At 28.4% G+C, this 57,671-nt stretch carries 53 protein-coding genes, 8 tRNA genes, 1 pseudogene and 2 riboswitches (2 of these 64 running past the window's edge); of the genes and pseudogenes, 12 read left to right on the plus strand and 50 right to left on the minus strand.

The window, feature by feature from the left end; translation table 11 throughout:
• The 9 genes from rpsA to I2E98_RS02115 all read right to left on the minus strand — a co-directional run.
• Window positions 1-1,143 carry the 5' portion of a 30S ribosomal protein S1 gene (gene rpsA / locus I2E98_RS02075; protein ID WP_195467313.1) on the minus strand. 3 nt of this gene lie to the left of the window's left edge, so the window shows 1,143 of its 1,146 coding nt (coding positions 1-1,143); its start codon is at window positions 1,141-1,143; its stop codon lies beyond the left edge, outside the window.
• A 112-nt stretch (window positions 1,144-1,255) separates the two neighbouring features.
• Window positions 1,256-1,675: a CBS domain-containing protein gene (locus tag I2E98_RS02080; RefSeq protein ID WP_195467314.1), complete on the minus strand. Its 420-nt coding sequence runs from the start codon at window positions 1,673-1,675 to the stop codon at window positions 1,256-1,258.
• Between the two features lie 107 nt (window positions 1,676-1,782).
• Window positions 1,783-2,688, minus strand: a complete 906-nt coding sequence (locus tag I2E98_RS02085) for a 3'-5' exonuclease (protein ID WP_195467315.1) — start codon at window positions 2,686-2,688, stop codon at window positions 1,783-1,785.
• Window positions 2,689-2,740: 52 nt separating this feature from the next.
• On the minus strand, window positions 2,741-4,537 hold the full coding sequence (locus I2E98_RS02090) for a DNA mismatch repair protein MutS (RefSeq protein ID WP_195467316.1): 1,797 nt from the start codon (window positions 4,535-4,537) through the stop codon (window positions 2,741-2,743).
• Window positions 4,538-4,616: 79 nt separating this feature from the next.
• On the minus strand, window positions 4,617-7,322 hold the full coding sequence (locus tag I2E98_RS02095) for an AAA family ATPase (protein WP_195467317.1): 2,706 nt from the start codon (window positions 7,320-7,322) through the stop codon (window positions 4,617-4,619).
• Window positions 7,312-8,442, minus strand: a complete 1,131-nt coding sequence (locus I2E98_RS02100) for a DNA repair exonuclease (protein WP_195467318.1) — start codon at window positions 8,440-8,442, stop codon at window positions 7,312-7,314. The genes I2E98_RS02095 and I2E98_RS02100 overlap by 11 nt, the downstream gene beginning before the upstream one ends.
• 257 nt (window positions 8,443-8,699) lie before the next feature.
• Window positions 8,700-8,882, minus strand: a complete 183-nt coding sequence (locus I2E98_RS02105) for an alpha/beta-type small acid-soluble spore protein (protein WP_133014045.1) — start codon at window positions 8,880-8,882, stop codon at window positions 8,700-8,702.
• A 154-nt stretch (window positions 8,883-9,036) separates the two neighbouring features.
• Complete coding sequence (locus I2E98_RS02110) at window positions 9,037-9,291, minus strand: hypothetical protein (protein WP_195467319.1); 255 nt, start codon at window positions 9,289-9,291, stop codon at window positions 9,037-9,039.
• 69 nt (window positions 9,292-9,360) lie between these two features.
• Window positions 9,361-10,311: a PD-(D/E)XK nuclease family protein gene (locus I2E98_RS02115; protein ID WP_195467320.1), complete on the minus strand. Its 951-nt coding sequence runs from the start codon at window positions 10,309-10,311 to the stop codon at window positions 9,361-9,363.
• Window positions 10,312-10,457: 146 nt separating this feature from the next.
• On the opposite strand from I2E98_RS02115, the gene I2E98_RS02120 reads away from it, so the two are divergent.
• Window positions 10,458-11,303: a phosphatase gene (locus I2E98_RS02120; RefSeq protein WP_195467321.1), complete on the plus strand. Its 846-nt coding sequence runs from the start codon at window positions 10,458-10,460 to the stop codon at window positions 11,301-11,303.
• A gap of 17 nt (window positions 11,304-11,320) precedes the next feature.
• On the opposite strand, the gene I2E98_RS02125 is transcribed toward I2E98_RS02120, so the two are convergent.
• From I2E98_RS02125 to I2E98_RS02140, 4 genes are all read right to left on the minus strand, one after another.
• The gene (locus tag I2E98_RS02125; protein WP_195467322.1) at window positions 11,321-12,196 is read right to left on the minus strand and encodes a PRD domain-containing protein; all 876 of its coding nucleotides are present in this window, start codon (window positions 12,194-12,196) and stop codon (window positions 11,321-11,323) included.
• A 313-nt stretch (window positions 12,197-12,509) separates the two neighbouring features.
• Window positions 12,510-12,583: transfer RNA gene (locus I2E98_RS02130), tRNA-Trp, on the minus strand.
• A gap of 74 nt (window positions 12,584-12,657) precedes the next feature.
• Window positions 12,658-14,856, minus strand: coding sequence for a DNA helicase RecQ (gene recQ / locus I2E98_RS02135; RefSeq protein ID WP_195467323.1), 2,199 nt, complete (start codon window positions 14,854-14,856; stop codon window positions 12,658-12,660).
• Window positions 14,857-15,045: 189 nt separating this feature from the next.
• Window positions 15,046-15,119 (minus strand) — tRNA-Trp (locus I2E98_RS02140).
• A 135-nt stretch (window positions 15,120-15,254) separates the two neighbouring features.
• On the opposite strand from I2E98_RS02140, the gene tsaE reads away from it, so the two are divergent.
• Genes tsaE through rimI form a run of 3 tightly spaced genes read left to right on the plus strand, consistent with a single transcriptional unit; the run spans window position 15,255 to window position 16,859 of the window.
• Window positions 15,255-15,716 (plus strand): tRNA (adenosine(37)-N6)-threonylcarbamoyltransferase complex ATPase subunit type 1 TsaE, encoded by a 462-nt coding sequence (gene tsaE, locus I2E98_RS02145; protein ID WP_195467324.1) that lies wholly within the window; start codon window positions 15,255-15,257, stop codon window positions 15,714-15,716.
• Window positions 15,713-16,429: a tRNA (adenosine(37)-N6)-threonylcarbamoyltransferase complex dimerization subunit type 1 TsaB gene (gene tsaB, locus I2E98_RS02150; protein ID WP_195467325.1), complete on the plus strand. Its 717-nt coding sequence runs from the start codon at window positions 15,713-15,715 to the stop codon at window positions 16,427-16,429. Before tsaE ends, tsaB begins: the two co-directional genes overlap by 4 nt.
• Entirely contained in the window at window positions 16,413-16,859 is a 447-nt protein-coding gene (gene rimI, locus I2E98_RS02155; RefSeq protein WP_195467326.1) for a ribosomal protein S18-alanine N-acetyltransferase, read from the plus strand. The genes tsaB and rimI overlap by 17 nt, the downstream gene beginning before the upstream one ends.
• 21 nt (window positions 16,860-16,880) lie before the next feature.
• Here rimI and I2E98_RS02160 read toward each other — a convergent pair whose 3' ends face one another.
• From I2E98_RS02160 to I2E98_RS02170, 3 genes are all read right to left on the minus strand, one after another.
• The gene (locus I2E98_RS02160; protein ID WP_195467327.1) at window positions 16,881-17,465 is read right to left on the minus strand and encodes an ECF transporter S component; all 585 of its coding nucleotides are present in this window, start codon (window positions 17,463-17,465) and stop codon (window positions 16,881-16,883) included.
• Window positions 17,466-17,669: 204 nt separating this feature from the next.
• A riboswitch (FMN riboswitch) is annotated at window positions 17,670-17,784 on the minus strand.
• Window positions 17,785-17,870: 86 nt separating this feature from the next.
• The gene (locus I2E98_RS02165) at window positions 17,871-18,317 is read right to left on the minus strand and encodes a hypothetical protein (protein ID WP_195467328.1); all 447 of its coding nucleotides are present in this window, start codon (window positions 18,315-18,317) and stop codon (window positions 17,871-17,873) included.
• Complete coding sequence (locus tag I2E98_RS02170) at window positions 18,317-20,563, minus strand: peptidase domain-containing ABC transporter (RefSeq protein ID WP_195467329.1); 2,247 nt, start codon at window positions 20,561-20,563, stop codon at window positions 18,317-18,319. The genes I2E98_RS02165 and I2E98_RS02170 overlap by 1 nt, the downstream gene beginning before the upstream one ends.
• Window positions 20,564-20,719: 156 nt before the next feature.
• Between I2E98_RS02170 and I2E98_RS02175 the strand changes: the two genes are divergently transcribed.
• The 3 genes from I2E98_RS02175 (at window position 20,720) to I2E98_RS02185 (ending at window position 21,717) form a co-directional block, all read left to right on the plus strand.
• On the plus strand, window positions 20,720-21,187 hold the full coding sequence (locus tag I2E98_RS02175) for a transcriptional regulator (RefSeq protein WP_195467330.1): 468 nt from the start codon (window positions 20,720-20,722) through the stop codon (window positions 21,185-21,187).
• Between the two features lie 86 nt (window positions 21,188-21,273).
• Window positions 21,274-21,489, plus strand: a complete 216-nt coding sequence (locus tag I2E98_RS02180) for a hypothetical protein (RefSeq protein ID WP_195467331.1) — start codon at window positions 21,274-21,276, stop codon at window positions 21,487-21,489.
• Window positions 21,490-21,513: 24 nt separating this feature from the next.
• Complete coding sequence (locus tag I2E98_RS02185) at window positions 21,514-21,717, plus strand: class IIb bacteriocin, lactobin A/cerein 7B family (RefSeq protein ID WP_195467332.1); 204 nt, start codon at window positions 21,514-21,516, stop codon at window positions 21,715-21,717.
• Between the two features lie 573 nt (window positions 21,718-22,290).
• Here the strand turns inward: I2E98_RS02185 and I2E98_RS16155 are convergent.
• Window positions 22,291-22,769, minus strand: a pseudogene (locus tag I2E98_RS16155) (tRNA 4-thiouridine(8) synthase ThiI); the annotation flags it as partial.
• A gap of 543 nt (window positions 22,770-23,312) precedes the next feature.
• Here I2E98_RS16155 and I2E98_RS02195 point away from each other — a divergent pair.
• On the plus strand, window positions 23,313-23,501 hold the full coding sequence (locus I2E98_RS02195) for a hypothetical protein (RefSeq protein WP_195467333.1): 189 nt from the start codon (window positions 23,313-23,315) through the stop codon (window positions 23,499-23,501).
• Between the two features lie 85 nt (window positions 23,502-23,586).
• On the opposite strand, the gene I2E98_RS02200 is transcribed toward I2E98_RS02195, so the two are convergent.
• Complete coding sequence (locus I2E98_RS02200; RefSeq protein WP_195467334.1) at window positions 23,587-25,749, minus strand: Tex family protein; 2,163 nt, start codon at window positions 25,747-25,749, stop codon at window positions 23,587-23,589.
• A 141-nt stretch (window positions 25,750-25,890) separates the two neighbouring features.
• On the opposite strand from I2E98_RS02200, the gene I2E98_RS02205 reads away from it, so the two are divergent.
• Together I2E98_RS02205 and I2E98_RS02210 are read left to right on the plus strand one after the other, a co-directional pair.
• Window positions 25,891-26,223 carry a hypothetical protein gene (locus I2E98_RS02205; RefSeq protein ID WP_195467335.1) on the plus strand — a complete coding sequence of 111 codons (333 nt, stop codon included), beginning with the start codon at window positions 25,891-25,893 and terminating at the stop codon, window positions 26,221-26,223.
• A gap of 67 nt (window positions 26,224-26,290) precedes the next feature.
• Window positions 26,291-27,808: a M28 family metallopeptidase gene (locus I2E98_RS02210; protein WP_195467336.1), complete on the plus strand. Its 1,518-nt coding sequence runs from the start codon at window positions 26,291-26,293 to the stop codon at window positions 27,806-27,808.
• Window positions 27,809-27,829: 21 nt separating this feature from the next.
• Here I2E98_RS02210 and prfB read toward each other — a convergent pair.
• The 6 genes from prfB to I2E98_RS02240 form a co-directional block, all read right to left on the minus strand.
• Window positions 27,830-28,931 (minus strand): peptide chain release factor 2 gene (prfB, locus tag I2E98_RS02215; RefSeq protein WP_195467337.1). Its coding sequence is split into 2 segments (ribosomal slippage): window positions 27,830-28,852 and window positions 28,854-28,931, totalling 1,101 coding nucleotides; the frame shifts between segments, so codons are not numbered across the junction.
• 121 nt (window positions 28,932-29,052) lie between these two features.
• Window positions 29,053-31,566, minus strand: a complete 2,514-nt coding sequence (gene secA / locus I2E98_RS02220; protein WP_195467338.1) for a preprotein translocase subunit SecA — start codon at window positions 31,564-31,566, stop codon at window positions 29,053-29,055.
• A gap of 308 nt (window positions 31,567-31,874) precedes the next feature.
• A complete protein-coding gene (raiA, locus tag I2E98_RS02225; RefSeq protein WP_195467339.1) occupies window positions 31,875-32,402 on the minus strand; it encodes a ribosome-associated translation inhibitor RaiA in 528 nt (175 codons plus the stop codon).
• Between the two features lie 437 nt (window positions 32,403-32,839).
• Entirely contained in the window at window positions 32,840-33,526 is a 687-nt protein-coding gene (locus I2E98_RS02230; RefSeq protein WP_195467340.1) for a ComF family protein, read from the minus strand.
• Window positions 33,499-34,491 (minus strand): hypothetical protein, encoded by a 993-nt coding sequence (locus I2E98_RS02235; RefSeq protein ID WP_195467341.1) that lies wholly within the window; start codon window positions 34,489-34,491, stop codon window positions 33,499-33,501. Before I2E98_RS02235 ends, I2E98_RS02230 begins: the two co-directional genes overlap by 28 nt.
• Window positions 34,492-34,509: 18 nt before the next feature.
• The gene (locus tag I2E98_RS02240) at window positions 34,510-36,741 is read right to left on the minus strand and encodes an ATP-dependent RecD-like DNA helicase (RefSeq protein ID WP_195467342.1); all 2,232 of its coding nucleotides are present in this window, start codon (window positions 36,739-36,741) and stop codon (window positions 34,510-34,512) included.
• Between the two features lie 140 nt (window positions 36,742-36,881).
• On the opposite strand from I2E98_RS02240, the gene nagA reads away from it, so the two are divergent.
• On the plus strand, window positions 36,882-38,021 hold the full coding sequence (gene nagA / locus I2E98_RS02245) for an N-acetylglucosamine-6-phosphate deacetylase (protein ID WP_195467343.1): 1,140 nt from the start codon (window positions 36,882-36,884) through the stop codon (window positions 38,019-38,021).
• A 39-nt stretch (window positions 38,022-38,060) separates the two neighbouring features.
• Here nagA and metK read toward each other — a convergent pair whose 3' ends face one another.
• The 7 genes from metK to I2E98_RS02280 form a co-directional block, all read right to left on the minus strand.
• Entirely contained in the window at window positions 38,061-39,236 is a 1,176-nt protein-coding gene (gene metK, locus I2E98_RS02250) for a methionine adenosyltransferase (protein ID WP_195467344.1), read from the minus strand.
• Window positions 39,237-39,328: 92 nt separating this feature from the next.
• Window positions 39,329-39,509, minus strand: a riboswitch (SAM riboswitch).
• 132 nt (window positions 39,510-39,641) lie between these two features.
• A tRNA-Tyr gene (locus I2E98_RS02255) sits at window positions 39,642-39,726 on the minus strand.
• A gap of 5 nt (window positions 39,727-39,731) precedes the next feature.
• A tRNA-Thr gene (locus I2E98_RS02260) sits at window positions 39,732-39,806 on the minus strand.
• A gap of 5 nt (window positions 39,807-39,811) precedes the next feature.
• Window positions 39,812-39,887: transfer RNA gene (locus I2E98_RS02265), tRNA-Val, on the minus strand.
• A gap of 25 nt (window positions 39,888-39,912) precedes the next feature.
• A tRNA-Tyr gene (locus tag I2E98_RS02270) sits at window positions 39,913-39,997 on the minus strand.
• 3 nt (window positions 39,998-40,000) lie between these two features.
• Window positions 40,001-40,075, minus strand: a tRNA-Thr gene (locus tag I2E98_RS02275).
• Between the two features lie 37 nt (window positions 40,076-40,112).
• A tRNA-Tyr gene (locus tag I2E98_RS02280) sits at window positions 40,113-40,197 on the minus strand.
• A 403-nt stretch (window positions 40,198-40,600) separates the two neighbouring features.
• Between I2E98_RS02280 and yyaC the strand changes: the two genes are divergently transcribed.
• Window positions 40,601-41,134, plus strand: a complete 534-nt coding sequence (gene yyaC / locus I2E98_RS02285) for a spore protease YyaC (protein ID WP_243250904.1) — start codon at window positions 40,601-40,603, stop codon at window positions 41,132-41,134.
• A 54-nt stretch (window positions 41,135-41,188) separates the two neighbouring features.
• On the opposite strand, the gene mreB is transcribed toward yyaC, so the two are convergent.
• From mreB to rpiB, 19 genes are all read right to left on the minus strand, one after another.
• Window positions 41,189-42,223, minus strand: coding sequence for a rod shape-determining protein MreB (mreB, locus tag I2E98_RS02290; protein ID WP_195467346.1), 1,035 nt, complete (start codon window positions 42,221-42,223; stop codon window positions 41,189-41,191).
• 102 nt (window positions 42,224-42,325) lie between these two features.
• On the minus strand, window positions 42,326-42,580 hold the full coding sequence (gene spoIIID, locus I2E98_RS02295) for a sporulation transcriptional regulator SpoIIID (protein WP_195467347.1): 255 nt from the start codon (window positions 42,578-42,580) through the stop codon (window positions 42,326-42,328).
• Window positions 42,581-42,708: 128 nt separating this feature from the next.
• Window positions 42,709-43,539, minus strand: a complete 831-nt coding sequence (locus I2E98_RS02300) for a M23 family metallopeptidase (RefSeq protein ID WP_195467348.1) — start codon at window positions 43,537-43,539, stop codon at window positions 42,709-42,711.
• A 150-nt stretch (window positions 43,540-43,689) separates the two neighbouring features.
• A complete protein-coding gene (spoIID, locus tag I2E98_RS02305) occupies window positions 43,690-44,745 on the minus strand; it encodes a stage II sporulation protein D (RefSeq protein ID WP_195467349.1) in 1,056 nt (351 codons plus the stop codon).
• Between the two features lie 141 nt (window positions 44,746-44,886).
• Window positions 44,887-46,149, minus strand: a complete 1,263-nt coding sequence (gene murA, locus I2E98_RS02310; RefSeq protein WP_195467350.1) for a UDP-N-acetylglucosamine 1-carboxyvinyltransferase — start codon at window positions 46,147-46,149, stop codon at window positions 44,887-44,889.
• 20 nt (window positions 46,150-46,169) lie between these two features.
• The gene (locus I2E98_RS02315; protein WP_195467351.1) at window positions 46,170-46,811 is read right to left on the minus strand and encodes a hypothetical protein; all 642 of its coding nucleotides are present in this window, start codon (window positions 46,809-46,811) and stop codon (window positions 46,170-46,172) included.
• A 471-nt stretch (window positions 46,812-47,282) separates the two neighbouring features.
• The gene (locus I2E98_RS02320; RefSeq protein WP_195467352.1) at window positions 47,283-47,684 is read right to left on the minus strand and encodes an ATP synthase delta/epsilon chain alpha-helix domain-containing protein; all 402 of its coding nucleotides are present in this window, start codon (window positions 47,682-47,684) and stop codon (window positions 47,283-47,285) included.
• Window positions 47,685-47,696: 12 nt separating this feature from the next.
• A complete protein-coding gene (gene atpD / locus I2E98_RS02325; protein WP_195467353.1) occupies window positions 47,697-49,091 on the minus strand; it encodes a F0F1 ATP synthase subunit beta in 1,395 nt (464 codons plus the stop codon).
• Window positions 49,092-49,106: 15 nt separating this feature from the next.
• Window positions 49,107-49,952, minus strand: coding sequence for an ATP synthase F1 subunit gamma (gene atpG, locus I2E98_RS02330; RefSeq protein WP_195467354.1), 846 nt, complete (start codon window positions 49,950-49,952; stop codon window positions 49,107-49,109).
• A gap of 37 nt (window positions 49,953-49,989) precedes the next feature.
• Complete coding sequence (gene atpA / locus I2E98_RS02335; protein WP_195467355.1) at window positions 49,990-51,504, minus strand: F0F1 ATP synthase subunit alpha; 1,515 nt, start codon at window positions 51,502-51,504, stop codon at window positions 49,990-49,992.
• A 10-nt stretch (window positions 51,505-51,514) separates the two neighbouring features.
• The gene (locus I2E98_RS02340) at window positions 51,515-52,054 is read right to left on the minus strand and encodes a F0F1 ATP synthase subunit delta (protein WP_195467356.1); all 540 of its coding nucleotides are present in this window, start codon (window positions 52,052-52,054) and stop codon (window positions 51,515-51,517) included.
• A 2-nt stretch (window positions 52,055-52,056) separates the two neighbouring features.
• Complete coding sequence (locus I2E98_RS02345; RefSeq protein WP_195467357.1) at window positions 52,057-52,536, minus strand: F0F1 ATP synthase subunit B; 480 nt, start codon at window positions 52,534-52,536, stop codon at window positions 52,057-52,059.
• Between the two features lie 35 nt (window positions 52,537-52,571).
• On the minus strand, window positions 52,572-52,805 hold the full coding sequence (atpE, locus tag I2E98_RS02350; protein ID WP_195467358.1) for an ATP synthase F0 subunit C: 234 nt from the start codon (window positions 52,803-52,805) through the stop codon (window positions 52,572-52,574).
• Between the two features lie 17 nt (window positions 52,806-52,822).
• A complete protein-coding gene (locus tag I2E98_RS02355; protein WP_195467359.1) occupies window positions 52,823-53,506 on the minus strand; it encodes a F0F1 ATP synthase subunit A in 684 nt (227 codons plus the stop codon).
• Complete coding sequence (locus I2E98_RS02360; RefSeq protein ID WP_195467360.1) at window positions 53,507-53,878, minus strand: ATP synthase subunit I; 372 nt, start codon at window positions 53,876-53,878, stop codon at window positions 53,507-53,509.
• Between the two features lie 664 nt (window positions 53,879-54,542).
• The gene (locus tag I2E98_RS02365; protein WP_195467361.1) at window positions 54,543-55,724 is read right to left on the minus strand and encodes an acetyl-CoA C-acetyltransferase; all 1,182 of its coding nucleotides are present in this window, start codon (window positions 55,722-55,724) and stop codon (window positions 54,543-54,545) included.
• A gap of 264 nt (window positions 55,725-55,988) precedes the next feature.
• Complete coding sequence (locus I2E98_RS02370) at window positions 55,989-56,486, minus strand: dCMP deaminase family protein (RefSeq protein WP_195467362.1); 498 nt, start codon at window positions 56,484-56,486, stop codon at window positions 55,989-55,991.
• A gap of 412 nt (window positions 56,487-56,898) precedes the next feature.
• On the minus strand, window positions 56,899-57,528 hold the full coding sequence (upp, locus tag I2E98_RS02375) for a uracil phosphoribosyltransferase (protein ID WP_195467363.1): 630 nt from the start codon (window positions 57,526-57,528) through the stop codon (window positions 56,899-56,901).
• Between the two features lie 28 nt (window positions 57,529-57,556).
• On the minus strand, window positions 57,557-57,671 hold the final stretch of the coding sequence (gene rpiB / locus I2E98_RS02380) for a ribose 5-phosphate isomerase B (RefSeq protein ID WP_195467364.1). It continues 335 nt past the right edge of the window; only the last 115 of its 450 coding nucleotides appear in the window; its start codon lies off the right edge, out of view; its stop codon occupies window positions 57,557-57,559.

A 57,671-nucleotide genomic window follows, 5' to 3' on the forward strand; every position in this document is an offset into this window, starting at 1 on the left:
GTTAAATAATCCTTTGAATAAATCTCCTAATGTAACATCATCATCATTATCATTATATTGCATATATTCATTTGATCTTTCAACTGCATCTTTAATACTTAGAGAAATTCTCTTATTTTCCTTGTTAACATCAAGAACTTTAACTTTAATCATTTGTCCTATTTCAAGAACATCTGAAGGTTTAGCTATGTTTTCATCTGTAATTTCATTTATATGAACTAGCCCTTCAACTCCAGGAAATAATTCTACAAATGCTCCAAATGACATAAACTTAACTACCTTACCTTCTATTACATCACCAGTTTTTATATTATCAGCATGAACTTTCCAAGGTTCCTTATCTACATCTTTTAATATTAGAGATACTCTTTCATGTTCTGTATCTACATCACCTACAAATACAGTAACCTTATCTCCAACATTTACTACATCTTCAACTCTTTTAACTCTTTCCCAAGCTAAATCATTAATATGAATTAATCCAGTAATTCCACCAATATCTACAATAGCCCCAACCTTAATGATCTTCTTAACTGTACCTTCTCTTTTTTCACCACTCTTTACAGTTTTCCAAAGTTCTTTCTTCTTAGCTTGGTAAGCTTCTTCTTCTAATACTCTTCTAGAAGCAACAACTTTTCTATTTCTTAAATCTAATTCTGTTAACTTAACCTCAATTTCTTTTCCTAATAAAGTACTTAACTCTATTCTTTCTCTTGAAGCTAATGAAGCTGGAATAAATACTCTGATTGACCCATAGTAAGCCACTAATCCACCTTTAACTTCTTCTTTTACTAAAACTTTTATAGTTTCTTCATTTTTGAAAGCTCTTTGTAAATCTTCTTTTTCAGTTATCTGTAATGCTCTTAATCTTGAAAGCTGAACATACCCTTCACCATCATTAGGTGAAATAACGTATACATCTAATATATCCCCTGGTTTAACAACTTCTAATGGAGAAACATCACCTACTACTAATTCCTCTTTTGTTATTACACCATCAAATGCATAATTAATATTAACTGCAACTTCCTTTTCATTAACATCTATAACTTGACCTTTTAATATATCTCCTGAATTAATTCTCTTAACATCAAATTCTTTTAAAAGATCTCCCATTGAATTTTCATTTAATTCAACTGACATAGTATCCACTCCTTTGTAAAAACATCTCATAATTAATTTTAAGTCACCAGTAAATTTTATACAAGTAAAAGAATAAAAAAGCTACTTCTCACAAAGTAGCTTTTTTTAAACTCTATAATATTTTTTTATTTTTCTTTATTGCATTGTAACAATAATTTATTATGTCACTACGTTTTATTATTCCTATAAATATACCTTCATCATCAACTACTGGTACAAAATTTTGAGTTGTAGCTAATCTAATAATACTTTCAACATCTGCATTAATAGAAACACTCTTATGCTTTGTTCTTATAGCTATTTCACTTACTTTAACATTTTCCGTATTTTTAAAGTTAAGATTTGCAGTATTTTTTAACTTCCACAATAAATCTCCTTCTGTTAAAGTTCCAACATATCTTCCATGCTTGTCTATTAGTGGTATTGCTGTATAACCATGATGCTCCATTCTCTCAATTACTTGTCTCATTGTTGCATCTATATATTCATAAATAACCTCATTTTTAGGAGTTAAAAGAAATGCAATATTCATATCTTCTTCCTTTCCTTTAAATAATACTTCTTCTCCATTTTATCATATATAAAATATAATTGTTATATTATCTTTAAATTTTAATAATTTATTAATTTAATATAATTTTAATTGTAAACTTTATGCTTTAATTTATTTTCATATCTTAAATAATCATATTCATCTATTATAGTTGCAACTTCTTTATATATCTCCTCACCACATAAACTCTTTCTCACAATAAGTTCATCTAAGATTCTACTGTTACATTTTGTACATGTTCCAAGACATATAAATCTCCATCCCACTACACTAAATGGGTAATCAATTACAATTTTTTTTTGACACTTAGGACATGTTTGATTTATTTTATCATAATTCAGCTCTATTCCCTCTAATGAAGTTACCTCTAAAGCTGGCATTTTATAAACATCTTCTATTATATACCTTTTTATAGCTCTAGCATTATATACATTTTTAAATACATGCGCTGTATATATAGAATCATTTAATGCATCATGTAATGCATCCTCATTTACTTTTATTTTTAATGCCTTAAGTGCATTTTTCAAACTCAATGATTTTCTAAAACCTAATATCTTTGTTACATATTCTTGAATATCTAAATAATTGTTAATCCAACTTAAGTCATTATATCCATAATGATTTGCATTTCTTATTATTTCAGCTATATCATCCTTGGCCCATGAACAAATTATATCACCTTCATTAACCATACTTCTAAGTTTATTAAGACCCTCTATAAAATGAACTCCATTTTCTAAATCTTTTATATCTATTTTTGTTATATCTAATATTTTAGGATTTATTACCGGAATAACCGATGGCTTTATAAACACTTTCAGTTCTTCACAAGGTTGCATATGAGCATCTAATTTAACTGCCCCTATTTCTATTATTTCATTTACTAAATCCAACTTTTTTAAGTTAGGATAATCATTATATACATTTGGAATACACTTATGTATTCCACTTAAATTATTAAATTCTAAATCTACTATTATAAAAGCCAAAATTCTCCCCACCCTTCTACTAATGACAAATTTAAAAAGTCAAATTAGTAAATTAATCTTCAATATCAATGCCAGCCAACTTCATAAGATGCTTTGCATTTTGTGTCTCGCTTTTTCCTCTTCTAAGAACATAATCAAAATTAATCTTATTATCTTTATAATATTCTCTAAAGTTATAATTAACCAACCAACTTTTTTCTTTTTCTAAATTGCATAATTCTAAATCATGAGTAGACACTAACCCAACTCCTTGAAGCTTAACAAGTTGTTCTATTAATATTCTTGCCCCATCATGTCTATCATTTGAATTAGTTCCTTTAAATATTTCATCTAATAAGAAAAATACCTTTTCTCCTGATTTAGCAGCTTCAATAACCAATTTTATTCTTAATATTTCAGCATAAAACGAAGATATATTTTCTTCTAAATTATCTTGTGTTCTCATACAAGTATAAATATTACTTATCCCACATTTAAATTCCTTTGAACAAGTTGGTAATCCTAAATAAGTTAAAATCATATTAAATCCTATAGTCCTTAAAAAAGTACTCTTTCCTGACATATTAGATCCTGTAATTAAAGCTACTTTCTCATTACCATAAAGATTAAAATCATTAGACTTAGCCCTATCCCCTAATAATGGATGTGCTAAAGATTTAGCCTCAATCTCATTTACTCCTGATATAGTAGGATAAACCCACTCTTCATGTTCAAATGCTAAAGTTGATAAACTCACTAATGCTTCTATTTCTCCCATAATCTCAAGCCATTTTTCTAGTTTATAACCATTTCTAATTCTCCATTCTTCTAAATTACAAAGAATAAAAATATCACTCATTAAGAATACATTTATTATAAGATAGTAAGCATTAGATGTACTATCCCCTATCCAATTAACTATATTTTTTAACTTTTTCATCTCAGCCTTACAATTTATATTAGATGCTACTAACTCCTTTTGGAATTCTAACAACTTCTTAGACTCAAACTTTTCATCTTGTATCAATTCTAATAAACTACTATATTTAATTATTTCTCTTTTATTTTTTATAAATATATCTATTACACTACTTAACCTTTTAGTTAATAATTTAATAACTAAATAATTTATCATCAAATCTAATAATAAATATGTTATTGGAATACGTCCTATAATTGCTAGAAATATAATTATTGCAGTTATAGCTATAAAAATATATGATATATACTTTATTGTGAAACTATTTTTTTCTTCACCATTAGCCCATTTCAATAATTCTTCTATATTTTCCTTTTTCTTATTTTCTATACTTGCTGCAAAATATAACCTTTCACAAAATTCTCTTTTATTGGCTAACTCTTTTATAGCTTCTTGATTATCTTGTATTTCATATCTTGTAGGTAAATCATTTAACATCATCTTATATGCTAACTTTTTTCTACCAAATCTAGTTTTGGTTAGATTTATCCATTGAAACAAAGAACTTTTTCCGAATATATCTAAATCACTTGAAAAACTATGATTTCTATTAATAAACTCTTCACCAATATCATCAAATTCCTTCCATGTATTATCTAGTCTCTTTATACCCTTCTCATAATAATTTAACATCGTTAATAATCTTTTTTTAGCATTTATCTTTTCATTATGAAAAAATGCAATTACTAAAAATATAATTAACGTACATAGAAAACTAAATCCCATACCCTCTATACTATTTTGTTTATAGTAATAATACATGGCTATTAATCCAATAATAACAACTATAAAGCGTATAACTGAAAAAGTTATAAGTTTCTTTTCTAACTTTTCTAGTTTACCATTAACTTTGCTTATATTATCTTTATAATAATTTAACGAATTTTTCATCCACTTATTACCTCTTTAAATAAATCTATACTCTTAAGTTTAGACTATTTTTCCCATTTAATCCATATTAAATTATATTTTATGTTATTAATTTAATATATTTATGATCTATATTATTTTTTGAAATTATATTTTCTTCTCTATTATGACAAGTAAATATAATATATTGTTTAAAATTCTGATTAACTAAATACTTAATCGTTTTTTCTACTCTTTTATTATCATATTGAACAAAAGCATCATCTAAATATATTGATACATCTTTGCTTTTAAATATCATATCTATAAATGCTAATCTAAGAGATAAATTTAGTTGATCATTAGCTCCATTGCTTAATATATCTGCTTGCATTATGTTATTTTCATTTCTAACTTTCATTTCATAATTATCATCTACCATAACATCACTATATTTTCCATTTGTAAATCTTCTAAATGATTCTATTACATTTTTATTAAGTATTGGTCCAAAATTACCCCTCAGTTCTTGATATGATTCTTGCAGAATATCTATAGCAAGGTTACTTGCCTTAAATTGCTTTTCTCTTTCCTTTACTTCATCCTCAACCGCCTTAATTTCTTCTTCTATATCTGGTATTGTTCTTTTTCCATTAAATCTATTCTTTATTTCATTTTCAATATCCTTAATACTCTTTTCAACTTCTAATAATCTTAAGTTTTTCTCCTTAATAACAGAATCTATCTCCTCTTCATTTTCATAAGAATACTTAAAATCAACATTAATTACATCGCATAGTTCTTTCTTAATTGAATCTATATTTTTTCCTTTTGTTAAAGCAAAATATGCTTCTTCTACTGATGCTAAATTTCTATTTATTTCATCTCTAAGTTCTAACTTTTCCTCTAACTCCTTCAAAATATCTTCAACTTCTAAAAGATTTACATTTTCAAATCCTATAGAACCTAACTTTCTTCTTATCTTTGTTTCTCTAATTTCTAATTGCTCTTTTGTCTTTTCTAAGCCAATTTTTAAATTTTTTAATTCAATCTCTAGTATATCTAATCCTTTAGATGCTTCTTGATATTTATTAATCTCTGTTATAAGCTCTCCTAAATTATTTACTCCAGAAATTATTAAATATTCTTCTATTTCAGAATTTACAATATCATATTCATCTATTGCTTTTTCTAAAGATAATAATTCCCTTTGAGATAACTTTTCATTAATCTTTTCATTAATTTTAATTTTAAGCTTTGTATAATCATCATATATCTTTAATTTTTTAAATAATTCTTTATAGCTACTAATTTTTAGGATGTTACAATAATAGTCTAAATCCTTTTCTATCTTATTTATCTCTCTTTTTATTGTCTGAATTTTTTTATTTTTTCTACCTCTATTGAAATAAATATTAATTAATAAAAATAAAATTGTTATAGCAAAAATTATATATAATATTACACTTAGTATGTTATTCTTTATAGCAATTGCTAATATTATAGATAATAATGATATTACTAATAAACAAACAAAAAATAGATTATTGTTTTTACTTTCATTATTATTTTCAACTATTTTTTTTAACTCTCTTAACTTTTCTTCATAATTACTAACTGTATTTCCTATTTGTTCCTTAAAATCTTCAATAATTAAAGCATCTCCAATTATTTTTTTTGCTTCTCTTTCTTTAAGATTTAAAAAATGAATTTCATTCTCTATAGATTTATTTATATCAACTTTTTCCTTTAATACTTCTCTTCTAATACTTAATTTTTCTAATAGGTTTAATATATTCTTGGGAAGTTGTTCTATATAATCATACCTATCTAAGGGAGATTTTAATGCTTCTACTCTTTCTTCTTTTTCTCTAATATTTTCTTTTTCTACTTCACTTGTATCTAATACGCTTAAATATAAGGAATATTCTTCTCTTAATTCTTTTATAAACGCATAATTTATAAATTCATCATTATAAGTTAATAACTTATTAATATACCGTTCTTTATTTTTTAATTCCTGCTTCTTTTTAAAGTATTGTGTTATTTCCTCGAATTCCTTTTTAAGCTTTGTCTTCTTTAAAAATTTCTTATATATATCTAAATTATTAATTTCACTATTTAAATTTTTCTTTTCCAAATTTAAATTGATTAATAATTCTTCATTATCTAAATTATGATTTGATAAATTATACGCTTCATATCTTTCACTAAGTAAATTACTATACTTCTCATTTAATATATCTAAACATCCATTTTTCCTAACGTTCGAAATAGACTTTTTATATTTATTTAATTTTGCAATTGCTACGTCTACCGATACTTGTCCATCATCTATTCCTATAGAGTTAGCTATTTTATCTATTATTTCTCCTTCCTTATCTTTTCTTACTCCAACTCCTAATTGACCAATAAATAATGTATTAATAAAAGTAGCTCTGTTTATATTAAAAAAGTATTTTCCTGGCTCATCCTTTGAAATGTAACTTATCTCTTCTCCAGTAATGGCATCTATTATAGAAGATGTATCTTCCTTTTTGCTCTTTCCAAAAGTTCTTCTAATTATATAATCCTTATTTTTAGATTCTACATACAATTCCCCACTAATAGTTTCACCTGTACTTGGCATATATTTTAGTCGTTCATTTTGCTTATAGTCTTTGCCCTTGTAACTTGACATACCATATAACCAGATCTTAATGAATGCTTGAATAGTGCTCTTCCCAGCCTCATTTTCTCCATATATTACATTTATTCCATTATCAAAACTTATTACTTTATCCTTTAAACCACCAAATGCAATAATATTTACTCTTTTAATAATCATTTAAATTCACCTCGTCTTCTGACAGACATTGAATTCCTATCTTTAAAGCTAGCTCTAATATCTCCTTTTCATCATCACTTGCACATTTTAATTTTTCAAATATCTTTGCTATAAACTTTCCTTTTACAGAATAATCCCTACTTAATTCTTCTAAATTTACTTCTATACTTGTATTATTAATTATTTTAATATAATAAAATTTGTCTTTTAATTTCTCTATAAGTAACTTTTCATTTAAATTAAAATGCTCTTTTATTTCACCCTTCAATATAATTTTATAAAAATTCTGGTAGATTTCCTCATTGTTTAATTCTGATAATACTTTAAATACAACTTCATCATAGTTATTAGTATCTGTTATATCAATCTCTCTTGTAATATACTTTCTTTTATACATAGGAAAGAACTTCAAATTAGCTCCACCTTTATATACTTCTCCAACTATAACACCTTTTTCTCCTGCTTCATCAAATCCTCTTCCTTGGGGACATCCACTATATGCATAAGTAGTTATTCCCGCTTTTAATATTCCTGAAAACTTATGTCTGTGACCTAATGCAATATAATCAATATTAGATTCATATATATCACTTATATATATTGGATTATATTCATTCTTACTATTAGCTGATGTAATCTCTCCATGAAGCAACATAATATTTATTTTATCATTATCTACATTAATCTTTCTTAACAAAGTTTCATTTTCATAGTTGTTTCTGAATCCAGCTCCCCAAACAATCAAATTTAGCTCTTTAACTTCTTTAAACTCCATATCACCCTTGAAAATATAAACATTTTCCGGCCAATTTATCATACTATAAAAGGATTTTTCATTATATGGGTCATGATTACCTGGTGAAATAAATACCTTAATATCTTTTATTCTTTTAATTTGATCTGATATAAAAAATAAGGTATTCTTATTTACTGTCAAATTATCAAAAACATCTCCTGCAATAAGTAATACCTCTACATTTTCATTTATAGCTAAATCTATTATATTTTTAAATACCTCTAATAGCTCATTTTTACTAACATCTGAAACTTCTTTACTAAGCTCTTTAAAGGGCGTATCAAAATGTAAATCAGCACAATGTAACACCTTAATTTTATTCATTCTATCACCTACTTCACGAACCTTTGTTCATATTTTAACATAAATTACCTTAGTTATAAAGTCTCTTAACTCTTGCTAATATCTATATACAAAAAGAAAAGAGAGATATTATTATAGATATAATCCACTTTAATATCTCTCTCCTCTTTTTTTCGAATGATAGATTAAATTTCAGGTGGTGCTTCACCCATAACAGTACTCACCCTCTCGAAGTATTGTTTCCTTTAACTCGTCTGATTGTGGCCGTTAATGGTTTCTTACTTTAATCCACTTTCGTATTGTTCTACCATTCTTTTAACCATTTCACCACCTACGGAACCACATTGTCTAGATGTTAAGTTACCATTATAATCTGTAAATGGTACTCCCATTTCTGCTGCAACTTCGTTCTTGAATGCGCTTAATCCTTGTTTTGCTTCTGGAACTAATGTTTTTGACATAATCGATTCCTCCTCTGGTTAGCGGTAATTTTGTAAACTCAACTTAAATATTTGTTTCACATCTAAGTTGTTTCTGTTTACACTATTATATTAACCAGTATAGGTTTTTATATAACAAGTAAATAATACCCACTTTTCATTATTATGGATTATATTAACTAACTTCCTTATTTGTTGCTTTCTTAAACTTTTTAACTATAAAATCTCTAACTATGGCAACTAACATTCCTATTTGAAATGATAAAGAAACTGATATAATTTGTAGATAATTCACTTTACTAGTTTTGTAAATTATTATTGTTTCTATGATCCAAATTGCACTCGCCATTAATGATGCTTTCTTTCCACCAATAATAGAACATATAACGATACTAAGAAAAATTATAGCTTGAATTTGAATAAAACTCATACTTCACCTCTTAAACTTTGATTTAATTTGTTAAATCCTTTTTATAAGTTCTATCCAAATTATATATTTTTAAACACTATCATCATTACATAATATTCTAAACTTACAATTACTACATTTATAATTTTTTAATCTCTTTTGAAATACTTCCTTTTCCTTTGGTTTATTTAAAACTATATCATCTAAATAATAATTTATTATTTTTAAATCATTAGAAACCTTATTTTTTATAAATTCAATATCTTCTTGTTTAAATATTACTTCTTCTGCATGTCCATCTAAAAGATATTCTATCCTACCTTTAATTCTAGAATAATGTACACCATATTCCTCCATTACATACCATGCATATACCAATAACTGCTCCTTATCACTATCAGATGCTTTTCCTGTTTTCCAATCTACAATTACATAGTATCCATCATAATCTTTATATAATAAATCTATTTTAGAATATACTTTTAAACTATCATAATTAATACTACTGAATATATCTTCATCATTTTCTATAATTACTGTTTCTGATTTTAGAATATCTTCAAAACTCTTTGAAACATAAAAACTATTTATACATTGACTTAATCTTTCTTTTAACTCATTTCCAATTTGCTTTGATATCTTATCTCCATAATAATACTCCTGAAGCATTATTCCTTTAGGATATTCATCCCATTCTTTAGTGTTATACTTCTGGATACTTTCTCGTATTATATTTCTAAGCTTATTTAAAGTTACTTCATTAAACCTTGTTGCATTCATAAACCTTGTTTTATCTTTTTTACATATATTTATTATGCCTTTAATTTCTTTATGAACCACTTCACCAAAACACATCCATAAATTAGTTAACTTTTTTAATCTCCATGCCATTTTTTGTTCATCTGTACTTGTATAAATCCAACCATTATGGCTTCCATAGTATGTATAATAATAATCTCTTTCACAATTTTCTAAAGTTTTCATTTTTGATATAGACCACGATTTTTCAGGATATTTTCTTTCTTGATAAGTATCACTCATTATATCTCTCCTAATTTAATTATTATATTAATATTTTTACCATATTTATTTAATGGTATGAATAATGTATTTAATAATTTAGAATAAATTTATTATTTAATACAAAAAATATTAATAAAATAAATAAAATGTTGGAGGTTTTAACTATGAAACAATTTATTTTGAAAACATTTATTTGTATTTCACTATTAGTTTTAAGTATCAATTTAATATCTGCTTCTCCCTTTGATGCTCTATCTAATAAAAAAAATCAAACCTTAATTGTTAGAGATAGCACTTCAACTACTGGATTACCAGATAGGTTTAGAGATATACCTAATTTAAATATTTCTGGTAGCGCTCAATTTACAGCTGAACAAGCAAATAACTTAAAAAATACTATAAACAAACCCAATATATGTATTATAGACTTAAGACAAGAGTCCCATGGATTAGTTAATAATTATGCTATAAGCTTTTTTGATCCTACTAAGGATTTAAATAATGGTTTCACTACAGAGCAAACAATTAAAACAGAAGATTCACTTTTATCTAAAATAAAACTTAATGATGATTTAAATATTTATAGAAGAACAGGTAGACCTTTTAAAGAAATAACTGTGGATTTTGTTAGTAATGAATCATCTGTAGCTAATAAAGCCGGTATGGAATATAAAAGATATGCAGTAAGAGATAATGGTGCTCCTACTCCTGAAATTATTGATCAATTTGTTGAATTTGTTAAAACAAAACCTTCTGATTTACATCTTCATTTTCATTGCGATGCTGGTGAAGGTAGAACAACTACTTTTATGTCAATGTATCAAATTTTAATGAATACTACTAACTTATCATTAGATCAAATAGTCTCATACCAATATAATGTTGGCGGTGTTAATCTTCATGATAACAAACATCAATTTGAATTTTTAGAAGACTTCTATGATTATGTTTCAAAAAATAAATCTGATAATTATACTACATCTTATTCAGAATGGATTAAGCAATCTTAAAAAATAAAACCCTAAGCTTAAGTTAAATTGCTTAGGGTTTTATTTTCTCTCTTTTCTCTTGCTACAGATATAACTCTTTGTATATGCATTGTTAGATATACAAGTTCGTCCTCGTCTACCTCATAATTGTTATTCATTAATATATATTCACCTATCTTTATTGCACATCCATATGCCTCAGGGTATGTAGTTGATATAACTTCTACAAAACTGGAATCTGTACTATTATGTTTATTATTATTAACAATACGCTTTGCGAAATACTTTAAGTGAGTTAACAATCTATCATAATTTAAATCATCTTCATCTAACTCTATAGCAAAATAGTATTTAATGATATTTAATATATCCTTTATTATTTTAGTTGATTCTACTGACTTCATTGTAGTTTCTTTATAACTTGCATTTACAAAATGTAATGCTATAAATCCAGCTTCATCTTCTGGAAGTTGAATATCTAGATTTCTATTTATGTAATCAACAGCCCATAATGAAACTCTAAATTCGTTTCTATGAACCCTTCTTATTTCATTTAACAATTCATTTTTTATAGTAATCCCATTTTTAAATCTTTTTACAGCAAAAGCTATATGATCTGCTAGAGAAACATAAATTTGTTTATCTAATTCAACATTTAACTCAACTATTGCATGAGTTATTATTTCATCTGTTAATTCAAATATCCCCTCTGGTATTTGATTAATTAATTTTTTAATTTTATTTCCTAAATTTTCATCATCCACTATAAATGTTTTTTCTATTCTTTTAACATCTATTAATTGACCAGGCTTTTTATTGAATGCTATACCGTTCCCCATAAGAATTACTTCTTTCCTAGTCGTAGGATCTATTGAAACAACTACATTATTATTTAAAACTTTTTCAACTATCATACATTTGCCCCCTTCCTTATGGTAGTAAAAAGATAGCCCAAACTAGGACTACTCTTAATTTAGGCATACCCCATTTTAACATTATAAATATTTGCTTGTCAATTAAATGAGATGCATGTGTAAACCCTCAAATTAAGGTCGTTTTTCCTATAATTCCATGGTGAATTCACTACCTTCTCCTAAATTACTATTTACTAACTTATTCAATAATAATTACTAATAATCTAAAACTTCTTAATAAATTATAAAATTAAATATTGAGCAAACTCTTCTCATTTTAACAAAAAAGACTTAGCAATTTTGCTAAGTCTTTTGGCAGGGGTACTAGGAATCGAACCTAGCCTAATAGTTTTGGAGACTACTGTACTACCGATATACGATACCCCTTCAACAATGGTTATTCTACCATGTTAACATAATAATTGTCAACTAAATTTTTTCGCTCTCACGTAACGAATAATTTAGTTATTAAGTTCGTTGATAATTTTTTTCAATACCACTGCTCTTATTGTATCATAGCTTATTTTATCTGATACTATTTCTTTTATATCCTTTAACTTACTGTATCCAACTTTATCTATAGCATCTAAAACTATTTTTTCTTCCTCTTCATTAAAGAATTCATCTAAAGGTATTATAAAATCTACCTTATTCCCTTCAGCAATATATTGTTGAATATGACTCATTACAGTAATTAGAGTTAATTCTCTTTCTTTAGCAACTTCTTTTATTGAACTACCTGCTTTAATAAAGTCCATTGTTATTTCATATGATTTTTTCTTCTCTTCGTTATTATTCTTTTCTTTTTTCTTTTTATCTTTTTCTTTATCCAAAACTTCATCAAATGATAAGTTGTTATTTTTCTTACTAATAAAGCTCCAGGTTACTTCAATGTTATTTTCATCAATATAAGTTTTAATTTTTTCCATAAACTTTTCGCCATATTTATTAAGTTTAGAATTACCTACACCACTTATATCTAAGAATTGCTCATCTGTTATTGGCATTCTATTACTAAGTTCTTTTAATGTAGAATCACCAAATACCATGTATGGTGGTATTTTTTCTTCTCTAGAAATATCCATTCTTAATTCTTTTAATATAATAAACAGTTCATTTTCTTCTATTTTAATTTTCTTAACTACTTGTTCTTTAACAAATACTCGTCTTTCTCCCTTTACAATCTCTATAGATTGTTTATTTAATGTTAAAACTGGATATTCTCCTTTATAGTTTAAATATCCATGTGAAATTAACATATTAATAAATTCAGTTAATGCATCCTTAGTATAATTTTTTACTATTCCATAAGTTGATAATTCATCAAATCCTAACTCATATACTTTCTTGTTCTTAGAACCCCTAAGTACATCTACTACCATTCCAATTCCGAATCTTTGATTCATTCTATAAACACATGAAATAACTTTTTGAGCATCGACAGTTCTATCTACTAATTCTCCTGGTGCCTCACAATTACTACAATTATTACACTTCTCATCATATTGTTCACCAAAGTAATTTAATATAAACTTTCTATAACAATCTTGAGTATATATAAGATTTATCATAGTTTGTAGTTTTGAAAGTTCACTTTCTTTTCTTATACTACTTTCTGTAGCAGTCTCTATAATATATTTTTGTGTTTGAACATCTCCAGGTGAAAACAGCATTATACATTCACTTTCTTCACCATCTCTTCCTGCTCTCCCTATCTCTTGATAATATCCCTCAATATTTTTAGGCATATTATAATGTATTACATATCTAACATTTGGTTTATCTATTCCCATACCAAAGGCATTAGTAGCAATTATTATATTACATTTATCATATATAAAATTTTCTTGGGCTGTTTTTCTATAATCGTCACTAAGTCCTGCATGGTATTTTTCAACTTGCAATCCCTTTGAATTCAATAACTCATATAAATTATCTACTTCTTTTCTTGTTGAAGCATATATTATTCCTGATTCATGTCTATTATTATTTATGTAATCTAAAATGTAATTTTTCTTATTTACTCCCTTTTCTATTATTATCTTAAGATTATTTCTATCAAATCCAGATATAAATATTTTGGGATTATTCAATTCAAGTAAATTTATTATATCTTCTCTAACCTCATCTGTAGCTGTTGCTGTAAAGGCTGTAACTATTGGTCTATTTCTTAATAACGAAATTACTCTGCTTATTCTTCTATAACTACTTCTAAAATCATGTCCCCACTGTGACACACAGTGTGCCTCATCTATAGCAACCATGGAAACATTAATACTAGCTATAAGTTCTAAAAAAGCTTGTGATTCTAATCTTTCAGGTGCAACATATAATATTTTTATTTCATTTCTTGCAGCTTCATCTAAAATATTATTTATTTCTATATTACTTAATGATGAATTAATATATGCTGACTTAATTCCTAAGTTATTTATATTATCTACCTGATCTTTCATAAGAGATATTAATGGTGATATAACTATTGTTATACCATCTAGTAATATTGCAGGTACTTGGTAACAAATTGATTTACCTCCACCTGTAGGCATAATAGTTAAAACATCATTTCCATTCAGTATTTCTCTTATTATTTCTTCTTGACCTTCCCTAAATGAACTATATCCGTAATATTGTTTTAAAATATCTAATGCCTTATCCATAAACTCTCCTTACTACTCCCAACTATTTTCTTTTTTAATTATTAACCTTATCATTCAATTTATTCAAACATTTGTTCTTTTTATAAAATGTCACAAATTTATTTTACAGTATTTCTATTAAAGTATAATAAATTATTTTCTAAAAAAATTAATAAAAAAAAGCTAGCAAGAAAATCTTACTAGCTTCTTTGGCAGGGGTACTAGGAATCGAACCTAGCCTAATAGTTTTGGAGACTACTGTACTACCGATATACGATACCCCTAAGTACAAAACTTATTATACATTATGTTAAATATAAAAGCAATATTTTTTTCTACTATTTTTCTATTATTCTTTTCTTTTTCTTACTTTTTGGATAAAATATAAAATAGTTAATTAAAAAAGGGAGGATTTTAACATGATTTTTTCTGTTAATAGCGTGGAGGAAACTACTAACCTTGGAATAGCCCTTGGTAAACTATTAAAATCTGGTGACATAGTTTGTTTAACTGGAGATTTAGGTACTGGTAAAACTCATATAACTAAGGGAATTGCTAAAGGTTTGGAAATAACTGATTATATAACAAGTCCTACTTTTACTATTGTAAATGAATATGATTCTGGTCGTTTAAAATTAAATCATTTTGATGTATATAGAGTTTCAGATCCTGATGAAATATATGCAATAGGATTTGATGATTATATTTTTTCTGATGCAGTTTCAATTATAGAATGGGCAAACTATATAGAAGAAATACTTCCAAAGGATTTTTTACATATTTATATAGAAAAAGATTTAGAAAAAGGCGAAGATTATAGAAAAATTACTATAACTCCATATGGAGAAAGATATGATTATATAAAGGAGTTAAAAATATGATAGTTTTAAGCGTTGACTCTTCATCTTTAGTAACTACAGTTGCTTTACTTAAGGATGAATTTATACTTGGTGAATATACTTTAAACTTTAAAAGAGAGCATTCTGTTATCTTAATGGAAAAAATAGAAATGCTATTAAAAGACTGTCAAGTTGATATAGGTGAAGTTGATGGTTTTGTAGTTTCTAAGGGACCTGGATCATTTACTGGTCTTAGAATCGGAATGGCAACCATTAAAGGATTAAGCATGGGTTCTAACAAACCTTATGTTTCAATTTCAAGTTTAGATGCACTAGCAAACTCTTTAATTACATTTGATGGCATAATATGCCCAATTATGGATGCATTAAGAGATAGCGTATATACAGGTCTTTATAAAAATATAGATGGTAAGTTAGTTAAAGTGCTTGAATGTACTGCTTTAGAATTAACTGAACTTGCAGATATATTAAATGAAAAAGGCGAAAAAGTTATATTCACTGGTGATGGTGTATCTAAACATAAAGAGTTCTTAATCAAAAATGTTAATAACTGTGAATTTGCTCCAAATCATTTAAGTATTATTAGAGCTTCTTCTCTAGGAGAGCTTGGTATGGAAAAAATTAAGATTGGTGAAGTTGATGATATGAATTCTGCTCCACTTTATATTAAAAAACCTCAAGCTGAAAGAGAACTTGAACAAAGGCTGGCTATGAAAAATGAAAATAGATTATAGTCTTATGGATGAAAACCATGCAAATGGTGTATATGAATTAAGTAAAGAATGTTTTGCTATTCCTTGGACTTTAGAATCTATTAATAATGAACTAAATAACCCATTAGCAAAATATGTAATTGCGCAAGATTTATCCACAGGTAAAGTAGTTGGATTTGTTGGAGTGTGGATAATTGCTGGGGAAGGTGATATTACAAATATTGCTGTAAGCTCAAAATATAGGAAACAAGGCATTGCTTCAAATTTGTTGATAAAATTATTTGATGTGTGCAAAACTTTTAATTGTGAAGATATTACTTTAGAAGTTAGAGCTTCAAATATCCCTGCTCAAAATCTTTATAAAAAATTCAACTTTAAAGAAGAAGGTATAAGAAAAGGATATTATTCAGACAATGGTGAAGATGCCATTATAATGTGGAAAAGAGGATAGCATTGCTATCCTCTTTTATTATTAAGCTATCTCTTTTTTTCTTGCTTCAAACTTGTTATCAACATTAAATATTGCACGTGATACTCTTTTATATAGTAAATATGTTGCTATACAAACTATCAATGCCTTTACTCCATTAAAAGGTACTAATCCTAAAAATATATAATTTATTAATGCAGTTCCTTCTAAATGCATTCCATATGCAGGCAATAAGAAATATACATTTGAAATTATCCCTAAAATTTGCATAACTACCGCACCTATAAACATACCTAATATAGCAGTCTTTTTACTTTTCTTTTTATTATATATCCAAGCTGCTGGAACAACTAACGCAAGTCCAACTATAATATTTGCAGTCTCTCCTACAAAACCAGTTTCTGTTCCTTTTATTAAAAATCTTAAAAATACCTTTAATATAACTATTATTCCCCCAGCTACTGGTCCATATGCAAATCCCCCCATTAAAGCCGGAACTTCACTTAAATCAATTTTTAGCCATGGAAATGCAGGTATTATAGGAAAATCAAAATACATTAATACCACTGCAATAGCTGCTAATAAAGAAATTTTAATCATTTTGTTTAAGTTTTTTGATGAATTCATACTCTTTCTCCTCCCAAAAGTTATCCTCTGGGGCATTAGCGTTTAATATTATTTATAGTTTGTACATTTCCTTCATTTCAATTCACCTTTTAACTAAATTGCGAAGCACTTTTTTACGAAAAAAACCCCTGATGTAAAATACATCAGGGCATAAAATACAAATCTATAAATAAATATAACAATAGTTATATTCATTAAATCGCTTTTTACCTTCTTTCATCCAGACTATACTGTCGGCTTCGGAGTTACACCGAATCTGCAAAAATTGCTCGCGGGCTATACCGCCGGTAGGGACTTCCACCCTGCCCTGAAGATATTTATTTATTATTTATTTTTATTATATTACTAAATTTTGTATATTTCAAGTGGTTTATATATACTACCTAATTAAATATTTAAAATGTATCAATCTAATATGTTTATCTTCTCTAAGAAATATCTAAAATAAGAAACTTCCCTATTTATTATTCTAGCTTGTACTAACATTCCAGTCTTTATGTCTATACTAGTACCTTTTTTATTTTGCATTGAAGTTACTGGAATACTACAAACGCCAGTATAGTAACTAGTACCTTGCTCTTCACTTACTTTAGCATCAACACTTATTTTTTCTATATTAGTTGTTACTTTTCCATTTATAGTGGATGATATTTTCGTAATCTCTTCACTAGGCTTAACTACTCCATTTGCTTTAATACTAATCTCTTTAGTGGCAATTAATGACCATAAAACTACTGCACTTAATATAAATATTATTATATACATCATATATTTTGAAAAACCTTGAGGTTTACTTTGCATTATTTCTCTTGAGTCTGTTATATCTTTTAATTCTTCTATTTTATATTTCATTAATTTAAACCTCCTATGAAAGGATTTGCTATAATAGCTGTTTTTTCTTCTAATTTTGTATATGCTGCTTCATTTAATTCTTCTAATGTTTGTCCAGTCCATAATCTATAATAATAACCTTGTTTTCTTAATAATTGTTCATGGTTGCCTTCCTCTATTATTTCACCTTTATCCATAACATATATTCTGTCACATCTCATAATTGTACTTAATCTATGTGCAATTATTATTGTAGTTACATTTTTTGTACATTCTTCAATAGTCTTTTCTATTGCCTTTTCTGTTATAGAATCAAGATTAGATGTAGCTTCATCCATTATTAAAATTTCTGGCTTCTTTAAAAGTGCTCTTGCAATAGCAAGTCTTTGTCTTTGACCACCAGAAAGATTAGTTCCTTTTTCTTCTAAAGGAGTTTCATATCTAAGTGGTAATGAATTTATAAAATCATGTATTTGTGCTTGTTTACAAACTTCTATTATTTCTTCATAAGTAGCCTCTTCATTTGCAAATTGTAAGTTTTCTTTTATACTTCCACTAAAGAAGAAAGAATCTTGCGATATATACGATATTTTATCTCTTAATGCTTCTTTATTAATATCTTTTATATTGTAGTTATTTAATATAATTTCTCCTTTTTCTACACCATAGAAATTCATTAAAAGCTTTGCAATAGTAGTTTTTCCCGAACCACTTCCCCCTACTAATGCAATCTTTTCTCCTGGTTTAATATTCATATTTATATTTTTTAATACTAATTGCCTTGTACCATATCTAAAATCAATATTTTTAATATTTATATCTCCAAGTAATGTTTTAGGATTTATCTTTTTATCTTCATCTTTAGACTTTTCTAATTCTAAATCAAGTATTTCCCCTAATCTATCTGCCGCAACCATTGCGCTTTGTAATTCTGGCTGTAAATTTATCATTCTTTCTATTGGTTCTATAAAATACGCAAGTAATGAATTAAAACTAAGTAATGTACCTACTGTTATATCTCCTTTTAATGCTAAATATCCACCAAGCCATAATATACATATTCCAAATATACCTTTTACAGTATTTTTAAGTGACCCTTGAAGATTATTTACATATCCATACTTAAATACTGATTTTATAAACTTAACAAATTTCTTTTCTGTTTCCAAATTAACCTTTCTTTCACCATTGAAAGCTTTTACAGTTTCTATACCTTCAATGGACTCTACTAAATAAGAAGTTAATCTTGCATTATCTTCCATAACATTTCTATTTACATCTTCAAGTGACTTTTTAAATATAAATACTAATGCCAAGTATAAAATTATAGGTATAATACAAACAAAAAATAATGTTGAACTTTGCATGTAAAGAATGACTCCACCAACAACTGCCATTAATGTATCTATCATTAATGTAAGTGTCGCTGAACTTATTGCATCTCTTATCTTACTTGCATCATTAAATCTAGAAATTATTTCCCCAACTTTTCTTGTTCCAAAAAAGTTCATAGGTAAATCTATAACATGGTTGTAATATCCTAAAAGTAATGGTATATCTATATTCTGCGACATATGAATAAGTAATAGACTTCTGAAGAATTCTGTTATTATCTTAAAAATTGATAGTCCAATCATTGCTATAGATATTACTAATAAACTTTTATTTAAATTATTAGGGAGTATATCATCCATTAAAAATTTAAAATAAAATGAACCTATTATACCTAAAATAGTAATTAATATAGATGATACAAATATATTTCCTAATAGTCCCTTTTGAACTTTTATAAGTCCCCAAAATCTCTCAAATAACCCCTTAGTTTCATCCCCTTTTTCAAAGGCAGGGGCTGGTACCATAATAATTAATACACCTGTCCATATTTTAAAGAAATCTTCTGGCTTATACTTAACTATTCCCTTAGCTGGATCTGCCACTAAAATTTCTTCTTTAGTTACTTTATGTATAACTACATAATGAAGTAATGATCCATCTACAATAACATGAGCTATTGCTGGCTTTGGAAATTCTGAAAATATATCCTCTGGTTTTGATGCCTTAACTCCCTTTGCAGTAAAGCCTAAAGTCTCAGCTGCTTTAACTACTCCATATGCAGAAGTTCCATTCATATCTGTTCCTGCTACTTCTCTTATTTTCGATATTGGTATCTTTAATCCATACTGTTTACTTATAGTAGCTAAACAAGCTGCTCCACAATCTTTTATATCATGTTGTTTTATACAATGATATTTTTTAAATACTCTCATTCTTCTTCTCCTTATTGTTGTATTTATAATATTTTTATCTAAATTTGTAATAATATATTTTTATTGTAAACTATTTACTTTTTTTGTAAACATGTTATTATTTATTTGTGAATTTTTTTGAAACAGTGTGGAATAATTTGTTATAGGAGGATAAAAATGATAGAAATATACCAAGAATTATATTTAAATAATTTATTATCATTTAGAAAAACTTTAACACAAACTGAAGTACAAAAAGAAATGAATGATATTGATTCATTTATTAAAGAAAATGGATTAACTATAGTTGGACCTAAAATATCAACAACTTATTCAATTACACAAGCTATTGTTCCTACTATGGATATTGAAATATTAATTCCAGTAGATAAGGAATTTAATGAAACTGATATGTACAAGTTTAAAAGAACATTTAAACTTACAAACTGCTTAAAGGTTAAGCATAGAGGTAATCCTCAAGGTATGCAACAAAATATATTGTTAATTCAACAATATATAAAAGAAAAATCTCTTATGCCTATAAGTAGTTTATACACAGTAAATCTTAATGAAATAAAAACTCAAGATGAATTAGATAAATATGAAGCTGATATTTATTTATCTATAAGTCCTAACATAATTTAATTTACGTTAATACTCTTCTTAATAGAAGGCGCCAAAATTTAAGAAGTTTATTATAAATATATAAAATAAAATGGAGGATTTTAATTATGGAAATGACTTTAAATAATAGCTTTTTAGCTATTGAAAATAATGATTTAGAATTAATAAATGGTGGTATAAATTGGGATAGAGTTTTCACTGGTATTTCGATTGCTGGTGCTGCTTTACTAGGTATAGCAGGTATTGTTACTACCCCTCTTTGGGTTCCCACATTAGGTTGTTTTTTAATAGGAACTGCTGTAGGTTACTACTTATTTTATTAGATTATTATATATAGGGGTGATTTAATGGAGAATACAAATTTTTATACACTTAATGACTCAGAATTAAATGATATAAACGGTGGCGTTGCTGAATGGGTGATACTTATTGTAGCGCTTGGACTAGGCATAACCCTAGTGGGAGCTGTAAAGCTAATTTCACAAATTGGTGAAAAAGCCGCCTTAAATCGTGCTGGAAGTGGTCCTTGTACTTGTGGATCAATACATTAAAATAACTTATATAAATAGTACAAAAACATATTTTTTGTTATTTATTTTCTTTCACATTTATGTTAAAGGAGACTTAAATGAATAAAAATATAAATTTTACTTTTTTGGCTTTAATGCCTTTATTTTCAATAATAATATTAAATTTTTTAAGTATATATAATATTAATATTAATAAATATCTAAAAATATTTATTTTGCTATTATCAACTTTATGTGCAGTTTATTCAATTTATAAAAAAAAATAATATTTTCATTTTGTTGATTAATATAAAAAATAATAAAAGGAGCTGTCGCACTAAATATTAGTGTACAACTCCTTTTATTATTTTTTATATTTATTAATTAGCAACACATTTTTCTCCACCAAAAACTGTTGTCCATTTCTTTGAATTTTTAATATTCTTAAATCCACTTGAAATTTCATATTGCATTAATTAATTTTTTGCTCATTTAGCTTTTCTTATGTTAATTTTCCCCTATCCTTTCACAATCTTTTTTCTTAATATACTTAAGCTCAAATATTGCAAAATAAGTTGAATTTATTTAAAGATTATCAAAAAAACAACTTAATTATTAAAACAATACTAGTTCAGTTTTATTAATAGCCTTTTACGATCGCATCTATATCTAAAACTGACTCAGCTTTTCATATTGCCTCTAATTGTGGCTTTATTTTAGGATGTTTTGGTACAAATATTGTGCAACAATATTCATATGGTAAAATTGAAGTTTCATATGTTCCTATTTCATTTGCTATACCCATAATATCACCTTTATCCATTATAATTAATGGTCTAAACACTGGTCTATCTGCACAATCAATATTTACTATTAACCATTCTAAATTTTTACTTGCAACTTACCCTATACTTTCTCCACTTGAAATTGATTGTACTCCATTTTTTCAGCTAAACTACAAGCACATCTCATCATAAATCTTCTCATTAATATAATTAATTCATCTTGTCTACATTTCTTTATTATATCTAATTGAATTTCTATAAATGGAACTATAATAAATTAACTCTCTCTGTATAGTTTGAAAGTATTTTTTTAAATATCCTGCTACTTCTCTTATTTTCGATATTGGTATATTCAACCCATATTGTTTACTTTTAGTAGCTAAACAAGCTACTCCACTTTTTTAATGAAACATCTATTCATTCTTCATAGATGAAACTTCAAATTATAAAATTAAAATTTTGATTTTCAGTTTTATTATTTTATACAATAATATTTTTAAACACTCTCATATTCTTCTCCTTTTTATTATATTTATAATATTTTTATTGTAAAATATTTACTTAATCTTATAAACATGTTATTGTATTTTTTGTAAATATTTAAGAAAATCAAATGATTAGTTATAGAGGGATAAAAATTATAAAAATATGCCAAGAATTACATTTAAATAATTTATTATCATTTAGAAAAACTTTAACACAAACTAAAGTACAAAAATAAATGAATAATATTTATTCATTTATTAAAGAAAATGAACTAACTATAGTAGCTCCTAAAATATCTACTACATGTTCAGTTACACAAGCTATGGCTCCTACTATAGATATTAAAATATTAAGGAGGATAATCTATTGAATCCCAAACTTGAAATAATATTAACTTATTTAGTATCAACCTTTGCTTTTATTGCTACTATAAAAGCACTAACTGGTAATGCTCCATTATTTAATATTTCATTTTTAGTAGTAAATACTATACTTTGGTTTATTAGTGCTACAATTAAATTATATAAATATAAAAAAAATAAAAAGATATATTGAATTTAATTCTATTAATAAAGTCAAGAAAAAAATGGAAAGATGGGGATTTTTACCCATCTAACAACATTCTTTATAATAAATAGTATTATTCTATATCCTTCATAGTTAATGAAATTCTCTTTCTCTTTTCATCAACTTCCATAATTCTAACTTTAATTACATCTCCAACCTTAACTATATCAAGTGGATGCTTAACAAACTTATTAGCCATTTGACTCTTATGAACTAATCCGTCTTGGTGAACACCAATATCAACAAAAGCACCAAAGTCTGATACATTTCTTACAGTTCCCATAAGCTCCATTCCTGGTTGTAAATCCTTCAAATCTATAACACCAGTTTTTAAAATTGGCTTAGGCATATCTTCTCTTGGATCTCTTCCTGGTTTTTGTAATTCTTTAATTATATCTTTTAAAGTTAATTCTCCAATTTCAAGCTCACTAACAAGATTATTTAATCCATTTGAGCTAACTCTTTCTTCTATATCATTTAAATTTCTATTTCTTAAATCTTCCTTAGTGTATCCTAAAATCTCAATAAGCTTTCCTGCTACTTCATATGATTCTGGATGAACTGAAGTATTATCTAAAGGCTCCTTACTTTCCATAACTCTTAGGAATCCTGCACATTGTTCATAAGCTTTTTGTCCTAATCTCTTAACCTTTAATAATTCTTTTCTGCTCTTAAATCCTCCAACCTCGTCTCTATATGCAACTATATTATTTGCAATTGATGCATTTATCCCTGCAATATAAGTTAAAAGTGATGGTGTTGCAGTATTTAAATCAACCCCTACCTTATTAACAGAGTCTTCAACTACACCTGCTAATGATTCATCTAATTTCTTTGGAGTAACATCATGTTGATATTGCCCAACCCCAATTGCTTTAGGATCTATCTTTACAAGCTCAGCCATAGGATCTTGAAGTCTTCTTCCAATAGAAATAGCTCCCCTTATAGTAACATCTAAGTCTGGATACTCCTTAGCAGCAAGTTCTGATGCAGAATATACAGATGCCCCTGCTTCTGATACTATTACATAAGCTAGTTCTTTTCCAGTTTCCTTTTTAATTTCACTTATCATTTCAGAAACTACTTCTTCAGATTCCCTAGATGCAGTACCATTTCCTAATGAAATAACATCTACATCATATTTATATATAAGTTCTTTTAATATTTTCTTTGTACCCTCTACATCATTTTTAGGTAAAGTCGGATATACTGTAGCTTTTTCTAAGAATTTACCTGTAGAATCTAAAACTGCAACCTTACATCCAGTTCTAAACCCTGGGTCATACCCCATAACTACCTTTCCCTTTATCGGTGCTTGCATTAAAAGAGCCTTTAAGTTTTCTTTAAATATTAATATTGCTCCTTCTTCACCTTTATCTGTTAATTCACTTCTTATTTCTCTTTCTATTGAAGGATATATTAATCTCTTAAGAGAATCTTTAATTGCTAACTTTAAATATTCATCAGTAACTTCATTATTTTTTAATAATCTATTTTGAAGATAAGTTATTATTTTCTCTTCATTAGCTACTATTTTAACAGATAATACTTTTTCCTTTTCTCCTCTATTTATAGCTAATATTCTATGAGCAGGAATCTTATTAACATCTTCACTATATTCATAGTACATTTCAAAAGGTGTTGGTTCTTCACTTGATCCTTTTGATTCTATTTTTCCCTCCCTCATTACAAGCTCTCTTATCCATTTTCTAAATCCTGCATCATCAGAAATTACCTCAGCTACTATATCTAAAGCTCCATTTATAGCTTCATCTGTAGTGAGTACCTTCTTTTGCTCATCTATATACTTACTAGCTTCCTCTTTTATATCACCTTTAAAAGTTCCTTCTAGAATTAAATCAGCTAATGGCTTTAATCCCTTTTCTAAAGCTATTGTCGCTCTTGTTCTCTTCTTTTGTTTATAAGGTCTATAAATATCTTCAACTTCTGTTAAAGTGTCAGCCTTTTCTAAAGCTTTAACTATATCATCATTTAACTTTCCTTGCTCATCTATTAATCTTAAAACATCTTCTTTTCTTTCCTTTAAATTTCTTAGATAAGTTAATCTTTCAAAGAATTTTCTTAAAACATCATCACTTAATCCACCAGTTTGTTCTTTTCTATATCTAGAGATAAAAGGAACTGTGTTTCCTTCATCTAATAATTTAATTACGTTTTGAACTTGTTTTAAAGTTATTCCTAACTCTTTAACTAGCCTTTCTTCTATATTTACCATACTTTCCTCCTATAAAATTTTATTATAAGTTTAACTCTAATAATTAGTATAACATAATTTTACACTATTGATATTAAGTAAAGCTAATAGTATAATTTAATTGTAAATATTTTCCATTCAGTTGTTAAGGAGGGAGCTTCTTTGAATAAATTTATTAATAGATTTCTAAATATACTACTTATAGTTTTTATTACTCTTTTATTCTTAAATCAACTCTACGTAATTGAATTCTCTACAGATTTAAAGAAAATCTTTATATTTTTAACTTTTATAATGATTTTATTTGTTGCTATTAAAGAAATATTAACTGGTAAATCAAATTTTCTTAAATTTATAAATATAGTTACATTATGTAGCATAATAATTGGTGGTGTGCTTTCTGTTCTTAATAACCAACTTAACGTTTTCATTTATATTTGTATTTTATTTTCATTATTTCAATGTTTATTTGAACTTATTCAAAATAAGGCATGATTTATTATCATAATGTAACACCTCATTTAATAGTATTTAATATAATACTATTAGTGAGGTATTTTTTATGAAGAAAAAAATTATATATTTCCCTCTATTATCAATAATATCCTTTATATTGCTATTTACAATATATCTTAATAATACTTATTCACCATTTGATTCTAGTAATGTTCTAAGTAATATTTATGTTTTATCCTCAGATACACTTGCTGGAAGATTAGCAGGAAGCACAGAAAATTCAATGACAGGAGAAATAATAAAAAATAGGTTTATAGATAGCGGGTTAACTACCTTAAACAATGATGGTAACTATACTCAAACTTTTAATACTATATGTCCTGTTATAACTAATACTTCTCCATATTTAAAAATAGAATCTAATGGAGAAATTGAAGAAGAATTAAAATATGGCGTTGACTTTAAAGAAGATATGATTAATTTTAAAAATAATACATTTAATTTTTCAAATGCAGACAAGGTAAATTCTTATCTAGCATATATGGAAGTGAGTTGTAATGATGGACAATTTTTAATATATGTTCCTAAAAACAATAATTTTTCATTTAGAAGTTCATTTTTTAGCGATTTTGCAAAGGATGCAGTAATAATGGTATCCAATAGTGCATTTGAAAAAATATCTAATAGCTTAAGCCAAGGAAAAGAAATATCAATTCATATTCCATTTGAGGAAGAGGAAAAAACAATATCAAATATTATTGGTGTAATTAAAGGTTCAAACTCAAAGTTAGCTCCTTTTATAATAACTGCTCATTATGATCACCTTGGAAAAGATGGATTAGGAAATACCTACTCAGGAGCATTAGATAACGCTTCTGGTGCTTCTTTCTTATTAGAACTTAGTAGAAGTTTTGCTACTTATGGAAAGCCAAAAAGAGATATAATTTTTGTTGCCTTAAATGCAGAGGAATTTGGATTATTAGGTTCTAAGGCCTTTGCCGAATCTAACTTATTTAATATACAAGATTCAAAAGTAATTAACTTCGATATGATTGGTAGCGTTGATTATCCTATAAGCTTCATGCAAGGAAGTAAATTTAAGAACACAAATTCAGAATTATTAAATTCATTAAAGGAAATTTGTGATTCTAATAATGTAAGTTATGAAGTTCTTTATGAGGATTCTAGTGATCATGCAAGTTTTAATAATTTAAATATAGATGCTGTTAGTTTCTGTCATAGTGACAAAACAAGAATTCATACGCCTAATGATACTATTGATTATATAGATACTAATGCCATTGATACTGTGTATAGTATAGTTGATGAAGAAATTAAAACTTCTTGCTATAGTACATTTACTAGATTTGTATATAGTTCACATTCATTATTATGGATATCTATTATTTTAATTATATTAATTGCTTGGGGATTATTTGATAAGAGTAAAATTATAACTGATAAAAATGGTTCTAGATTTTTCGCATTAATTGCATTAATATCTGTTATAACTTCTTGTATATTTTATGCTAGGGGATATAATGATTCTATTATAGTAACTCTTATATTTGGATTTTCAATAATAATTATTACACTTAAAAATTTTAAACTAATATCAAAATAAAAAAAGTGCAATGCACTTTTTTTATTTTGATATACTCTTTAAATATGTAGTTATAAATTGATCTATTTCTCCATTCATAACAGCATTTAAATTTGATGTTTCTTCATTTGTCCTATGATCCTTAACCATATTATATGGATGGAATACATATGATCTTATTTGACTTCCCCATCCCATATCTTTTAATTCACCTGTTAAATCCTCTATTTTTTCTTTATGGGCTCTTTCCTTAAGTTCTATAAGCTTTGATTTCAACATAGACATTGCTGTATCTTTATTTGAAAACTGACTTCTTTCACTTTGACACTGAACTACAATTCCAGTAGGAATATGAGTAATTCTTATTGCAGATTCTGTTTTGTTTACGTGCTGCCCACCAGCTCCACTTGCTCTGTAAGTGTCTATTTTTAAATCATCAGGTCTAATATCTATATCTTGATCTTTTGTAAGCTCTGGTAATACTTCTATAGAAGCAAATGATGTTTGTCTTTTTCCATTTGCATTAAATGGAGATATTCTTACTAATCTATGAACTCCCTTTTCAGCCTTTAAATATCCATATGCAAATTCGCCTTTTACCCTTAGTGTAGCACTTTTTATTCCAGCTTCATCACCTTCAAGTATATCTAAAGTCTCAACTTTATAACCTTTCTTTTCACACCATCTAGTATACATTCTAAGAAGCATAAGTGTCCAATCATTAGCATCACTTCCACCAACACCAGCATGCAAATTCAATATAGCATCATTTCTGTCATATTCTCCCGATAAAAGAAGCTCTATCTTATATTCCTCTACTAATTTTTCTATATCTCTAATTTCTCTAATAACTTCATTTACAGTTTCCTCATCTTCTTCTGCAAGTTCCGCTAATATTTCAACATCATCTAATCTACTTACTAAACTTTCATATCTATCTATTTTATCTTTAATACTTTTACTTTCTTTAGTAACATCTTCTGCTCTTTTTATATCATCCCAAAATCCTTTTTCTTGCATCTGAAGCTCAAGCTCTTGGAATCTTTTTTCTAGGCCTTCCTTGTCAAAGTGAAGCCCCCATTTCCTTTAATGTTTCTTTTAAACCACTAACCTTAGTTAGCTCTTGTTCTAACTTAATTAACAAAAAAATCACCCCTTCATTCAGTGACAAGTGCCAAATGACAAGTGACAAGTTAGATGTAGTAATATTTATAACTCTCTCCCCCACATTAACTTGCCACTTTTAACTTATCACTTGAAACTATCTATACTTCCCTACCGCAGCAGTTCTTATACTTTTTACCACTTCCGCACGGGCATACATCATTTCTTCCAACTTTGTTATCATTTTTTACAGGTTCTTTCTTTAAACTCTTGTCATCACTTCCATGACTTGCAGACGTTTCTTCAGCAACCTTTTCTCTCTCAACTGGTCTTTCAACTCTTACATGGAATAAGAATTTAACAGTTTCAAGTTTAATTCCTTCAATCATTTCTTCAAACATTGCACTACCTTCCATTTGGTATGCTTGAATTGGATCTTGTTGCTTATATGCTCTTAATCCCATTCCTTGTTTCAAATGATCCATATTATCAATATGTGCCATCCATTTTTGGTCAACAACTCTTAAAAGAACTACTCTTTCAATTTCTCTTAATTGCTCCTCACCAAATTCAAGTTCTTTACCTTTATAGATATTCATAACAATCTCAGTTAGCTTATCTTTTATTTGTTCATTAGATAAATCTGCTAATTCATCAGCAGTTATAACACCATGCGGTAAACAAATTTCTTCTAAGTATTGAAGTAATGTTTTAATTTCAGCTTCTATATCTTGTACTTCTCCACTTAAATGTGAATTTACAGAATCAGAAATAACTTCTTCTATCATTCCTTCAATTTGCTCTTTTAAGTTCTTGCCTTCTAAAACTTCAGTTCTTTGTCTATAAATAACTTCTCTTTGTAGATTCATAACATCATCATATCCAAGAAGATTCTTTCTTATATCAAAGTTATTTCCTTCAACTTTCTTTTGAGCATTTTCTATAGCTTTAGTAACCATTTTACTTTCTATAGCTTCTGTTTCCTCAAGACCTAATTTATCAATAACTCCCTGAATCCTTTCAGAACCAAATATTCTCATTAAATCATCTTCTAATGATATAAAGAATATTGATTCACCTGGATCACCTTGACGTCCTGATCTACCTCTAAGTTGATTATCTATTCTTCTTGATTCATGTCTTTCAGTACCAAGAACTTTTAATCCACCTGCTTCTCTAACTCCTTCTCCAAGCTTAATATCAGTACCTCTACCTGCCATATTAGTAGCAATAGTAACCATACCTAATTCCCCTGCGTGAGAAATTATTTCTGCTTCTTGAGCATGATATTTAGCATTAAGAACTTGATGTTTAATTCCTCTTTTCTTTAATAAAGAAGAAATATATTCCGATTTATCAACACTCGCAGTACCCACAAGTACTGGTTGCCCCTTTTCGTGTGACTTCACAACTTCATCAACTATAGCCTTATATTTTCCAGCAGAATTTTTATAAACCATATCAGATTGGTCAATTCTTTGAACTGGTTTATTAGTTGGTATTACTATAACATCTAAATTATATATTTCTCTAAATTCATTTTCCTCTGTTAATGCAGTACCTGTCATTCCTGATAACTTGGCATACATTCTGAAGTAATTTTGGAATGTTATTGTAGCTAAAGTCTTTGATTCTCTTTGAATTTTAACTCCCTCTTTAGCTTCAATTGCTTGATGAAGTCCATCTGAATATCTTCTACCTTCCATAAGTCTTCCTGTAAATTCATCAATTATAACTATTTCATTATCTTTAACCATGTAGTCTTTATCAGCTCTCATTGTATAGTTAGCTTTTAAAGCTTGTGTAACATAGTGTTGTAATTCTAAGTTTTGAGAATCAGCATAGTTTTCTATACCAAAATATTTCTCAGCTTTAATAATACCATTATCAGTTAATAAAACTGCATTAGCTTTTTCATCTACTGTAAAATCTTTTTCATTTACTAATGTTTTAACAAAATTATCCGCAACATTATAGAATTTAGTAGATTTATCACCCATTCCTGAAATAATAAGTGGTGTTCTAGCTTCATCTATTAAAATAGAGTCAACCTCATCCACTATACAGAAGTTAAGCGCTCTTTGAACTCTTTCTTCCATATGTATTACCATATTATCTCTTAAGTAATCAAATCCAAACTCATTATTAGTTCCATATGTTATATCGCATGCATAAGCAGCTCTTCTTTGATCTGGAGTTATTCCATGAATTATACAACCAGTAGTTAATCCTAAAAAGTTATATAATACCCCCATTTCTTCCATTTGAGTTTTTGCTAAATAATCATTTACTGTTATTACATGAACCCCATTTCCAGTTAATCCATTAAGGTATGCCGGTAATGTTGCAACAAGAGTCTTACCCTCACCTGTTTTCATCTCAGCTATTCTACCTTGATGAAGAACCATTCCTCCTAATAATTGAACTCTGAAATGCTTCATTCCAAGAACTCTACTTGAAGCTTCTCTACAAACAGCAAAGGCTTCTGGTAAGATGCTGTCTAAAGATTCACCTTTTTTTATTCTTTCCTTAAACTCTATAGTCTTAGCTTGAAGCTCCTCATCTGTTAATTTTTGCATAGATTCATCTAAAGATTCTATTTTATCTGCAATTGATTGAAGTTTCTTAACTTCCCTCTCGCTATATGTTCCAAAAAGTTTTTCTAAAAATCCCATAATATAGTTCCTTTCAATATCTACATTCATAAATACTATAAGAATGTACGATTAAATAATTATTTCATCTATTTTATCTAACTTTTATTTACATAGGTTACCCTTTTAATATTTTACTTAATAAATTATACCATTTATAGTATTTATAATTCAACAAAAAACGTATCTACTTAAATTTAAAGTAAATTTTTACTATAACATCCTATTTTATTTCCCCAAAACTTCTACTATGACTATAACTAAATAAAAGTTAAAATCTATATAAAAATAAGGAGAGATGTTAATAACACTCTCCTTACTTATAATCATTAAATATAATCTGGTTCTAAAAGTCCATAATTTCCATCTTTTCTCTTGTATATAACATTAACATTATCAGTATCAGAATCCTTAAATACAAAGAAATTATGTTCAACAAGTTCCATTTGTAATATAGCTTCCTCTGTACTCATTGGTTTTATATTGAACTTTTTAACTTTTACTATTTCTCCTTGATCATCTTCTTCCGATGCAACTTCATCAAAGTTGCTAAACCTTAAAGATTCATTACTTCTTCTTTGTAGCTTAGTTCTTTGTTTTCTAATTTGTCTTTCTAATTTTGTTTCTACTAAATCAATAGACTTGTACATATCATCTGTTGATTCTTCACATCTTAAAATCACACCATTAAAAGGTATTGTCACCTCAAAAATTTGGCTATTCTTTTGAACAGTTAATGTGGCTCTTGCTGCTACGTTAGGTTCAAAATATCTGTCTAATTTTGAAATCTTTCTTTCTACTATTTCCTTTAATGCAGGTGTCACGTCAATGTTCTTTCCTATTACTGTTACTCTCATAAGGTCAGCCCCTCTCTTTAAGTTATAATTATACTACTTAAGACTTCAATATATATTTATTTTATATATATATTTTACCATTTGTAATATTATTCCTCAAAGACTATTTTCTAAATTTACAGAAAATTTAAACTTATTTACTCTACATAACTCATTTTATCTTCAATTATCTCATTATTAAAAATAAAAAAACATCAATTCATATGAATTGATGTTTTTTTATAAAGTTAGCTGACCTGGATTTTGACCCCACACTCGCCTGCTGGAGCTTTCGCTACCCGGAATTAACCTCTCACTACTAACACTCTCAGTATCTCTACTGGCAGGACTTACTTCTATACCGCACCATGCTCATTAAAACTTTGTTTAACTTACGTGGATCGTTTTGCCTGCGACTGGCATCGACTTTCATCCACAGACCTAACTTTACATTAATATTATATATTGCTTTTAGCAATTGTCAATACTATAATTTGTTTTACTCCAGATTTTTTTAATATATATTTACATTCACTAATAGTTGCTCCAGTTGTCATAACATCATCAATTAATATAACATTTTTATTTTTTATATCATTAGCGCTATTAATTTTAAAAACACCTCTTAGATTTGTAATTCTCTCTTCCTTTGTCAATGTTTTTTGTTCCTTAGTATCCTTTATCTTTTTAATACAGTTACTTACCGGTATATTAGTATGATATCCTATATTTCTTGCAATTAATTCACACTGATTGAAACCTCTTTTTTTCTCAGCTTTTTTTGTCATAGGAACATAACAAATAACATCTGCATTAATCTTTTCTTCCTTTATCATCTCTATCAAGAAGTTTGATAATAAGTATCCTGCAGTAAAATTACTCTCATATTTAAACTTTAAAATTAAAGTTTTTATAACTCCTCCATAAAATCCATATGATAAATTATCTTTTTCAACTGCCGCTCTATTAATACTACTTTTACAATATGGACATAATCCTATAAACCCATCTGCACTACAAATTATACACTTTTCTTCTGGCGGATAAATTATATCTAAAACTTCATTATATATTTTCAATATGACCTTATTAAAGGAATCTAAACTTAAAATTTTACTTATGATTTTAAATATTGCTTCTCCCATAATCTCCTATTAAATTCTCTAGTAATACTTTTTGCATTATCCATGTCCTGAGAAATCTCTTTTGAAACCATTATTAGTTCTGACTGAATCTCTCTAGTACTATTAATTGAAGCACACATATAAACTATCCTTTTATATGAATAGTAAATATCATCAGCAAATAATATTATTATATTTACATTTACAATATTATTCATATATTGGCCACAATTATTAGTAACTATAAACAACGAATCACTATATCCATCTATAATTTCTTTTATAAAGCTAAAATCTTGATTCTTAGTATACCTAACTACTCTAATATCTAACTCTCTTAATACCTGGTAATAATGATTATAAACTTTATTTAACTTTTCTTCAGATGGTACAACTACCAGTACTATTCTTTTATTTTCCTTAAACCATTTAAAGTACTCAAATAAAGATAAAGGTATATTTTCCTCTAAACGTATCCTAGTGCTCATTAATCTTGGTTCTACCATAGGCTCTTCTGATAATATATAAGGTAAATCAATTTTCTCTCCTATAGGAAAGATATATTCGATTGAATAAATTATAATTTTATTACTTTTCCAATAAATATTTTCTATAGACTCTCTAATATATTCATTACTTATTTTTGAAAATAAAGTTATATCATCAACTATAACTAAATCATAAGTTTCACTTATACTTCCTATCTCATTTATCCCTATGCAATGTAGATTACTATCTAACTGCTTACTACTTATAGCTTCATCTACAAATTCATATATACAATTAACCTTTTCCTCTATACACTCATTCTCTTCACTACAAAATACATATAAAATATTGCTATTTTCATATAAAGCCTTATTTATTATATTAGAGAAAATTTCCATAGTGTTAAAAGGTCTTGTCTTTAAAGTTAATACCTTAGTTCTTTTTGCATACCATTTATTTATTCTTTTAAAAGCATTTCTCAATTCCTTATAATTCATAGTATTGACTCCATTTATCTATTCTTCACTTATTTTATCATCAGATACAATATCTAAAATTCTCTCCTTCAATGAGGAATATCTCTCCATACTATTTGTATTATCAACCATATATTTTAGTGCTTTTTGATTTCCAACAACTACTACAAGTTCTTTTGCTCTAGTTATTCCTGTATATAATATATTTCTATTCATTAAAAAGGCTGATCCCATAAAAGCTGGTGTGATTACTACTTTAAATTCACTTCCCTGACTTTTATGTATTGTTATGGCATATGCTAACTCTAACTCTTCTACATATACATTATCATATACTATTCTTCTTTCATCATCAAAAACAACAGTAACTGTTCTATTTTCTTCATCAATGGATTCTATAAATCCCATATCTCCGTTAAATACGCCTACACCTTCAGTATCGCCATATCCACCTATTCTATTCCACTTTAAAGAATAATTATTTTTAGTTTGCATTACTTTATCACCAACTCTAAAAATAAAATCCTTAATTTTCTTTTCTTTTTTATATTTATCAGGTGGATTTAAAATAGCTTGAAGTTCATTATTTAAATTTTCTACTCCTAAAATACCTTTTCTAGTAGGTGATAATATTTGAATATCTTTAACCTTATTCCACTTTGAATTAAACATCGGTAATCTTCTATTTACCAAATCTAGTATAGTACTTAAAATACTCTCATTATCTTCCCTATTATCAAAGAAGAAATCTCCACCTTTTTTATTTAAGTACGGTAATTCTCCATTATTTATTCTATGAGCATTTAAAATTATCATGCTCTCTTTTCCTTGCCTAAAAATCTCATTTAATCTTACTACCTTAATAAAATCGCTATTTATTAAGTCTCTTAATACATTTCCTGGCCCTACAGAAGGTAATTGATCTACATCTCCAACTATGATAACCCTAGTTCCTAATTTAATAGCTTTTAATAAACTATTCATAAGCATTATATCAATCATAGATGCTTCATCAATTATTATTACATCACCTTCTAATGGCTCCCCTTCTCCTTTTCCAAAGAACGAGTTTTCATCATCACTTACTCCCATCTCTAATAGTCTATGTATTGTTTTCGCCTCTCGTCCTGTTGATTCTGTCATTCTTTTAGCAGCTCTTCCTGTTGGGGCAGCCAGGAGAACCTTCATTCCATTATTTTCATATATCTCTATTATACACTTAATTATCGTAGTTTTTCCAGTACCTGGGCCTCCAGTTATTATTTCAATTCCATTTTCAAAAGCTCCTATTATAGCATCTTTTTGAGAATCAGCAAATTTAATATTATTTTTACTTTCAAAAGTAGATATCTCAAAAGAAATATCTGAGTTTATAGTTTGAAAATTCTCTATACTTAAAGTAATAATCTTATTTGTAACACCTAATTCACAAAAATAATATGGCAATGAATATACTGCTTCAATATCATTAATTTTTTCTACCTTTATTTTTCCTTCTAAAACACTATTATATATATTAACCTCTATTAACTCTTTATCAACCATCAAAACTTTTTGACATTGCTCAATTAACTTATCTTTAGGCATATATGTATTTCCAAGTCCTGAAAAATTATTTAAAACATATCTTATTCCACTTTGAACTCTAAAATCTGATTGTGGTTCAATCCCTAAACTTTTTGCGATTTTATCAGAAGTTAAAAAACCAATCCCTGATATTTCATCATTTAGTATATATGGATTTTTTGAAACTATATCTATAGAATCTGGTCCAAACTTTTTATAAATTTTTAAGCATTGATTTATTGTAACTCCATGTTTTTGGAAAAACATTATAATATCCTTTAACTCTTTACTTTCAAGATACGATTCATATATTATGTTAAATTTCTTTTCACCTATTCCTTCTACTTCTTTTAATCTTTCAATATTATTATCTAATATATCTAGTGTTTCTACGCCAAATGCCTTAACTATCTTCTTAGCAGTAACTGGCCCTATACCATGAATTATTCCAGTACTTAAATATTTTTCAATTTCTTTTGCTGAAGTTGGAAGAACTTCTTTATACTCTTCTACACTAAATTGCCTTCCAAATTGTTTATGATTTATCCAGTTACCCTTTATTTCTATTTGTTGACCTTCTTTTATTAATGGCATTATTCCAACAATAGTTACTACTTCCTTATTTGCTGTTATTTTTGCCACTATATATCCACTATCATCGCTTTTAAATATTATTGCCTCTACTAAGCCCTCTAATATTTCCATATTATCGCTCCAAACATTTTATTTTACTTACTAATATTATATAATTATATCATAAGTAAAATTTTCATTGTTTAATTTTACTTATTAATTACTATTAACCTATTCTTAAATAGTTAAACATTAAATGCGAGGGAATTTAAATGTTATTAAAAAATTGTAATATAGTCTTTTTAGATAAAATAGAAAAAGGTTCACTATTGATTGAAAACGATATAATAAAAGAAGTTAATCCATCTGAAATTAATGATACAACTTCTATCGATTGTAAAGGTTTATTTGTTTCTCCTGGTTTTATTGATGTCCACATACATGGTGCTGGAGGTCATGATACAATGGATGGTACATTTGAAGCAATTAATGAAATTTCAAAAACTATTTGCAAATATGGTACAACCTCCTTTACTCCTACAACAATGACTATGTCTTCTGATGATATATTAAAATCTATGATATCTATAAAAAAAGCAAAACTTGAAGGAACTGATGGCTCTATTGTTTTAGGTGCTCATTTAGAAGGTCCTTTTATTAGCCCTAGCGCTATAGGTGCACAAAATCAAAATTACTTAATAGCACCTTCATACGAAAACTTTAAAGCAATCACTGGTGATGCTATTGATTCAGTAGTTTCTATTACTATGGCTCCTGAAGTTGATGGTGCTAAAGAACTTGCTTCAATTTTATCATCTAAAGGAATTCGTTGCTCTATAGGGCATACTAAAGCAACTTATGAAGAAGCTATTGATAGTATAAAGTATGGTTTCTGTCACTCTACTCACCTATTTAATGCTATGACAGGATTTACTCATAGAGAACCTGGTGTAGTTGGAGCAACTTTCGATTCAGATATAACTACTGAAACTATCTCTGATGGTATTCATATATCATATCCATCTTTAAGAGTTGCATACAAACAAAAGGGAACTGATAAAACTTTACTTGTAACAGATGCAATGTGTGCTTGTGGAATGCCTGACGGTACATATGCCTTAGGTGGGCAACCTGTAATAGTTAAAAATGGTGCTGCAAGATTAGAAAACGGTACATTAGCAGGTTCAATATTAACATTAAATAAAGCTATTAAAAATATATATGATAATACAGATTATCCATTATATGAAATAGTTAAAATGGCTTCTTATAATGGTGCTAAATACTGTAGAGTCGATGATAGAAAAGGACAAATAAAAGAAAATTTTGATGCTGATTTAACTATTTTTGATGAAAATATAGATATTAAAATTACTATAATCGGTGGAAAAATAGTTTATAATAACCTATAAAAAGAAGTGAAGCGAGATACGGTAGTATCTCGCCTTTTATTATAAATATTTTTTAATTTCTTCTACTTTATTTAACTCTTCCCATGGAAGGTTTAAATCATTTCTTCCGAAATGACCATAAGCAGCTGTTTGTCTGTATAAAGGTCTTCTTAATTCAAGATCTCTTATTATTGCTCCAGGTCTTAAATCAAATACTTTTTCAACAATACTTGTTATTTCTTCATCTGAAATTTTACCTGTTCCAAAAGTATCAACCTCAATAGAAACTGGCTTTGCAACCCCTATAGCATAAGCTAATTGTATTTCTAATTTATCTGCAACTCCTGCTGCAACTAGATTTTTGGCAACCCATCTTGCTGCATATGCTGCTGATCTATCAACCTTTGTTGGATCTTTTCCTGAGAATGCTCCACCACCGTGTCTTCCATATCCTCCATAAGTATCAACTATAATTTTTCTACCTGTTAATCCACTATCACCTTGTGGACCTCCAACAACAAATCTTCCTGTTGGATTTATATAGTACTTAGTTGATTCATCTAATAATTCTGCTGGAATAACGGCCTTTATAACATGTTCCATTAAATCTTCTCTTATTTGTTCTTGGCTTACATGGTCATCATGTTGAGTTGAAATTACTATTGCATCAATTCTAACAACTCTATTATCATCATATTCTACCGTTACTTGAGTTTTTCCATCTGGTCTTAAGTAAGGTAAAGTTTTATTCTTTCTCACTTCTGTTAATCTTCTCGATAATCTATGAGCCATAGCAATTGGTGAAGGCATATATTCTGGTGTTTCATTAGTTGCAAAGCCGAACATCATACCTTGGTCCCCTGCCCCAACAGCTTCAACATTATCTTTTTCACCTGCTCTAGATTCTAATGCCTCATCGACACCCATAGCTATATCACTTGATTGTTCATCAATAGATGTTAAAACTGAACATGTGTCACAATCAAACCCATATTTTGCCCTATCATAACCTATTTCTCTTATTGTCTTTCTAACAATCTTAGGAATATCTACATAACAAGATGTTGATATTTCCCCCATTACTAATACCATTCCAGTTGTTACTGCTGTTTCACAAGCGACTCTTGCCATAGGGTCCTTTTCTAATATATTGTCTAAAACAGCATCTGATATTTGATCACATATTTTATCTGGATGCCCCTCTGTTACTGATTCTGAAGTAAATAATCTTTTCATTTTTTGCTTAGCTCCTTTCATTTTTTGATATTAATTCTAAGCAATAAAAAAAGCCTCTTCAAGATAGAAGAGACTGAAATTATCTAAGGTCTTTCTTATCTTGCAAAATTAAATGTTCTGCAGGAATTTGCACCACGTTTACAAGTTACAGGTGATAAGTCACAGGTAACAAATCATTTAACTTAACTTGTCACTTGTCACTTATCACTTGTCGCTAGCAACAGGTTGCCGGGTTTCATAGGGCCTTTCTCCCTCCACCTCTCTGGATAAGAACTAATATCAAATTTTATTTCTAAAATATTTTAACAATATATACATACTATGTCAATAGCAATTATATACCTTATTTTTAAAATGAAATTTAATTTTTATGAAAATAAAAAAAGCATGGTATTAACCATGCTGTGGTGGGGGAGGACGGATTCGAACCATCGAAGCGAATCGCAACAGATTTACAGTCTGCCCCCTTTGGCCACTCGGGAACTCCCCCTTATTTGGAGCTTCATGTCGGAGTCGAACCAACAACCTGCTGATTACAAGTCAGCTGCTCTGCCATTGAGCCAATGAAGCGTATTTGGTGGAAACAACAGGGATCGAACCTGTGACCCTCTGCTTGTAAGGCAGATGCTCTCCCAGCTGAGCTATGCTTCCATAATAATAAAATTAAATTTTTAAATGGTGGGGGAGGACGGATTCGAACCATCGAAGCGAATCGCAACAGATTTACAGTCTGCCCCCTTTGGCCACTCGGGAACTCCCCCATTTGGAGCTTCATGTCGGAGTCGAACCAACAACCTGCTGATTACAAGTCAGCTGCTCTGCCATTGAGCCAATGAAGCGTATTTTAATTTAATTTTATTTAAGTCAAGTTATTAATGGTGGGGGAGGACGGATTCGAACCATCGAAGCGAATCGCAACAGATTTACAGTCTGCCCCCTTTGGCCACTCGGGAACTCCCCCATATCTTGTATTAATAACTTTACCGCCGTTCGTTATGTTACTTCCGAACTGACAATGACTAGTATATAATTAATGCCTATATAAATCAACACTCATTTTAGGCTTTTTACAGCGATTATTATTAATTATCTTTATTTTTCTTATTTTTTCTTCTTTTTAATACAAATTTCATTATTTATTTAAATAAATAATTAACATATTAATTTAAATAAAACTAACATTTTTTATATGCTTTAGTAACATATCTAGCTCTACGAAAATATATTATAATTACGAAAATACTTTAATTTTAAAGGTTTATTTTTATATAGTTTTTTCTAAAAAAATTATATTATCAAAATTACAATCATATATTTTTATATATGATATTCTTTCATCTATTATCATGATAGGGGTGAATTATTTGATAAAACGAAAATTTAACTATAAATCTAATTTAGCATATTACGAAATTGCTGAATTCATGAGAAAATACATTAACTCTAACACTATAATAGTTTGTATTGGCACTGATAAGTGTGTGGGCGATTGTTTGGGACCGTTAGTTGGAACATTTCTTGAAGAACATAATTTTCCCTTACCTGTATATGGAACATTAAGAGATCCTATTCATGCACTAAATCTTGATAAAAAGTTAATTGAAATAAATAAATTACATCCCAATGCCTCTATAATAGGTATCGATGCATGTTTAGGAGATACAACATCAATAGGTGAAATTCATACTCGCGATTATCCAATTCATCCTGGAAAAGGTGTAGGAAAATCACTTCCTGATGTTGGTGCTACTTCAATAATAGGAATAATTGATTCTAGCGATACTGCTGAATTCTTTACATCTAGAAGTATAAGACTTCATTTAGTATTTGAAATGGCAAAGGTTATTTCTCACGGATTAATTCACGCATATTATCTAAATACTATAATCAATAAATAAAGCTAGAAGTTAATTACTTCTAGCTTTATTATTTAGTAAAAAATATCATAATAACTAATTTATTAATTGTATCTCTCTACTTGAAAAATCATTGTCCAATTTGCTAACATAATTTAAAACTTCACCAGTTCCTATTGCAACAGCTTCAACTGAATTTTCCGCTATTCTAACTTTTATCCCTGTATTTTCTTCAATAAGCCTGTCTAACCCGTCGATTAACGCACCACCACCAGTCATTAATATTCCTTTTTCTATTATATCAGCAGATAACTCTGGTGGAGTTTTTTCCAATACTGATTTTACAGTTTCAACTATTAATGATACAGGCTCAATTAATGCTCCTCTTAACTCTTCAGTAGAAATAACTATTTCATCAGGTAAACCTGTGATTAAATTTCTTCCTTTCATTGTAGTTGTTAAATTTCTAGATCCCTTAAATACTGATCCAATTGTTACTTTTAAATCCTCAGATGTTTTTTCTCCAATTAGAATCTTATATTTATTTCTAACATATCGTGTAATTGCCTCATCAAATTTATCACCAGCGACCTTAATTGACTCTCTTATAACTACTCCACCTAATGAAATTATAGCTATATCAGTTGTCCCTCCTCCAATATCAACTATCATATGCCCATCTGGTTTAGTTATATCTAAGCCGGCACCAATTGCTGCTGCTAATGGTTCTTCTATAAGATGTACTTTTTTAGCTCCTGAATTCATTGTTGCATCTACAACAGCTCTTTTTTCCACCTCAGTTGCTTGAGAAGGTATACAAACCATTACTTTTGGTGCTATAACTCTTCCTTTTCCACATGCTTTTTTTATAAAAGCCTTAAGCATTTTTTCTGTCACATCATAATCTGAAATAACACCATCTCTTAACGGGCGGACTGCAACTATATTTCCTGGCGTTCTACCAATCATTTTTCTAGCCTCTTCACCAACTGCTAGAACTTTATTATTATTTTTATTAATTGCTACAACTGATGGCTCTTTTAATAAAATACCTTTACCCTTAACATATACAAGTACAGTAGCTGTTCCTAAATCTATTCCTAAATCGCTACCACTTCTCCAAAACCACATTTAATTCACTCCTAAATATATAATAATTTCAAAATAATTGTTCTTTCTACAAATTTATCCCTACCACAATTATATATGTAATGAATTTATCATTCAATCTTTTTATACTTCATTTTCCTTGTATTTCATTTTTGTAGCTTCTCCGCCTCTTATATGTCTTTCTGATTTATTTAATTCTAATATTAAATGCGTTTGTTCTGCTATCGCTGGATTAATTTTAGGTAATCTTTCAGTCATATCCTTATGAATAGTGCTTTTACTCACACCAAATACCTTTGCTGTTTTCCTTATTGTAGCCTTTGAGTCAATTATATATTTTGCAACTTCTAAAACTCTCTCTTCAATATAATCTTTCAAGATTCTACCTCCTTAACCTCTATTTATTATTTGCTCAATCTCAAAAAAAAATTCATAAAGTTTACATAAAAATAAAGACTAAATATTTTTTAAGTACCAACCATAAAAATGGTTGATACTTAAAATAATTACTTAAAATCAAAGTATGCACTAGGATCAACATCATTTCCATTTGCATCTTGTACTTGAACATTTAGTACATCACCGCAAACTTTTGATGTAAATATACCTGAAGTGTTACCAACTGTACCTATTTCATCACCAGTACTAACAACATCTCCAACTGCAACTTTAACCTCTTCGCTTAAGTTAGTGTACTTTGTCTTTAATCCATTTGCATGTGCAATAACTACATAAGTACCATCAGTAGTGTTACTTGCTACTTCTTCAACCTTTCCTTCAGCAGCAGCTTTAACTACAGTTCCTACTGAAGCATTAATATCAATACCTCTTCTAGATGTATCTTCACTTCTAGTTTCATCTACATAAGTTCTAATCATTGTTCCAAATTCTCTTGAAATAGCTACATTACCATCTATAGGCAATGATAAAACTACTTCTGTATCTGTTCCTGCAGAAACATCTGCCACTTCTTCTGTAACTTCTGTAGTTTGATTTTCAGCAACTTCCTCTTGATCATTAGTTGCTACTTCATCATCTACGCTTGCAACTTCCGGCTCAGATAAACTTTCCTCATTACTATTAGCTAATTCATCATTATTTTCTACTCTTTCAGCATTTTGCTTATTAAAGTTAGAATCTGTTTCTGAAGAGTTATTATCCTCCACCTCATTTAAAGATAATTCGTTATTTACCTGATTTTGTTCCTTAGCAACAGAGTTTTTTCTAATTGTAAATGCTGCTACAGTTGCAACTATACATAGGCAAACAAATAATACTAAGTAAAAGCCCTCCTTTCTAAAAAAGTCCTTTACTTTATTTTTTTTATTTTGGTCCATTTCAACACCTCCTGTCTTGTATTCTTGCCCGTAAAAGTAAATTAATTCACTTAAAATTCAAATTTTATACGTCAAATTTATACAAAAAAACACAAAAAGAGATTCGTTCGAACAAATCTCTTTTTGTGTTTAAATTGTTATATTAATATATTAGTTAAATTTCAAATATCCTATATTAATTCCAGTATAATAATGCTTCAAAATTTCATCATATGACTTACCTTCTTTAGCCATAATATTAGCACCCCATTGACTCATTCCTACTCCATGTCCATATCCTTTGCATTCAAATACAATTGTATTTTCATTTATTGAATATGTAAAATTAGTTGAATTTAGTCCTGCTATAACCCTAAAATCACTTCCATTTATTTCATTATTTCCAACAGCTAATGTAATTACCCCACCAGCCTCACTTCTCTCAATTACTTGTAGCTCTGAACTTAAATTAGATGTATTTACTCCTGAGGTAGGATACTTAGAATTTATGGCCAAAACTAAATCACTTAAAGCAATTTCTTTTTTACTAGTATATTTAGGGGATACCTCTTCACCTGAGCTTTCAACAGATACAAGATATGGTATATCCCCCAATGATGCATCAACAGCTGACTCAGTCGCCCCAGAGCTTGTAGAAAAAAATAGCGGATATAATACTAATTCTCCTTTATATGTTAAAACCATTCCCTTAGTAGCATCTACTGCTGATTTTATTTTGTTCCAATACTTCTCACCATTTTCTTCTCCCCATTTGCTAATTAATTCTTCTTTAGATGAATATACCTGACAATGTGTAGAATCACATATATCACTTCCATCAGCAATAGGACAACTGTTCATTTTTTTACTTGCTAAATAAGTTCTACTTGCTATAGCTTGTGCCTTTAATGCTTCATCTTCAAAACTTACTTGCATTTCATTAGCAACTACTCCACATATATAATCTTCCAAATCTACTTCCTCTATTTTATCCTGTAAGGTTCTATAAACTTTTACTTTTTCATCCCCATTAATATATATATCATTACTTACTTCCACTGATGTATCTGCAGATATTCCTTCATCTTCTATATATTGATTTTGTTGCGGATTAATTTTACTTTCTATAGAAATCATCGGAATAATTATCATGAATAAAATTATTAATATAGTTGTATATAATAGTGGTTTTATTCTGTTTATACCACCATAACTTATTTTTTTCATAATACCTCCTATCAATAGGTTACATCATATATATATGTTTTAATCTGTAAAACAATACCTTTTATTTAAAATGATTCTCCTAATATGACCTTATTTATTTCTATACAAAAAATTTAGGAGCCTCAAAATGGCTCCTAAGTATTATTTATACGTTCTATATATTTCTGCTCCAAGTTTTCTAAATTTATCTTCTATATTGGTATATCCCCTATCTATATGATATATCTCTCCTATTTCCGTTTCTCCATTTGCAACTAATCCAGCTAAAATCATGGCTGCTCCAGCTCTTAAATCAGTGGCCTTTACTTGACATCCAGTAAGATTATCTACACCCTCAACAATAGCAATTCTTCCATCAATTTTAATGTTTGCTCCCATTCTACCAAGCTCTCCAACATGCATAAACCTATTTTCAAATACGGTTTCAGTTATTACGCTAGCTCCCTTAGTAATTGATAATAATGCCATCATTTGAGCTTGCATATCAGTTGGAAATCCTGGATACGGCATTGTTTTTATATCTACAGGTCTTTTTTCTCCAGTTCCGTCTACTATCATTTTCTCTCCATCCATCTTACAATAGACACCACATTCCTTTAACTTTTCAATAGTTGGCATTAAATGCTCTTCATTAACTCCATTAATAGTTATTTTACTGTTTGTTATTCCAGCTGCAACCATAAATGTTCCAGCTTCAATTCTATCAAAAATAGGTGTAAATGGTTCTGGTTGTTTTAACTCTGATACACCATGTATAGTTATTCTTCCATATCCAGCACCTTCTATTTTAGCTCCCATGCTATTTAAAAATCTTGCTAAATCCCATATTTCTGGTTCCTCAGCTGCATTTTCTATAATTGTAACTCCTGGAGCAAACACAGAAGTCATCATAATATTCTCAGTAGCTCCTACAGATGGAAAATCTAAATATATTCTATTTCCATGCAAGTCTTTTATTTTAGCTTCAACATATCCATATCCTATTTCAGAATCTATTCCTAATACCTTAAATCCTTTTAAATGAAGATCTACAGGCCTACTCCCTATATTACATCCTCCTGGCATTGATATTTTACATCTTCCAAACCTAGCTAACATAGGCCCCATCACTAGAAATGATGCTCTCATCTTACGTATTAATTCATTATTGGGCTCTATTTCTTTTAAATTTAAAGTATTTATTTTTAAATCGCCTGTTATCGGTGAAAATTTTACTTCACAATTCAATTCTCTTAATAAATTTATCAAAACTGTTACATCTTCTAACATAGGTACTTTTCTTAAAATTATTTCTGTTGGATTTAAAATAGTTGCAACTATTATAGGTAATACTGCATTTTTTGCAACACTTATATCAACTTCTCCTTGAAGTTTCCTTCCACCTCTAACTATAATTTTTTCCATATTATCCTCCATATTTATTTTTAGTATGTTACGAAAATTATCGGCGTTCCTATAATTAAATATGAACCTGTATCGTAAGTAATTTGTCCAATGTTTATATTTGTCCCATCCATCATTGTTGCTTTTGCTATACTACCATTGCTTATATTTAAATTTTTACTAACTTTTATTTTTAATTTATTTTCTATATCTTCAAATATATTTTTATCTTCTACTTTTAGCTTCCCCTTTATAAATGAAAAATACCTCTCATCTATAAAATTATTACTTCTAATTTCTTGCACCAATAACTTTAAATAACTTTCAGATATAGTCTTATCATTATTAATAACTATTACTTCAACTTTTGTTAATTCATTGTAATTATACATATTAACACTATATTTAATATTTTCACTCTCTGCAGATATCCAATTTTCACCTTTTGTTACTATCAAAGTATTTTTTGATGCGAAAATTTTATCAATTCTTTTTAATTCATTATTAATATCTGTTTTTATCGTATATTCTAGTTTTATTCCATTACTTATAAACTCATATTCATTTAATATATATCTTTCAACTTCATTAAATGAATCACCCTTTGCTCCACACTCATATTCTTTTCCATTAATAATTAATAGAGAAAAGATTAAAAGAAATACAAAAAATATCTTTTTCATATTGTAATCCCCTGCCCTTCCTCTAAAATTATTGTCCAAACTATATTTTTTTATACAACAAAACTATAAATTTAGTATTGCTCTTCCTTATAAGTGAAGCTCTAAATCTTTGATTTAGCTAACTGAACTTACACCTACGATTGCTAATGAGTAGTGTGTTTCCTTATAAGTGAAGCTCTAAATCTTTGATTTAGCTAACTGAACTTACACCTACGATTGCTAATGAGTAGTGTGTTTCCTTATAAGTGAAGCTCTAAATCTTTGATTTAGCTAACTGAACTTACACCTACGATTGCTAATGAGTAGTGTGTTTCCTTATAATATATATATATTATAAATACCCTAGAATAGTTCGCTTTCATCATAAATTTTTATAAATATCTACTATATTCGTCCATATATAACAGTGTATTTTAAATTTTATACATCTATATAATAAAAAAATAAAGAAGCCACTTATTTGTGACTTCTTTATTTCAGCTCTAATCTAGCTTTAGCTCTTGCTTCTGCTCTCTTAGCTCTTTCAATATCAATATTATTATTTTCTTTATTATTTAATCTCTCTTGAGCTCTCTTAAGAGACTGCTCAGCGCGATCTATATCAATCTCTTCTGGGAAATTAAAAGAATCACAACAAAAATTAATTATATTCTCTTTAATATAAACAATTCCTGATGATGTAAATAATTTTTTCTTATTTCCATCTATAGTAGTATACGTAGTTGTAGTTGGTATAGTTGCTATTATAGTTGGTGCATAATTTGCTAAAATTTCTATTTTACCATCACCTTCAGTTGTTGCTAAACTAACTACTTCCTCAGTTAGTACTTCACGCCCAGGAGCTACAATATTAAGCTTTATTAATTTTCCCATAAATTATATCTCCTATTTCATGCTATTTGCTTTTTCTACAACTTCTTCAATTGTACCTGCAAATAAGAATGCTGATTCAGGTAAGTGATCGTATTTTCCTTGTAATATTTCTTTAAATCCTCTTACTGTTTCTTTTACTGGAACATATCTTCCTTGCATTCCTGTAAATTGTTCAGCAACTGTAAATGGTTGAGATAGGAATCTTTGAATTCTTCTTGCTCTAGCTACTACAGCTTTATCTTCATCTGATAATTCATCAACACCTAAAATTGCAATAATATCTTGTAACTCTGTATATCTTTCAAGTATATTCTTTACTTCTGTTGCCACTTCATAATGCTCTTTTCCAACTATTCTTGGATCAAGAATTCTAGAGGAAGATTCTAGTGGATCAACTGCTGGATATATACCTAATGCTGAAATAGATCTAGATAATACAGTGGTAGCATCTAAATGCGTAAATGTAGTTGCTGGAGCTGGGTCTGTTAAGTCATCGGCTGGAACATAAACAGCTTGAACTGACGTTATAGATCCATTCTTTGTTGAAGTAATTCTTTCTTGAAGAGCACCCATTTCAGTTGCAAGTGTTGGTTGGTAACCAACTGCTGATGGTATTCTTCCTAATAATGCTGATACTTCTGAACCAGCTTGTGTAAATCTAAATATATTATCTATAAATAATAGCACATCTTGACCTTGATCTCTAAAGTATTCAGCCATAGTTAATCCAGTTAATGAAACTCTCATTCTAGCACCTGGAGATTCGTTCATCTGTCCAAATACTAATGCAGTTTTATTAATAACTCCTGAATCCATCATTTCATGATAAAGGTCATTACCTTCTCTTGATCTTTCTCCTACTCCTGTAAATACAGAAAGTCCACCATGCTCTTTTGCAATATTATTGATTAATTCTTGAATTAAAACTGTTTTTCCTACTCCAGCTCCTCCAAATAGACCTATCTTACCACCCTTTTGATATGGTGCAATTAAATCAATAACTTTAATTCCTGTTTCGAACATTTCAGGTTCTAAAGATTGTTCTTTAAAACTTGGTGCAGGTCTATGTATAGGATATGATTCTTCAGCTTCTATAGCTCCTTTATTATCTATAGGAGCTCCTAATACATTAAATAATCTACCTAATACATTCTTTCCTACTGGTACTGATATAGGCTTTCCTGTGTCTAAAGCCTTCATACCTCTCTTTAATCCGTCTGTAGATTCCATTGCTATTGCTCTAACAATATCATCTCCAACGTGTTGCTCAACTTCTACAACTAGCTCTCTATCACCCATATCAATTTTAATCTCATTGTATATGTTTGGTAGAGAGGCTTCATCAAATTTTATATCAACTACTGGTCCAATTACTTGAACTACTTTTCCAATTTTACTTTCAGCCATACTTCTTCCTCCTTGCTACTTTTGAGCTTCGGCTCCCCCAACAATTTCTGAAATTTCCTGTGTTATAATTCCTTGTCTAATTCTATTGAACTTAATATGAAGATTTTGTAGTATGTCATCTGCATTTTCAGTAGCCCCATCCATTGCTGTCATTCTCGCACTATGTTCACTTGCCTTTGCACTAAGCATGCATGTTTTTAGTTGACTTTTTAAATACATATCTATTGCATTCTTAAATACAGCTTCTTCATTTGGCTCAATTATATACTGTCCTGACTGACCAGACTCTTTCTCTATCGGTAATATTTTAACGCTCTTTACCTCTTGTTTAACCGGAGAAATAAACTCTGTATATACTATATTTACTTCAGAAACCTCTCCCTTTTCATATAAATATATAGCATCGTTATATATCTTATTAACATCTTTAGTAGCAGGCATATCTGGTAAACCTACATATTCTGAATATGTATTTATTCCGTATCTAGAAACATATGAAATTCCTTTACTACCTACAAGAATAACTTTTGCTCCACCACTCTTTTCTATTAAATTATTTAAATACACAACCACATTATTGTTATATCCTGCACATAGCCCAGTGTCTGAAGTCAATACAATATATAGTTTATCTCCATTAAAGTTCTTATAATAAATTGAATCAAAATCTTCTGGCATACTAGAGACAACTTCCTTAATAACTTCTTTACACAAATTATTATATTGCTCATTAACTACAAGCTCTTTTCTTGCTTTCCTGAGTTTAGAAGTAGCAACAAGCCCCATAGCCTTAGTTATTTTTCTAGTACTTTCAACTGACTTTATTCTTCTTTTTATCTCTATAAGTCCCGCTGCACCCACTGTTTTACCTCCTAAAGAATTGCATAGCTATATAAAGCTATGCATCTTTTAAAAATTCTTTTTTAAATTCAATTATACATTTTTCAATGCTTTCTTTTAATTCCTTAGTTAATTGTTTTTCAACAATTATTTGCTTTAATACATCCCTTTGATGAGTATCCATATATTCTAAGAACTCTTCCTCAAATTTTCTAATATCCTTAACCTTTATATCTGATAAAAAGTCATTTACAGTTGCATATAATATAACTATTTGCTTTTCAACATCCATAGGCTTATATTGATCTTGCTTTAATATTTCTGTTATTCTCTTACCTTTTTCTAATCTTCTCTTAGAATCAGAGTCTAAATCAGAACCAAATTGAGAGAATGCCGCAAGTTCTGTATATTGCGCAAGTTCTAATCTTAATGTACCAGAAACTTGTTTCATAGCCTTAATTTGAGCATTACCACCAACTCTTGATACTGAAATACCTGCATTTACCGCTGGTCTTTGACCTGCATTGAATAATTCAGTTTCTAAGAATATTTGACCATCTGTAATTGATATTACGTTAGTTGGAATGTATGCTGTTACGTCACCAGCTAATGTTTCTATAATAGGAAGTGCTGTTAATGAACCTCCTCCATTTTCTTTAGATAGCTTTGCAGCTCTTTCTAAAAGTCTTGAATGTATATAGAACACATCCCCTGGATACGCTTCTCTTCCTGGTGGTCTTCTAAGCAATAATGACATTGTTCTATATGCTACCGCATGCTTAGATAAATCATCATATATTATAAGAACATCTTTCCCTTTATGCATGAAGTATTCACCCATACTACATCCTGCATATGGTGCTAAATATTGAAGTGGAGCACTTTCTGATGCTGTTCCTGCAACAACTATTGAATAATCTAAAGCCCCCATTTCTTCTAATGTGTTAACTATATGTGCAACTGTTGATTGCTTTTGACCAATGGCTACATATACACATATAACATCTTTACCTTTTTGATTTAATATAGTGTCTATTGCAATAGCGGTTTTACCTGTCTGTCTATCACCGATAATAAGTTCTCTTTGCCCTTTTCCTATTGGAACCATTGAATCTATTGCTTTAATACCTGTTTGTAATGGTTCATTAACTGAAGATCTATCAATTATACTTGGCGCTGGTACCTCTATAGGTCTAGTACCTGAATAATTTATAGGCCCCTTACCATCAATTTCTTCTCCTAAAGAGTTTACAACTCTTCCTAGAAGACCTTCACCTACAGGAACTTCAACTATTCTATTAGTTCTTTTAACTATATCTCCTTCTTTTATTCCTTCCTCAGAGCCCAACAAAACACATCCAACATTATCTTGCTCTAAATTTAAAGCCATTCCAAATACGCCATTTGGGAACTCTAAAAGTTCACCCTGCATACAATCATCTAATCCATATACTCTAGCAATACCATCACCAATTTGAATTATTGTTCCCGAATCTGAAGTTTGGATTTGATTTTCATATCTTTGTATCTCTTTTTTTATAATAGATGTTATTTCTTCTGGTTTTATATTCATGCAATCACCTCTATTCCGTAGCAAGCATTAGCTTTTCTAAGTCATCTAACCTTGTTTTTACAGTCCCATCTATAACGTCATTTCCTATTCTTACATAAATTCCGCCTAGAATTTCTGGATCAATTTCTTTTTTCAATATAACTTCTTTATTATATTTTTTTTCAAGCTTATCTACTAAGGAGTTATATTCATTTTCTTCTAATGGTACAGTAGTTTTTACAATTCCCTGTAATACATTTAATTTTTCTAAATGAATTTTTTCCATTTCTTTTAATTTTTCTTTTAAAAATAAAATTCTATCCTTCTCTATCAATATTAATAAAAATGATAAAAGTTCTTCATCTATTTTACCTTTAAATATATTAATAAAAGTCTTTTTCTTTTGCTTTGTACCTATTTGTGGATGTTTTATTACTTCAAAGAAATCTTTGTTATTTTCAATTAGTTCACAAATTTCTCTTAAATCTCCTAGATACTCATCAACTTTTCCTTTCTGTTCTGCCACCTCATATAGTGCCAGTGCATATCTTCGGTCTAAGTACTCATACATATTTAATTACCTACCTCAGAAATAAACTCATCAATTAATTGTCTATTTTTTTCTTCATCAATATTTTTTTCTATTACTTTTCTAGAAAGATCTAAAGCTAAATCTATAGCTTCTTTCTTTAATGCATATTCTGCTTTTTCTTTTTCTCTCTCTATTTCTACTTTTGCTCTTTCTATAATTAAATTTGCCTCTGACTTTGCTTCTTCAACAATTTCATCATATATTTTTTCAGCCTTTTTCTTATGTCTTTCTGTAATAGCTTTACCTTCTTCTCTAACTCTTTGTAGTTCTCTTTCATTATTGATTGCTAGAGTTCTTGCTTTTTCAAGCTCTTCATCTGCACTATCTAACTTTTGAGATATTTCATTTTCTCTAGCTTCAACTATTAATTTAACTTTTTCAAAGAAGAAATATTTTAATCCAAAGAATAGAATTAAAAAATTTACTACTGTGGCCAACATAACACCTAGATTAAATTCCATTACTTATTCTACCCCCTTCTGGAGTCATTAAAATATTATGCTACTCCAACAAATATTAATAAGATTGATACTAGTAATCCATAGATAGCAGTTGCTTCAGCAAAAGCAGAACCTATAACTAATGTTGTAGTAATTTTTCCTGTTGCTTCTGGATTTCTTGCAACACCTTCAACAGCCTTTCCTGTAGCATTTCCTATACCAATACCTGCTCCTAACCCTACTAATACCGCAATACCTGCTCCTAATGCTCTCATTCCTATTTCACTCATTTTTTAAATTCCTCCTCTTAATTATGTTCAGATACTATTTTAATATTTATCATTGTTAACATTACAAAAATTACTGCTTGAATACCGCCATCAAATATATCGAAATATAAATGTAATGGAATAGGTATAACAAGTTGTGCAAACCATGCTACTTTCTCTAAGCTCTCATAAACAAGTTCAATTATAAAAGTAGCTGCTAACATATTACCAAAAAGTCTTAATGACAATGATATTGGAAGCATTACCCTCTCTAATATTGTAATAGGCAATATAAAAGATACTGGCTCTAAATATCCTTTAAAATATCCTCCAATGCCATTCTTTTTAATAGCATATCCTTGTACCATTACAAATGATATTAAAGCTAATGTTAATGTAACGCTAAAGTTTTTTGTTGGAGGGGATATTCCCACTAATCCTGTAAAATTCATTACTAGGACAAATATGCCTAAGGCTCCTACAAAAGGAACTATACTTATAAAACTTTCTCCAACATTACTTACTACGGCATTGTTTAGCATATTATAAATCCATTCAACAATAGTTTGTTTTTTAGTTGGTCTTATCTGCATATTTCGTGTAGACCACCATGCCAGTGCTAAAATTAATAAAACAATTACTAATTCAACTATTGCTTCTGGCTTTATATCAATTGCTATTTTACCTAAGTAAAAAGAAAATATAGCTTTTGATGATTCCATCTATTCACTTCCCTTCTGCACTTTTATAGTAGTTATTACTAGTATTATATAATGTATAAAAAATCCTATTAGAAAAGCTAATAAATAACTTATCTTGTTAGAAAAAACTACCGCTATAGCAACTATACTTACTATTCTTATTAAATAACTCACGGGAAATAAAATTGCTTTATTTTTTTGAGGTTTATTTAAAAATTTATTAGTAACTATGGCTGAAACAACAAAGTTTATCATTGAAACTATTGCTCCAACTAATAATATGGCTCCAATCTTATATTGCCCTAATAATACTAATATTAAAAATAAAATAATCCCACTTATTAAATCATTTTTTGCTACAGATTTGACTATTATATTTAAGTCTTTAGTCATTTTCTTCTCCTAGTAAATAACTTATTTGGGACATAGTGATTTTACCTTATTCCTATATAAAAACTAACTATCTTTCTAGTTTGATATGTATCTATTATGTATAAAATAGCTCTTATCTAGGAATACTATTAATTTATCAGTACTTTCTTATCCCTATTGTCAGTAGGATTATATACCTACTTTGAAATTAATAAAAACCTCATTTTTAGTTATTTTTTACAATTTATCGTTAAAATCGCTGATTATTATATATTAATTCGTAAATACTCAGCTAAAATCTTATTTTTGCGCATTTTAATTTTTTTTTGCAATTTACTATTATTTCTTGCATTTATTTAAATTTTCTTAATATTTTTGTTTTTTAGTGTTTTTTAGTGATAACGTTTCATAATTTTATTGTGTTATTTTTTCTTAATAATATTATTATTTTTTAGATTTTTTAGTTTTTTTTTATCATTTTAAAACTCTTATTACACTATAATGTATAAACTTTTTATTGATTTTGAATAATTAAAATCCAATTTATTCATTATTTTTTTCAAATTTATTATTGTTTATTCAAATAATCACCATAAAATTTATTTATAATTGGTTAAATTATAAAAGGAGCCTCTAAAAAGCTCCCTTTCTCTCTCACTTTTGTTATTTTACTAATTAATAAAAACTAAACTCTTTCAACTACTAATGCAGTTCCCATTCCTCCACCTATACATAAAGTAGCTAATCCTTTTTTAGCATCTCTCTTTTCCATTTCGTGAAGTAATGTAACTAATATTCTAGCTCCTGAAGCTCCTACTGGATGTCCAAGTGCAATAGCACCACCATTTACATTAACTTTTTCCATATCAAAATTTAAATCTTTAGCTACTGCTAAACTTTGAGCAGCAAATGCTTCATTTGCTTCAATTAAATCCATATCCTCAACAGTTAATCCAGCTACTTCTAATGCTTTCTTTGTTGCATGGAATGGCCCATATCCCATAATAGAAGGCTCTAATCCCTTACTTCCATAAGAAACTATCTTAGCCATTGGTTTTACCCCTAATTCTTGAGCTTTTTCAGCACTCATAACTACAAATGCTGCAGCCCCATCGTTAATCCCTGATGCATTAGCAGCCGTTACAGTTCCATCTTTAATGAATGATGGTCTTAATTTAGACATCTTTTCTATAGTAGAACCGAATCTTGGGAATTCATCTTGTACAAATACCTTTGGTTCGCCTTTTTTTTGTGGAATAACTACTGGTACTATTTCATCTACAAATTTCCCTTCTTTAATTGCCTTTTCAGCCTTTAATTGAGAATTTAACGCAAATTCATCTTGCATTTCTCTTGTTAATCCCCACTCTTTAGCTATGTTTTCAGCTGTAACTCCCATATGATAATCATTAAATGCATCCCATAAAGCATCTTTAATCATAGTGTCAACCATTTTTCCATCGCCCATTCTTTGACCCCATCTAGCTCCAGGCATAGCATATGGTGCTGCTGACATATTTTCCATGCCTCCAGCAACTACTACATCACAATCACCCGCTTTAATCATTTGAGCTGCTAATGCAACACATCTTAAACCTGATCCACAAACTTTATTTATTGTCATTGCAGGCACCTCTACTGGTAATCCAGCTTTTACAGCAGCTTGTCTAGCCACGTTTTGTCCTTGTCCTGCTTGAATAACATTTCCCATAACCACTTCTTCTACTAATTCTGGTTTAATTCCCGCTCTATTTACAGCTTCTTTAATTACTATTGACCCTAACTCTGCTGCTGGAACATCTTTTAATGATCCACCAAATGACCCAATTGCAGTTCTTACTGCACTAACTATTACTACTTCTCTCATAAAAACTTCCTCCCATTACTATCCCCATAAAATCATAATAGTGTTAATTGTTTAAATTGTTAAACAATTAACACTATTATTATACCACTCCACTTTTTCCAATATCAACTAATTTTGAAAATATTTTACCTTTTATTATATTTTTTTGTACTTTTTACCTTCTATCATTTTTAATGTTATTTTGAATGTATATGTATCTTAAGGAAATTTACCCCTGGATAATTCAAATAAAATACTAGTACTATTTTATAAAAATCTTAAATACTAAATATCATTAACATCAAATGATAATTCTATTTTCTCATGTGTTGCTTCTAATTGAGTTAACTTCACGCCTGCACATTTAAGCATAAGCTTTGATGCCTTTACTGAATCTGTATTTGCATATTTATCGCTTAAATATATAACTTCACTTATTCCTGATTGTATTATTGCTTTTGCACACTCATTGCAAGGGAAAAGTGCAACATATATTCTACACCCTGATAAATCTTTTCCCTTAGAATTTAAAATTGCATTTAATTCAGCATGAACTACAAATGGATATTTTGTTTTTAAAGTTTCTCCTTCCTTATCCCATGGAAATTCATCATCTGAACAACCCTTAGGTAAACCATTATATCCTATACTTTCAATTATATTATTTTTATTTACTATACAAGCTCCAACTTGTGTACTAGGATCCTTACTTCTCTTGCCTGATAATAGTGCTACGGACATAAAATAATCATCCCATGATAAATATCCTTCTCTTTTACCCATATTATCTATCCTCCTATTCATTTTTATTAACTTAAATTTTAACCTACTATTATGTTAATTGTTTCTTATATTAAATATAGCAGAAGTCATTAACTTTTAAGGGAGTATGCATAAAATTGTAGATCTAGGCTTTAAAGCCAGTGATAGAGAAAAATTAATGATATTACCGGAAGGAATTATTATATAATAAGCTTTAGAATTTAATTATTATTGGAATAAAATTAGCGTTAAGAAGCTGAGGCGACGGTTAAGAGCTTCGAAGCTTTAGCTAATTTTATGGAAATAATAATATAAATTCTTAGCGAAATTATATGACTTACTGGAGGTTATATCATTAATTTTCGGCATCACGGCATTAACGCTTTAGTTCGCAATTTAGTTAAAAAGCGAAGACTGAAGTCTTCGCTTTTTATTATTTAGTCCCAAAAAGTCTATCTCCAGCATCTCCAAGACCTGGCACAATATATCCTTTTTCATTTAATTTTTCATCTATAGAAGCAACATATATGTTAACATCTGGATGTTGCTCTTGAACTAATTTAATTCCTTCTGGAGAAGAAATTAAGCACATTAATCTTATTTTCTTAGCTCCTCTTTTCTTTAATAAAGTTATGGCATCAGCTGCTGATCCACCTGTAGCTAACATTGGATCAACTACAATTACATCTCTTTCAGCTATATCTTGTGGTAGTTTACAGAAATATTCTACTGGTTGAAGAGTTTCTTCATCTCTATATAATCCTATATGTCCAACTTTTGCTGCCGGAATTAAGTTTAATATTCCATCAACCATTCCAAGTCCAGCTCTTAATATTGGAACTATAGCCATTTTCTTACCAGCTAACATTTGGCACTTTGTTTTACATATTGGTGTTTCTATCTCAACTTCTTCAGTTTCTAAATCTCTAGTTACTTCATATGCCATTAACATAGATACTTCTTCCACTAATTCTCTAAAATATTTTGATCCAGTATCCTTACTTCTTATGTATGCTAATTTATGTGATATTAAAGGGTGCTTCATTTCTGTTACTTTACTCATTTTCTTATTACTCCTAAGTTACTATTTATTATTTAGAATATTTTTTTTCAATTTCAGTGATTTTATTAATTCTTCTTGCGTGTCTATCGCCTTCAAACTCAGCGCCTAAGAATGCTTTAACTATATCTATTGCTAATCCTTTT

The organism is Clostridium sp. D43t1_170807_H7, assembly GCF_015555905.1.
GTDB lineage: Bacteria > Bacillota > Clostridia > Clostridiales > Clostridiaceae > Clostridium.

Coding starts and splice junctions, on each gene's coding strand:
- I2E98_RS02210 (WP_195467336.1), top strand. CDS start 26,291: ATGAAGAAAAAAATTATATATTTCCCTCTATTATCAATAATATCCTTT.
- I2E98_RS02345 (WP_195467357.1), bottom strand. CDS start 52,536: ATGGAATTTAATCTAGGTGTTATGTTGGCCACAGTAGTAAATTTTTTA.
- I2E98_RS02320 (WP_195467352.1), bottom strand. CDS start 47,684: ATGGGAAAATTAATAAAGCTTAATATTGTAGCTCCTGGGCGTGAAGTA.
- atpE (WP_195467358.1), bottom strand. CDS start 52,805: ATGAGTGAAATAGGAATGAGAGCATTAGGAGCAGGTATTGCGGTATTA.
- I2E98_RS02185 (WP_195467332.1), top strand. CDS start 21,514: ATGGAGAATACAAATTTTTATACACTTAATGACTCAGAATTAAATGAT.
- I2E98_RS02090 (WP_195467316.1), bottom strand. CDS start 4,537: ATGAAAAATTCGTTAAATTATTATAAAGATAATATAAGCAAAGTTAAT.
- I2E98_RS02105 (WP_133014045.1), bottom strand. CDS start 8,882: ATGTCAAAAACATTAGTTCCAGAAGCAAAACAAGGATTAAGCGCATTC.
- I2E98_RS02370 (WP_195467362.1), bottom strand. CDS start 56,486: ATGGGTAAAAGAGAAGGATATTTATCATGGGATGATTATTTTATGTCC.
- I2E98_RS02230 (WP_195467340.1), bottom strand. CDS start 33,526: ATGGGAGAAGCAATATTTAAAATCATAAGTAAAATTTTAAGTTTAGAT.
- I2E98_RS02340 (WP_195467356.1), bottom strand. CDS start 52,054: ATGTATGAGTACTTAGACCGAAGATATGCACTGGCACTATATGAGGTG.
- raiA (WP_195467339.1), bottom strand. CDS start 32,402: ATGAGAGTAACAGTAATAGGAAAGAACATTGACGTGACACCTGCATTA.
- I2E98_RS02095 (WP_195467317.1), bottom strand. CDS start 7,322: ATGATTATTAAAAGAGTAAATATTATTGCATTTGGTGGTTTAAAGGAT.
- I2E98_RS02180 (WP_195467331.1), top strand. CDS start 21,274: ATGGAAATGACTTTAAATAATAGCTTTTTAGCTATTGAAAATAATGAT.
- I2E98_RS02080 (WP_195467314.1), bottom strand. CDS start 1,675: ATGAATATTGCATTTCTTTTAACTCCTAAAAATGAGGTTATTTATGAA.
- spoIID (WP_195467349.1), bottom strand. CDS start 44,745: ATGAAAAAAATAAGTTATGGTGGTATAAACAGAATAAAACCACTATTA.
- I2E98_RS02235 (WP_195467341.1), bottom strand. CDS start 34,491: ATGAATTATAAGGAATTGAGAAATGCTTTTAAAAGAATAAATAAATGG.
- I2E98_RS02125 (WP_195467322.1), bottom strand. CDS start 12,196: ATGATAGTTGAAAAAGTTTTAAATAATAATGTAGTTGTTTCAATAGAT.
- I2E98_RS02115 (WP_195467320.1), bottom strand. CDS start 10,311: ATGAGTGATACTTATCAAGAAAGAAAATATCCTGAAAAATCGTGGTCT.
- murA (WP_195467350.1), bottom strand. CDS start 46,149: ATGGAAAAAATTATAGTTAGAGGTGGAAGGAAACTTCAAGGAGAAGTT.
- recQ (WP_195467323.1), bottom strand. CDS start 14,856: ATGGATAAGGCATTAGATATTTTAAAACAATATTACGGATATAGTTCA.
- I2E98_RS02165 (WP_195467328.1), bottom strand. CDS start 18,317: ATGAAATATAAAATAGAAGAATTAAAAGATATAACAGACTCAAGAGAA.
- I2E98_RS02160 (WP_195467327.1), bottom strand. CDS start 17,465: ATGAATTCATCAAAAAACTTAAACAAAATGATTAAAATTTCTTTATTA.
- I2E98_RS02315 (WP_195467351.1), bottom strand. CDS start 46,811: ATGAAAAAGATATTTTTTGTATTTCTTTTAATCTTTTCTCTATTAATT.
- I2E98_RS02200 (WP_195467334.1), bottom strand. CDS start 25,749: ATGGTAAATATAGAAGAAAGGCTAGTTAAAGAGTTAGGAATAACTTTA.
- metK (WP_195467344.1), bottom strand. CDS start 39,236: ATGAAAAGATTATTTACTTCAGAATCAGTAACAGAGGGGCATCCAGAT.
- upp (WP_195467363.1), bottom strand. CDS start 57,528: ATGAGTAAAGTAACAGAAATGAAGCACCCTTTAATATCACATAAATTA.
- I2E98_RS02360 (WP_195467360.1), bottom strand. CDS start 53,878: ATGACTAAAGACTTAAATATAATAGTCAAATCTGTAGCAAAAAATGAT.
- nagA (WP_195467343.1), top strand. CDS start 36,882: ATGTTATTAAAAAATTGTAATATAGTCTTTTTAGATAAAATAGAAAAA.
- I2E98_RS02170 (WP_195467329.1), bottom strand. CDS start 20,563: ATGAGAGTATTTAAAAAATATCATTGTATAAAACAACATGATATAAAA.
- I2E98_RS02355 (WP_195467359.1), bottom strand. CDS start 53,506: ATGGAATCATCAAAAGCTATATTTTCTTTTTACTTAGGTAAAATAGCA.
- rimI (WP_195467326.1), top strand. CDS start 16,413: ATGAAAATAGATTATAGTCTTATGGATGAAAACCATGCAAATGGTGTA.
- I2E98_RS02240 (WP_195467342.1), bottom strand. CDS start 36,741: ATGGAAATATTAGAGGGCTTAGTAGAGGCAATAATATTTAAAAGCGAT.
- I2E98_RS02365 (WP_195467361.1), bottom strand. CDS start 55,724: ATGAGAGAAGTAGTAATAGTTAGTGCAGTAAGAACTGCAATTGGGTCA.
- atpA (WP_195467355.1), bottom strand. CDS start 51,504: ATGAATATAAAACCAGAAGAAATAACATCTATTATAAAAAAAGAGATA.
- secA (WP_195467338.1), bottom strand. CDS start 31,566: ATGGGATTTTTAGAAAAACTTTTTGGAACATATAGCGAGAGGGAAGTT.
- mreB (WP_195467346.1), bottom strand. CDS start 42,223: ATGTGGTTTTGGAGAAGTGGTAGCGATTTAGGAATAGATTTAGGAACA.
- I2E98_RS02120 (WP_195467321.1), top strand. CDS start 10,458: ATGAAACAATTTATTTTGAAAACATTTATTTGTATTTCACTATTAGTT.
- I2E98_RS02100 (WP_195467318.1), bottom strand. CDS start 8,442: ATGAATAAAATTAAGGTGTTACATTGTGCTGATTTACATTTTGATACG.
- tsaB (WP_195467325.1), top strand. CDS start 15,713: ATGATAGTTTTAAGCGTTGACTCTTCATCTTTAGTAACTACAGTTGCT.
- I2E98_RS02110 (WP_195467319.1), bottom strand. CDS start 9,291: ATGAGTTTTATTCAAATTCAAGCTATAATTTTTCTTAGTATCGTTATA.
- atpD (WP_195467353.1), bottom strand. CDS start 49,091: ATGGCTGAAAGTAAAATTGGAAAAGTAGTTCAAGTAATTGGACCAGTA.
- I2E98_RS02175 (WP_195467330.1), top strand. CDS start 20,720: ATGATAGAAATATACCAAGAATTATATTTAAATAATTTATTATCATTT.
- tsaE (WP_195467324.1), top strand. CDS start 15,255: ATGATTTTTTCTGTTAATAGCGTGGAGGAAACTACTAACCTTGGAATA.
- I2E98_RS02300 (WP_195467348.1), bottom strand. CDS start 43,539: ATGGACCAAAATAAAAAAAATAAAGTAAAGGACTTTTTTAGAAAGGAG.